The organism is Paenibacillus sp. PsM32 (assembly GCF_030433815.1).
In the GTDB taxonomy this organism is placed as follows: domain Bacteria; phylum Bacillota; class Bacilli; order Paenibacillales; family Paenibacillaceae; genus Saccharibacillus; species Saccharibacillus kyungheensis.
In genome coordinates, this window is the sequence record NZ_JARUWY010000006.1 from 115343 (window position 1) to 173013 (window position 57671).

The 57671-nt window shown below is 38.3% G+C and carries 53 protein-coding genes (2 of these 53 running past the window's edge); 37 read left to right on the forward strand and 16 right to left on the reverse strand.

Annotated features, from left to right (window positions below):
• On the reverse strand, positions 1-930 hold the 5' portion of the coding sequence (locus QCD85_RS13465) for an HD-GYP domain-containing protein (RefSeq protein WP_273614452.1). 171 nt of this gene lie to the left of the window's left edge; the window shows 930 of its 1101 coding nt (coding positions 1-930); it begins with the start codon at positions 928-930; the stop codon falls past the left edge of the window.
• A gap of 450 nt (positions 931-1380) precedes the next feature.
• Here QCD85_RS13465 and QCD85_RS13470 point away from each other — a divergent pair, with 450 nt between their 5' ends.
• Entirely contained in the window at positions 1381-2169 is a 789-nt protein-coding gene (locus tag QCD85_RS13470) for an SDR family oxidoreductase (protein WP_301262932.1), read from the forward strand.
• A gap of 2 nt (positions 2170-2171) precedes the next feature.
• On the opposite strand, the gene QCD85_RS13475 is transcribed toward QCD85_RS13470, so the two are convergent.
• Complete coding sequence (locus QCD85_RS13475) at positions 2172-2504, reverse strand: MGMT family protein (RefSeq protein WP_301262933.1); 333 nt, start codon at positions 2502-2504, stop codon at positions 2172-2174.
• Positions 2505-2801: 297 nt separating this feature from the next.
• Between QCD85_RS13475 and QCD85_RS13480 the strand changes: the two genes are divergently transcribed.
• A complete protein-coding gene (locus QCD85_RS13480; RefSeq protein ID WP_441005626.1) occupies positions 2802-4313 on the forward strand; it encodes a methyl-accepting chemotaxis protein in 1512 nt (503 codons plus the stop codon).
• Positions 4314-4413: 100 nt separating this feature from the next.
• On the opposite strand, the gene QCD85_RS13485 is transcribed toward QCD85_RS13480, so the two are convergent.
• Both QCD85_RS13485 and pyk read right to left on the reverse strand, forming a co-directional pair.
• Positions 4414-4617 (reverse strand): hypothetical protein, encoded by a 204-nt coding sequence (locus QCD85_RS13485; RefSeq protein WP_301262935.1) that lies wholly within the window; start codon positions 4615-4617, stop codon positions 4414-4416.
• A 111-nt stretch (positions 4618-4728) separates the two neighbouring features.
• On the reverse strand, positions 4729-6144 hold the full coding sequence (gene pyk, locus QCD85_RS13490; RefSeq protein WP_273614457.1) for a pyruvate kinase: 1416 nt from the start codon (positions 6142-6144) through the stop codon (positions 4729-4731).
• A 293-nt stretch (positions 6145-6437) separates the two neighbouring features.
• Here pyk and QCD85_RS13495 point away from each other — a divergent pair, with 293 nt between their 5' ends.
• Positions 6438-7220 (forward strand): helix-turn-helix transcriptional regulator, encoded by a 783-nt coding sequence (locus QCD85_RS13495; RefSeq protein WP_301262936.1) that lies wholly within the window; start codon positions 6438-6440, stop codon positions 7218-7220.
• 15 nt (positions 7221-7235) lie between these two features.
• Here the strand turns inward: QCD85_RS13495 and QCD85_RS13500 are convergent, their stop codons facing one another.
• Complete coding sequence (locus QCD85_RS13500) at positions 7236-8075, reverse strand: AraC family transcriptional regulator (RefSeq protein ID WP_301262937.1); 840 nt, start codon at positions 8073-8075, stop codon at positions 7236-7238.
• Positions 8076-8275: 200 nt separating this feature from the next.
• Here QCD85_RS13500 and QCD85_RS13505 point away from each other — a divergent pair, with 200 nt between their 5' ends.
• From QCD85_RS13505 to QCD85_RS13525, 5 genes are all read left to right on the forward strand, one after another.
• Complete coding sequence (locus tag QCD85_RS13505; protein ID WP_301262938.1) at positions 8276-9574, forward strand: alpha-glucosidase/alpha-galactosidase; 1299 nt, start codon at positions 8276-8278, stop codon at positions 9572-9574.
• 105 nt (positions 9575-9679) lie between these two features.
• On the forward strand, positions 9680-10720 hold the full coding sequence (locus tag QCD85_RS13510; protein WP_274171235.1) for a C40 family peptidase: 1041 nt from the start codon (positions 9680-9682) through the stop codon (positions 10718-10720).
• 189 nt (positions 10721-10909) lie between these two features.
• The gene (locus QCD85_RS13515; RefSeq protein WP_301262939.1) at positions 10910-11476 is read left to right on the forward strand and encodes a hypothetical protein; all 567 of its coding nucleotides are present in this window, start codon (positions 10910-10912) and stop codon (positions 11474-11476) included.
• Positions 11469-12104 carry a DUF4411 family protein gene (locus tag QCD85_RS13520; RefSeq protein ID WP_301262940.1) on the forward strand — a complete coding sequence of 212 codons (636 nt, stop codon included), beginning with the start codon at positions 11469-11471 and terminating at the stop codon, positions 12102-12104. Before QCD85_RS13515 ends, QCD85_RS13520 begins: the two co-directional genes overlap by 8 nt.
• 295 nt (positions 12105-12399) lie before the next feature.
• The gene (locus QCD85_RS13525) at positions 12400-14805 is read left to right on the forward strand and encodes a LamG-like jellyroll fold domain-containing protein (RefSeq protein ID WP_301262941.1); all 2406 of its coding nucleotides are present in this window, start codon (positions 12400-12402) and stop codon (positions 14803-14805) included.
• A gap of 178 nt (positions 14806-14983) precedes the next feature.
• On the opposite strand, the gene QCD85_RS13530 is transcribed toward QCD85_RS13525, so the two are convergent.
• Complete coding sequence (locus tag QCD85_RS13530) at positions 14984-16612, reverse strand: tetratricopeptide repeat protein (protein ID WP_301262942.1); 1629 nt, start codon at positions 16610-16612, stop codon at positions 14984-14986.
• A gap of 199 nt (positions 16613-16811) precedes the next feature.
• Here QCD85_RS13530 and QCD85_RS13535 point away from each other — a divergent pair, with 199 nt between their 5' ends.
• The 6 genes from QCD85_RS13535 (at position 16812) to QCD85_RS13560 (ending at position 23377) form a co-directional block, all read left to right on the forward strand.
• Positions 16812-17480: a TetR/AcrR family transcriptional regulator gene (locus QCD85_RS13535; protein WP_273614464.1), complete on the forward strand. Its 669-nt coding sequence runs from the start codon at positions 16812-16814 to the stop codon at positions 17478-17480.
• Between the two features lie 30 nt (positions 17481-17510).
• Positions 17511-18986 carry an efflux RND transporter periplasmic adaptor subunit gene (locus QCD85_RS13540; RefSeq protein WP_301262943.1) on the forward strand — a complete coding sequence of 492 codons (1476 nt, stop codon included), beginning with the start codon at positions 17511-17513 and terminating at the stop codon, positions 18984-18986.
• A gap of 1 nt (position 18987) precedes the next feature.
• Positions 18988-22083: an efflux RND transporter permease subunit gene (locus QCD85_RS13545; RefSeq protein ID WP_301262944.1), complete on the forward strand. Its 3096-nt coding sequence runs from the start codon at positions 18988-18990 to the stop codon at positions 22081-22083.
• Positions 22084-22223: 140 nt separating this feature from the next.
• Positions 22224-22466, forward strand: a complete 243-nt coding sequence (locus QCD85_RS13550) for an AbrB/MazE/SpoVT family DNA-binding domain-containing protein (protein ID WP_301262945.1) — start codon at positions 22224-22226, stop codon at positions 22464-22466.
• Positions 22467-22526: 60 nt separating this feature from the next.
• Complete coding sequence (locus QCD85_RS13555) at positions 22527-22754, forward strand: type II toxin-antitoxin system PemK/MazF family toxin (RefSeq protein WP_301262946.1); 228 nt, start codon at positions 22527-22529, stop codon at positions 22752-22754.
• Between the two features lie 290 nt (positions 22755-23044).
• Positions 23045-23377 carry a hypothetical protein gene (locus QCD85_RS13560; RefSeq protein ID WP_273614468.1) on the forward strand — a complete coding sequence of 111 codons (333 nt, stop codon included), beginning with the start codon at positions 23045-23047 and terminating at the stop codon, positions 23375-23377.
• Between the two features lie 235 nt (positions 23378-23612).
• On the opposite strand, the gene QCD85_RS13565 is transcribed toward QCD85_RS13560, so the two are convergent.
• Positions 23613-24056 carry a DUF6376 family protein gene (locus tag QCD85_RS13565; protein ID WP_301262947.1) on the reverse strand — a complete coding sequence of 148 codons (444 nt, stop codon included), beginning with the start codon at positions 24054-24056 and terminating at the stop codon, positions 23613-23615.
• 138 nt (positions 24057-24194) lie between these two features.
• Here QCD85_RS13565 and QCD85_RS13570 point away from each other — a divergent pair, with 138 nt between their 5' ends.
• From QCD85_RS13570 to QCD85_RS13580, 3 genes are all read left to right on the forward strand, one after another.
• Positions 24195-24440: a DUF6953 family protein gene (locus QCD85_RS13570; RefSeq protein WP_204826981.1), complete on the forward strand. Its 246-nt coding sequence runs from the start codon at positions 24195-24197 to the stop codon at positions 24438-24440.
• Positions 24441-24672: 232 nt separating this feature from the next.
• Positions 24673-24846: a hypothetical protein gene (locus QCD85_RS13575; protein WP_273614470.1), complete on the forward strand. Its 174-nt coding sequence runs from the start codon at positions 24673-24675 to the stop codon at positions 24844-24846.
• A gap of 198 nt (positions 24847-25044) precedes the next feature.
• A complete protein-coding gene (locus tag QCD85_RS13580) occupies positions 25045-25389 on the forward strand; it encodes a hypothetical protein (RefSeq protein WP_273614471.1) in 345 nt (114 codons plus the stop codon).
• Positions 25390-25534: 145 nt separating this feature from the next.
• Here QCD85_RS13580 and QCD85_RS13585 read toward each other — a convergent pair whose 3' ends face one another.
• Positions 25535-25759: a hypothetical protein gene (locus QCD85_RS13585; RefSeq protein WP_069329692.1), complete on the reverse strand. Its 225-nt coding sequence runs from the start codon at positions 25757-25759 to the stop codon at positions 25535-25537.
• Positions 25760-25942: 183 nt separating this feature from the next.
• Positions 25943-27994, reverse strand: a complete 2052-nt coding sequence (gene pbp4, locus QCD85_RS13590) for a penicillin-binding protein PBP4(5) (protein ID WP_301262948.1) — start codon at positions 27992-27994, stop codon at positions 25943-25945.
• A 194-nt stretch (positions 27995-28188) separates the two neighbouring features.
• Between pbp4 and QCD85_RS13595 the strand changes: the two genes are divergently transcribed.
• Genes QCD85_RS13595 through QCD85_RS13605 form a run of 3 tightly spaced genes read left to right on the forward strand, consistent with a single transcriptional unit; the run spans position 28189 to position 32553 of the window.
• Positions 28189-28875, forward strand: coding sequence for an FHA domain-containing protein (locus QCD85_RS13595; RefSeq protein ID WP_273614473.1), 687 nt, complete (start codon positions 28189-28191; stop codon positions 28873-28875).
• A gap of 47 nt (positions 28876-28922) precedes the next feature.
• A complete protein-coding gene (locus tag QCD85_RS13600) occupies positions 28923-30704 on the forward strand; it encodes an ABC transporter ATP-binding protein (RefSeq protein WP_301262949.1) in 1782 nt (593 codons plus the stop codon).
• Between the two features lie 28 nt (positions 30705-30732).
• On the forward strand, positions 30733-32553 hold the full coding sequence (locus tag QCD85_RS13605; RefSeq protein ID WP_441005627.1) for an ABC transporter ATP-binding protein: 1821 nt from the start codon (positions 30733-30735) through the stop codon (positions 32551-32553).
• 23 nt (positions 32554-32576) lie between these two features.
• On the opposite strand, the gene QCD85_RS13610 is transcribed toward QCD85_RS13605, so the two are convergent.
• Positions 32577-32939, reverse strand: coding sequence for a DUF1304 domain-containing protein (locus QCD85_RS13610; RefSeq protein WP_274171223.1), 363 nt, complete (start codon positions 32937-32939; stop codon positions 32577-32579).
• Between the two features lie 155 nt (positions 32940-33094).
• The gene (locus QCD85_RS13615) at positions 33095-33454 is read right to left on the reverse strand and encodes a TM2 domain-containing protein (protein ID WP_273614477.1); all 360 of its coding nucleotides are present in this window, start codon (positions 33452-33454) and stop codon (positions 33095-33097) included.
• A 287-nt stretch (positions 33455-33741) separates the two neighbouring features.
• On the opposite strand from QCD85_RS13615, the gene QCD85_RS13620 reads away from it, so the two are divergent.
• Entirely contained in the window at positions 33742-34524 is a 783-nt protein-coding gene (locus QCD85_RS13620) for a hypothetical protein (protein ID WP_301262951.1), read from the forward strand.
• Positions 34525-34583: 59 nt separating this feature from the next.
• Complete coding sequence (locus tag QCD85_RS13625) at positions 34584-36491, forward strand: TcaA NTF2-like domain-containing protein (RefSeq protein WP_301262952.1); 1908 nt, start codon at positions 34584-34586, stop codon at positions 36489-36491.
• Between the two features lie 58 nt (positions 36492-36549).
• Here QCD85_RS13625 and QCD85_RS13630 read toward each other — a convergent pair whose 3' ends face one another.
• Positions 36550-37053, reverse strand: a complete 504-nt coding sequence (locus QCD85_RS13630) for an antibiotic biosynthesis monooxygenase family protein (protein ID WP_273614480.1) — start codon at positions 37051-37053, stop codon at positions 36550-36552.
• Between the two features lie 158 nt (positions 37054-37211).
• On the opposite strand from QCD85_RS13630, the gene QCD85_RS13635 reads away from it, so the two are divergent.
• The 12 genes from QCD85_RS13635 to QCD85_RS13690 all read left to right on the forward strand — a co-directional run bounded on the left by QCD85_RS13635 (position 37212) and on the right by QCD85_RS13690 (position 50586).
• Positions 37212-40298, forward strand: coding sequence for a lantibiotic dehydratase (locus tag QCD85_RS13635; protein WP_301262953.1), 3087 nt, complete (start codon positions 37212-37214; stop codon positions 40296-40298).
• Positions 40289-42127, forward strand: a complete 1839-nt coding sequence (locus QCD85_RS13640; protein ID WP_301262954.1) for an ABC transporter ATP-binding protein — start codon at positions 40289-40291, stop codon at positions 42125-42127. Before QCD85_RS13635 ends, QCD85_RS13640 begins: the two co-directional genes overlap by 10 nt.
• Positions 42109-43443, forward strand: a complete 1335-nt coding sequence (locus QCD85_RS13645; RefSeq protein WP_301262955.1) for a lanthionine synthetase C family protein — start codon at positions 42109-42111, stop codon at positions 43441-43443. The genes QCD85_RS13640 and QCD85_RS13645 overlap by 19 nt, the downstream gene beginning before the upstream one ends.
• Positions 43444-43533: 90 nt before the next feature.
• Positions 43534-43704, forward strand: coding sequence for a gallidermin/nisin family lantibiotic (locus QCD85_RS13650; protein WP_273614484.1), 171 nt, complete (start codon positions 43534-43536; stop codon positions 43702-43704).
• Positions 43705-43881: 177 nt separating this feature from the next.
• Positions 43882-44367, forward strand: coding sequence for a NisI/SpaI family lantibiotic immunity lipoprotein (locus QCD85_RS13655; protein ID WP_301262956.1), 486 nt, complete (start codon positions 43882-43884; stop codon positions 44365-44367).
• 46 nt (positions 44368-44413) lie between these two features.
• Positions 44414-45130: a lantibiotic protection ABC transporter ATP-binding protein gene (locus QCD85_RS13660; protein ID WP_301262957.1), complete on the forward strand. Its 717-nt coding sequence runs from the start codon at positions 44414-44416 to the stop codon at positions 45128-45130.
• The gene (locus QCD85_RS13665; RefSeq protein WP_301262958.1) at positions 45127-45882 is read left to right on the forward strand and encodes a lantibiotic immunity ABC transporter MutE/EpiE family permease subunit; all 756 of its coding nucleotides are present in this window, start codon (positions 45127-45129) and stop codon (positions 45880-45882) included. Before QCD85_RS13660 ends, QCD85_RS13665 begins: the two co-directional genes overlap by 4 nt.
• Position 45883: 1 nt before the next feature.
• Entirely contained in the window at positions 45884-46651 is a 768-nt protein-coding gene (locus tag QCD85_RS13670; protein ID WP_301262959.1) for a lantibiotic immunity ABC transporter MutG family permease subunit, read from the forward strand.
• Between the two features lie 15 nt (positions 46652-46666).
• Complete coding sequence (locus QCD85_RS13675) at positions 46667-47329, forward strand: response regulator transcription factor (protein WP_273614489.1); 663 nt, start codon at positions 46667-46669, stop codon at positions 47327-47329.
• Positions 47320-48717, forward strand: a complete 1398-nt coding sequence (locus QCD85_RS13680; protein WP_301262960.1) for a sensor histidine kinase — start codon at positions 47320-47322, stop codon at positions 48715-48717. Before QCD85_RS13675 ends, QCD85_RS13680 begins: the two co-directional genes overlap by 10 nt.
• Positions 48718-48899: 182 nt before the next feature.
• The gene (locus QCD85_RS13685; protein WP_301262961.1) at positions 48900-49091 is read left to right on the forward strand and encodes a PspC domain-containing protein; all 192 of its coding nucleotides are present in this window, start codon (positions 48900-48902) and stop codon (positions 49089-49091) included.
• 253 nt (positions 49092-49344) lie between these two features.
• A complete protein-coding gene (locus QCD85_RS13690) occupies positions 49345-50586 on the forward strand; it encodes a DUF445 domain-containing protein (RefSeq protein WP_301262962.1) in 1242 nt (413 codons plus the stop codon).
• An 86-nt stretch (positions 50587-50672) separates the two neighbouring features.
• On the opposite strand, the gene QCD85_RS13695 is transcribed toward QCD85_RS13690, so the two are convergent.
• Entirely contained in the window at positions 50673-52409 is a 1737-nt protein-coding gene (locus QCD85_RS13695) for a glycoside hydrolase family 13 protein (RefSeq protein ID WP_301262963.1), read from the reverse strand.
• 170 nt (positions 52410-52579) lie between these two features.
• Here QCD85_RS13695 and QCD85_RS13700 point away from each other — a divergent pair, with 170 nt between their 5' ends.
• On the forward strand, positions 52580-52846 hold the full coding sequence (locus QCD85_RS13700; RefSeq protein ID WP_301262964.1) for a type II toxin-antitoxin system HicA family toxin: 267 nt from the start codon (positions 52580-52582) through the stop codon (positions 52844-52846).
• Positions 52833-53186: a type II toxin-antitoxin system HicB family antitoxin gene (locus QCD85_RS13705; RefSeq protein WP_274171215.1), complete on the forward strand. Its 354-nt coding sequence runs from the start codon at positions 52833-52835 to the stop codon at positions 53184-53186. Before QCD85_RS13700 ends, QCD85_RS13705 begins: the two co-directional genes overlap by 14 nt.
• A 77-nt stretch (positions 53187-53263) precedes the next feature.
• Here QCD85_RS13705 and QCD85_RS13710 read toward each other — a convergent pair whose 3' ends face one another.
• The 3 genes from QCD85_RS13710 to QCD85_RS13720 all read right to left on the reverse strand — a co-directional run bounded on the left by QCD85_RS13710 (position 53264) and on the right by QCD85_RS13720 (position 57421).
• Positions 53264-54679 carry a family 43 glycosylhydrolase gene (locus QCD85_RS13710; protein WP_301262965.1) on the reverse strand — a complete coding sequence of 472 codons (1416 nt, stop codon included), beginning with the start codon at positions 54677-54679 and terminating at the stop codon, positions 53264-53266.
• Positions 54680-54983: 304 nt separating this feature from the next.
• Positions 54984-55436 carry a GNAT family N-acetyltransferase gene (locus QCD85_RS13715; RefSeq protein WP_301263021.1) on the reverse strand — a complete coding sequence of 151 codons (453 nt, stop codon included), beginning with the start codon at positions 55434-55436 and terminating at the stop codon, positions 54984-54986.
• Between the two features lie 191 nt (positions 55437-55627).
• On the reverse strand, positions 55628-57421 hold the full coding sequence (locus QCD85_RS13720; RefSeq protein WP_301262966.1) for an ABC transporter substrate-binding protein: 1794 nt from the start codon (positions 57419-57421) through the stop codon (positions 55628-55630).
• Between the two features lie 154 nt (positions 57422-57575).
• Here QCD85_RS13720 and QCD85_RS13725 point away from each other — a divergent pair, with 154 nt between their 5' ends.
• Positions 57576-57671, forward strand: the 5' portion of a protein-coding gene (locus QCD85_RS13725) for a hypothetical protein (RefSeq protein WP_301262967.1). It continues 627 nt past the right edge of the window; 96 of the gene's 723 nt are visible here — the first part of the coding sequence; it begins with the start codon at positions 57576-57578; its stop codon lies off the right edge, out of view.

Consider the following 57671-nt stretch of genomic DNA (forward strand, 5'->3'; position numbering starts at 1 on the left):
GAGACCATTGCTCAAAATGACAGTTAGACCGATCGGATAGATAGCGACCCGACTTTTGAAAACTTCCATCATATATTTATCATACATCGTGCCATATCCTGCATATAAGACTTCGAGCGCTTGATGAGGCAAAAGGGCAGAGCGGTACACACGACTTGTGGTCAATGCATCGTATGAATCAGCAATCGCGATCCATTTCGCATATTCATGGATATCCGGTTCGGTAATACCACGCGGGTAGCCACTTCCGTTCAATCGTTCATGATGCTGATAAGCGCAGTGGGCAGCGAGTAGTGGAATGCCTGGCTCGTCTTTTAACATTTTGTACCCGTATTCGGTGTGTAGCTTAATTTCTTCGTATTCCATATCGGTTAATCGCTCTGGCTTGGACAATATCGAATTAGGGATTTTGATTTTGCCAATATCGTGTAACAAAGAACCAATCCCAAGCACATGCAGTTCTTCTGTAGAATATCCATGTACTTTGCCAAGTAAAAGGGTATAAATGCATACATTTAAAGAATGATGATATAGATATTGATCTTTGGCATTGATATTCAATAACATAATCATCACTTCAGGATCTGAGCTGATATCATTTAGAATCGAATCCACTACTCCTGAGAAGGAACGTCCAATTAAAGGGTAATTCTTTTTTTGGGCTTGAGGATCGATTAGACTGCGGAACCCGGTCTTTATTTCTTGTAACGCTTTGTGACGAGTCTCAGAAGTAATAATATCTTTGACTACGATATCTTCAGTATCTGCATCTTGAATGTACACATAATCGAGACCATGATTATGTAATTTACGAATAATACCGCTTGTTAATTCGGAGTCTATAGCGAGGAGTACAACTCCTTCATCATTGTGTATTTTTTTGGCTAATCGCATTCCCGGCTGTAGGGAGGTAACAGGTATCAACCTCAATAGTAGTCACTTCCATCTATTATAGTTTAAGGTAACAATTCCACTTAGACTGTTAAGTATTGGCGTATAAGAACACCTTATTGAATAGTTCGACAATCATTATAAACATGGTAAAAAAACCTTCGAACCAGCCGGATAGATAAAGTTCGCTTCTGTTATTTCGGTTCGTGTCTATATTGTATAGGTAAGATTTCAATAAGTGATACGTAATATTCAATTACTGGTAAAAGAAAATCACATCGGATTCCGTGCAAAATGGGTATATTCATTATATCGACACTTCATACTTATTTAATAAATTCTGAGAGCAAATTTGTGGGAAATCTTAAAAAAAACGTCTTACATTTGAAATAAAGACCTTTCACTAAGCTAGATGAATTATATAGGGATTTTTCAAAATGAACCAGAGAGATTATGGAAATCAATAACACAATTTTAGGAGGGTTTGATATGGAATTAGGATTGCAGGATAAATCTGTATTTGTAGCTGCTGCTAGTAAAGGATTGGGAAGAGCGAGTGCGCTTGAATTTGCAAGAGAAGGTGCCCGCGTAACGATTGCTAGTCGGAATATCGAACAGCTACAAGAAGCTCAACAAGAGATTGCTTCGGCAACTGGGGTAACAGTAGACATTGTACAAATGGATGTGAATGATGCTACACAGATCCAAACGGCTATAGCACAAGTAATAGAACGCACAAGTCGGTTAGATGTATTGGTCACCAACGCAGGCGGACCTCCAGGAGGAACATTTGCAGATATGGAAGACAAGCACTGGCAACAAGCATTTGAACAAAATCTACTCAGTACGATTCGTCTGATTCGTGCGGCTTTACCAGCTCTACAAGCCGATGGAGGTGGACGGATAGTCAATATTGCTTCCTCTTCTGTCAAACAGCCTATCGATGGATTGATTTTATCCAATGTTTTTCGTGCGGGTATTCAGGCACTAACCAAGACATTATCTTCGGAATACGGGCACAAAGGAATATTGATCAATACCGTAGCACCCGGACGGATTGCGACTGATCGAATTTTAGAATTAGACAGTAAGCGTGCAGCAAATCAGCAGATATCTGTAGAACAATTGCAAGCACAAGCTACTGCACAGATTCCACTTGGACGGATGGGAACGCCGGAAGAATTTGCACGTATGGTTGTATTTTACGGTTCGTTTGCCAATACGTATGTAACCGGACAGTCTCTGATCGTCGATGGAGGAACGATCCGGGCATTATAAGATTACATTTCATCCACATGTTCAGATTCCACGTATTCATACCGATAGATAGAGAGATCGACAATAGCCTGGATACCGAATTCTATACCTTCTTCTTCAAGTAGCATTTGTTGAAGAAAACGGGATTCATCGTCTGCTATAGCGATCTCTCCTTTACTATTCACCACTCTATGCCACGGAAGATCATACTTCTTACTCATCGAATGTAACACACGCACAACCTGTCTCGCAGCACGCGGACTTCCTGCTTCTGCGGCGATCTGTCCATAAGTCATTACTTTTCCGTACGGAATAGCTTGAATAATTCGAATAACATGTTTAGTAAATGGTTGCATTATACCTCTCCTATCTTTTTCTGTTAGCACCATAGACATAAAAAGCAAAAATCAGTTTTATAGGACTACATAGTATAAAAAGTCGATTTTTTGTTAATTTAATGTCGAAAAATGTAATAAATAAGCTTTTTTTATAATAAAAAGATTGATTTTAAGATATATTGGGTATAAAGTCTTATACAAAAAGAAGGTCAAATGTACGAAATAAAGGTAACAGCATATGAGAGAACATCGTTTATCACGGACGTTATTTTTGAATACACAATTTGCATTATTGAAGGAGACAACAAAATGTCTATATTTTCCCCTAGAAAAGCAAGTCTTTCGTTACAATCAGTTATTGAAGCCAGTCAAAACGTTATCACCCAAATTCAACAACAAAAAGAGTTACCTCAATTAAATGTTAAAGATGCTTCCCCAGAAGTACAAGAATTAGTCAAACATATGAATAATGCTTTTGCATTATTGTACGATCAAAAGCAAGATATTTCACTACGTTTGGATCTAGTCACTGAAGCGATTCAAGTTGGATTGTGGGATATGAACGTGATTGCTGGTGATCCGGTGAATCCGAATAACGAATTTACATGGAGCGATGAATTGCGCCGTATGGTGGGATATAAAGACAAGAACGATTTCCCGAATGTGTTAGATAGCTGGTCTTCTCTACTTCATCCCGATGAGCAAGAATTTGTGTTAGACGCTTTTGCCACGCATTTACTAGATCACTCCGGTCGTACTCCTTATGATATCGAATACCGTATGAAATTGAAAAATGGACCATACCGTTGGTTCAAAGCTACAGGTACAACGATTCGTGATCGTCAAGGTGTGCCTTTACGTGTAGCTGGAGCACTATTTGATATTCATGACAAAAAGTTAAAAGAGCAAGAGTTGCAAGCACTTGTTACGCGTTATGATCTAATCAACAAAGCATTGATCGAAGCACCATGGGATATGGAAGTTATTGCAGGCGATCCGGTTAACCCTAATAATGAGTTCTGGTGGTCACCACAATTTCGTTCAACACTGGGCTTCCAAGATGAGAAAGACTTCCCTAACGTATTAAGCAGTTGGAGCGATCGTCTACATCCAGAAGATAAAGAATATTCGTTGAATGCTTTTGCTGCTCACTTGAACGATCATACCGGACAGACTCCGTTCGCTATCGATTACCGTCTACAATTGAAAAATGGAGAATACCGCTGGTATCATGCAGGTGGAGCTACAGTTCGAGATAGCAAAGGATTACCGGTACGTGTAGCTGGAACGATTCGTGATATTACATTTGAAAAAAATAAAGATGTTGTTGTAGAAGGCATGAATAGCCGTATGCAACAATTGTCTCAGTCGATCAGTGAAATGACAACCGCTATGGCATCGGTATCTGAACAAGCACAAGAAGTCGCTTCGGCTCAAGAGAAATCAACAGAAGCGGCAAATGAAGCGAAAAACAGTGCAGATGAAACCAAAAACATTTCTACCTTTATTCGTGAAATTGCTAACCAAACGAATCTACTAGGATTGAACGCAGCAATCGAAGCCGCACGCGCAGGCGAATTGGGTATGGGATTTGCAGTAGTCGCCGATGAAGTCCGTAAGTTAGCTGTAAACAGTGCTTCTGCAACGGAGAATATCGAAACCAGTCTAAGCGATATGAAAGAATTGATCGAACAGATTCTAGAGCATATCGGCAATATGACAACGATGACCCAGACCCAAGCAGCATTAACACAACAGGTGAATGCTTCGATGGACGAGATTAATCATATGGCAGAGTCGCTTGTTGATTTTGCGAAACAAATTTAAGAGTAGACTCAAAGTTTTGGAATACAGTCTATATATCAAATGAACTACGAAAAAGAGCGCTCTATAGAGTGCTCTTTTTTTATTTCTATATATGCTTATATTAGTCGATCATAACAATGTTCCATTGATCTTGTGGATCTTTTTCAAAATAAAATGTATATACAGCTTTCTTTTCTGCTGTATCTTCTGCAACGGTTAGTTGACCGTGTACAGGGACAAGGACACGTTTTCCTTCTTTCAATGCCGTATCAATATGTGTGAATGTCATTGTATTGTCGAGCAGATAGTCATGAGCGGTACCCATACCTGTATCTATAGATGCTCAAACAAAAAAAGACCTGTACACCGCCCACTTTTCAAAAAGTATCGGGATACAGGTCTTTTGCTATTCATTCAAATCATTTTAACGATTAAATTATACTTGTTGCACTTTCAGCAAGTTCGTATTACCAGACTGTCCAATCGGTACGCCAGCAGACAATACAATAACATCGCCTTTGTTGATATATCCTGTGTTGATGGCATTACGTGTAGCCGATTCAAACATTTCATCAGTTGTACTTACTGCATCGCCTTTAACCGGGATAACACCAGACAATAGACATACTTTCGCCATCACTGATTCGTGTTGAGTAACTGCAAAGATCGGCGCTTGTGGACGATATTTGGAGATCATACGAGCGGTAAATCCACTCTCGGTCGAGATAATGATCGCTTTAGCCGCTAGTTCAAGCGAAGCACTTACAGCACTTTGGCTGATGACTTCTGTAATATTGGTAGAGTGTTCTGCTCTTTTTTTAGAAAATTGCTCGTAGTAATCGATCATCGTCTCAGCACGTTGTGCAACAGCCGCCATCGTTTGAACCGATTGTACAGGATATTTACCTGCTGCGGATTCACCAGATAACATCACTACGTCTGCGCCTTGCAATACCGCATTCGCTACGTCACTTACTTCTGAACGAGTTGGACGAGGATTCACTTGCATGGATTCAAGCATATGTGTAGCAACGATAACAGGTTTACCTGCAAGGTTACATTTATCGATCATTTCTTTTTGCATCATTGGTACGTCTTGAATCGGAACTTCTACTCCAAGATCACCACGAGCAACCATAATACCGTCAGAAGCGACGATAATATCGTTCAAGTTAGTCATACCTTCTTGGTTTTCGATTTTGGAATAGATTTGTACATGTTCTGCATTGTTTTCAGCTAGAATGCCACGAATTTCGCGAATATCGTCGCCTTTACGAACGAATGAAGCAGCGATCATTTCGATTTTTTGCTCTAATCCGAAATGGATATGCATAACATCGCGTTCTGTTACTCCTGGCAAAGTCGTGTGAATCCCTGGTAAGTTTACACCTTTACGAGGTTTGAGTGTACCACCGCTAATAATATCGCAGAAGATATCGTTGCCTCTGATTTCACGTACATTCAGGTCTACCAGACCATCGTCGATCAGAATGCGGTCGCCTGCTTTAACGACTTCATTTAATTCAGCATAGTTTACGCCGATACGTTCAGCATCACCTAGAATTTCTTCTGTGGTTAAAATTAATTGTCCACCTGCACGTAATTCACAGGAAGCTTCTCTTAATTTACCAATACGGACTTCAGGTCCTTTGATATCCATCATAATCGGTACAAATGTATTTAATTCAGCCGCAGCTTGACGTACATTCTGGATACGCATCACATGATCTTCTAACTCACCATGAGCCATATTTAGACGAGCTACTGTCATGCCCGCTTTGATCATTTCTTTTAACATTTCTACAGAATCACAAGCAGGTCCCATCGTACAGATAATTTTAGTTCTAAGCATTGGTTATCCTCCTAGAAGCGATTTTATTTAGTTTACATTGGAATGATTTTCGCACAATAAAATAGATTAACGATTGCGTTTAATATACTTAACTGTACGAAAATCATAATGCATATTGGCGTATTTCTATATGCGAAAAAACACTTTTCATAAATTATTGTAACTGTAATACACACAGTATGCTATGAACTATAGTACAATGATTAGACTATAGTACACTAAAAGTATAAAAAAGGATGTCGGAAATAGTCATATGAGCGGAGTAGACGTGCAATAAAGGAGGAAAGTCAGAAATGTTAAAGATTGTTGATGTACAGGAGCATCACACAGTGAATTGGTACGAAAAAGATCATTTAGCAGGACAGATCTATTGTCTCAGTCTGGTGACTTATGGCAAATGTGTATATTGGGTGAATGAGCAGAAGCAGATTATGGAAAAAGGCGAAATGCTACTGATTCCAGCTCATCTTGCTTATTATGGCAAAAGTATTCCAACGATGATGCATACCAAATTAGTGATTTATTTTCGAGTAGAGCAACCGGATCTAGATTTATCGATTTTGCGTCAGCCCGAGCCATTAAGGCTCAAACTGGGCTGTTATGATCTCATTCATGAGAAGTTGAAAATGATTATTTTGCAATGGACAGAACATACTCCATATTATGAGTTGATGACTGAAACGTTGTTAATGCAGTTGTTAATTGAGATTAGCCGGGAATATGATCAAAAGCTAATCAGTGGCGATAAGCATCAATTGGTCGATATGATGAAGCATTATATTCAACGTAATTATAACCACCGGATTACCAAAGAACAATTAGGCGAAGTGATTGAGCGAACGCCGAACTATGCTGCTAATCTATTCAAAAGTGTCACCAACCAGACGATCAGTGACTATGTACATCATCAGCGGATGAAGCGTGCTGTATATATGCTAACCGAATCTCAATTAACGATTGCTGAAATTGCAGAATTTTTGGGTTATCGTGATCTGTCTTACTTTTATCGTGTATTCAAGCGGATGATGGGTACTGTTCCTTCTGAATTGATGCATGATCGTCCACCGATCTTGTAAATCAAATACGACCAACTACAATCGTTCACGAGTCTGCTTGGGCGATTGACCGATCACTTTTTTGAACATTTTAGAAAAAAGAAAAGGATCAGTATACCCGACCGAACGAGAAATATCGCTGATCGATAACTGACTATGATGAAGTAATTCTAATGCTCGTTTCATACGATATTCGATCATAAACTGTTGCAGAGATATGCCAAGTTCTGCTTTGAACAGCCCTGATAAATACGTACGATCCAGACCGACAGCCGCAGCGATATCCAGTACACTGATCTTTTGACTATAACTGTTTTCGATATATTCTATCGCTTGTTGCAGATAACGTTCTCTCGAAGGCGTGACCCGTACAGGAGTGGTCGATACTGGAGCACAAGCGATCAATTCATAGATTAACTGATACAACATACCTTGCGCATAGACATCTTCGCCTGGTTCATTGTAAGCCGCTAACAGTTGATCATAGAAATGCTGGAACCATACTCTACCCTGACTATCATATACAGGATGATTAAGTGTAAGATGTGCGCGCTGCATTAATGATTTGGCGTTGATTCCTTTGAATCCTATCCACGTATAGACCCACGGATCATCAGCATCGGCTTCATAATTCATAATAGTATCGGGAAAAATCAAAAATCCCTGTCCTGCTGTAAGAGAATATGCTTTGTCCTGAATACGCAAAACACCTGATCCGCTATGGATATAATGAAGAATATATGAATCCCTAACTCCTGGTCCCCACGCATGGCTTGCTGTACATTGTTCTGTTCCGAAAAATAATAAATTCAAATCCATCGGCGGATAAGATACGGAATGCGTGTAATGCGTATACGGTAAATGGTGAAGCAACATAATATCGATTCCTTTCCACAACACAATCTCTATCTATATATCATTAGTATATCGTACATACATCCTTTAGAGATACAAATATAAAATGGGATTATGCCATGTTTATGATCGTTTACTCTATGTTTTTATAAAGCGCTTACCTCTATAGTTAACTGTATTAAAGCAGTCTAATAAGGGATACCTATGGAGGAGTTATCACGATGTCTAAAATTACGTTTATCGGTGCAGGAAGTACAGTATTTGTCAAAAACGTATTAGGTGATGTAATGCTTACACCTGCACTACAAGGATTCGAACTGGCTTTATACGATATTGATGTGAACCGACTACAAGAGTCCGAAAATCTATTAACCAGTATCAAAAACACAGTAGGAAGTACATGCAATATAGTAACGTATACCGATCGCAAAGAAGCATTACGTGGAGCAAAATATGTGATTAATGCGATTCAAGTGGGTGGATACGATCCATGTACAATAACGGATTTTGACATCCCTACAAAGTACGGTTTGCGCCAAACGATAGCAGATACATTAGGTATTGGAGGGATTTTCCGTAATCTGCGTACAATCCCGGTGATGCTTGAATTTGCACAAGATATGCGTGAAGTCTGTCCAGATGCTCTATTTTTGAATTATACGAATCCAATGGCGGTATTAACAAATGTGATGAACACTTATGGGGGCATTCAGACTGTGGGATTATGCCATAGTGTACAGCAATGTATTCCGAACTTATTTGATGCGCTGGGTATAGATCAAACAGGTATTCAAGCGAAAATTGCAGGTATTAATCATATGGCATGGCTATTAGAAGTCACGCGAGATGGAGTAGACTTGTATCCTGAGATCAAACGACTTGCCGCTGAAAAGCAAAAAACCAAACATGATGATATGGTGCGTTTTGAGTTGATGTTGAGATTTGGGTATTATGTGACCGAGTCTTCTGAACACAATGCAGAATATCATCCGTATTTTATCAAACGTCAGTATCCTGAACTGATCGAAAAGTTCAATATTCCATTAGATGAATATCCGCGTCGTTGTGTAGAGCAGATCAAAGGGTGGAATGACATGAAAGAACAGCTATTTGCAAGTGAACATATTCAGCATACACGTAGTCTGGAATATGCTTCTTATATTTTAGAAGCGATCGAGACCAATACACCTTATAAAATTGGAGCCAATGTAATGAATACCGGTTTGATTCCGAATTTGCCGACTGAAGCATGTGTTGAAGTGCCTTGTCTGGTGGATGCTTCAGGAGTTACGCCTACGTATGCAGGTCATCTTCCACCACAATTAGCTGCACTAAATCGTACGAGTATTAACACGCAGTTGTTGACAATTGAAGCAGCGATTACAGGTAAAAGGGAACATATTTATCATGCAGCTATGCTTGATCCCCATACATCTGCCGAGTTGTCGATAGACGATATTGTAGCGCTGTGTGATGAATTGATTGAAGCGCATGGAGATTGGTTACCTCAGTATAGCTAAAAAAAGGTAAACAGAAATATAGGTAAAGTGGTACTCCTAGTGTGAACAGGCATGGTATGATGGATGCTAACATCACTTTTAAGAACACAGGAGATATTACAAATGATGAGTAAAAAATCTTGGTCGTTGTCGTTGCTCAGCGTGTTACTACTATATATAGGTCTGATTCCGACAGTGTACGGAGCCAGTGCAACATCTACATCATCTACAGACCTATGCTCGGCTACTACCAAAGTCCGCAAACATTATATTAACGTCTCTGTAGCTACGCTGTGGAAACAACCAGGTCTGGAGCGTGCGATAGACGCACCTTCATTATCTAATCCGGTCGATATGAAAAAGTGGACATCCGCGATGTCTTCTGTCACGCAACGCAGATGGTTAACAGGCAAAACAGAAACTCAAGCTTTATATGGTCAAGAAGTACGTATGTTGCAAGTGAAAGGCGAATGGGCGCAAGTTGCTGTAGTCGGACAATCCACACCGAAAAGCAAATACGGCTATCCCGGCTGGTTGCCTAAAGCACAGGTAAGCACATTAAGTACTATGGATTACAGCAAATGTCCGATAGCGATTGTGAGTGCAAAAACAGCTTATGTCTACAAAGCAGATCAAACTACCAAAAGTGTAGAAGTTAGCTTTAACACACGTTTTCCAGTGATTGCGCAAGCTGGCAATTGGATTCAAGTCTGGACACCTAATGAGAATAAAGCATGGATGAAAAAATCAGATGTAGTAGTATACGATTCATTACAGGATATACCGAAGCCTACCGGTGCTGATCTGGTAGCGACAGGCAAACAATTTCTAGGATTGCCTTATCTGTGGGCAGGCATATCTGCGTATGGATTCGATTGCTCTGGCTTTACCTCCACCGTGTATGGTTATTATGGTATTGCTTTACCGCGTGATGCATCTGCACAGATCAAAGAAGGTACAGCAGTAAGCTGGAACCAGTTACAACCAGGTGACCTTATGTTTTTCGCTACAAATAATGGTAAAGGCAGTGTTCATCATGTCTCTATGTATATCGGCAATGGACAAATGATGCACTCACCCAAAGCAGGGAAAACAGTAGAAATTATCTCTATCCATACCAGTGCATATGCTAAAGAATTTGCAGGTGCTCGTAGATACCTTGATTAACATATTGCTTCAAATAAAAGATTAGTTAGAACTCTATGCCTTGTATGAGGTATAGAGTTCTTTTGTATGTAGGATTTGTTTATAGCTGGATAATTGAAAATAAAAAAATGTTCTAAAGGTTCCAAATGTTCTTTATGTTCTTTATATTTTATAGTATATTGAACTTATTAAACCAAAGGAGCTGATGCTATGAGTACTTTAAAAGAGCGTCAACATGATCGAACACTTTTGGAAAAAAGGATAGCAAGCGAAATTCAAGTAGATACAGAATTGGCACATGAATTACTAAAAGATTATATTTTGCAACAACAGATAAAACGCAATCAAGAGCGATTGAAAGCACGAAAACTTTCTAGTCAAACAATGCAAGAATTTAATAAAAAAATAGCACAGAAAGCAATTCAAGAAAACATTGAGCAGATTATAAAAGACAGTGATGAAGACTATCAAGAAGAAGTACCTTTGAATTATCCTAAATATTTTAATGTACGCGAAGTTTCATTATATAAAGGCATTACTCCACAGCAAGTACGCCGAAATTGTATAAATGGAAAGTACCAAGCAGAGCAAGTAGCAGGGGAGAACTCATCTTGGAGAATCCTAACAGATCAATTTAAAGAAGAAAATGATTTTATTGATTTTGTACAACAAAGAGCTGAGAAGTTTAAAAAGGTATCTCAAGCTTCCCAAGTTGCTGTAGAACTATGGACAGAAGCTCAAAATGGCATACAGATCGAGCCTAAAAATAATGAGTAATCAGCCTTTACTTTCAACAACTTATATATTAGATACAAATCTTTTCAGATATTATACTCATAAAAGTAATGATATTAATGTTAAAAAAAATCGAAAAGCAGCTATTGATTTTTGGAATAAAATAATAGAGGAATCAACCAATCAAGAAGCCGATGTTCTTATTCCTTTAGAAGTCAAAAATGAATTACTTGTGCAAAAAAATAACTTTTCAGATGTAGTCAATCAAAAAATCGACTTGTTATTAAATCACTTTGATATTGATGATTATGTATTACCACCAGATATAGAATTACAATTAAGGGTTTTAAGTAGTTATGTAGTTGGTAATTATCGTGATGTTATTCAACCTGCTGAAATGAATGGGAGCGAGCCTTATAAAGTTACTTATTTACAAGCTTCTGATGCTCGTATTTTGGCTTCTGCTTACATGAATGATGGAATATTAGTAACTCGCAATATCAAAGACTTCGTTATCTATCTTTTTCTATGCCCGGCGGGCGCTAAGTGCTTATACGATTTTGTTGAAAAACAATATATTACTATTCCGCAAGAAGGCATGGATAAAGTATTACAAGATACAAAGTTCCAAGAAATGAAACGTAATATTGAATCAGCTTTATTATTATGAAGCATGAATGAAATTTCAAACAGTTCTATAAACTAGTGTCAAAAAACCTGCAAAGTTACTATTAGCTTTGTAGGTTTTTTTATTGACCTATTTTTAAAATAATATAATTCATATAAATATTAATTAATTACATATAAATAAATATTTAGCTTGAAATAATCAAAAATACACTATATATTATCTTTGTAAGCGTTTTAATTATCGGAAAGATGCAAAAAATGATTATAGATCGCATCAGAAAAGATAATAAATATATTAACTATTAAACATCTTTTTATACAAAGGAGATCAAGTAATGACAAAAAATATGTGGACCAAAACAAGTCTACTGGCATTAACTGCTGCACTGCTTTTACCTGTAGGGCCGACATGGGCAAGTGATAGTGGTAGTCATCTATCAGCATCTGAGTCGGTACGTACAACAAGTGACAGCGCAAATAAACAAATAGCGCCTACGTATCAGGAAGCTTCTGTGCATGATCCGTCTGTGATTCGTGTAGGCGATGAATTTTATATTTTTGGTTCCCATTTAGCATCTGCCAAGTCTAGTGATCTTATGAACTGGCAAATGATTTCTTCCGGTGTAGCCAACGGCAATCCGTTGATTCCTAATGTAAAAGAAGAACTAAAAGAAACGTTTGATTGGGCGCAGTCAGATACGCTATGGGCTGCGGATGTGATCCAGTTAGCAGACGGTAAATTCTATATGTATTACAACGCATGCAAAGGCGATTCTCCTCGTTCTGCACTCGGTGTAGCAGTCTCGGATAATATCGAAGGCCCTTACAAAGATCAAGGTATTTTCCTCAAATCAGGGATGTGGGGCGAAGCTGGAGCAGGCGGTACGATCTATGATGCAACTAAAGATCCGAATGCTGTCGATCCCGATACCTTTTTCGATAAAGAAGGCAAGTTATGGATGGTCTATGGTTCATACTCTGGCGGTATCTTTATTCTGCAATTAGATCCGGTAAGCGGTAAGCCACTTCCAGATCAAGGATATGGCAAAAAGTTAATCGGTGGCAATCACAGTCGTATCGAAGGACCATATATGTTATATAGCCCTGAGACAGATTATTACTATTTATTTTTATCGTTTGGTGGACTGGATTCATTCGGTGGCTACAATGTGCGGATTGCTCGTTCTCACAATCCAGATGGGCCTTTTTACGATGCGCAAGGTAATGATATGACCAATGTACAAGCTGATTCTTCCAAGCCATTATTTGATGATGCTTCGATAGCACCTTATGGTGTGAAGATTATGGGGAATTATCAGTTTGAACGTGAAATTGGTGATCCAGGTCAAGGGGTTGGAGCTAATGCAGTCTCTCCAGGGCATAACTCTGCTTATTATGATGAGCAAACAGGCAAGTATTTTCTTATTTTTCATTCTCGATTTGTAGATCGTGGGGAAGAGCATGAAGTGCGTGTGCACGAGATGTTTATGAATGATAAAGGGTGGCCTGTTGTCGCTCCTTACCGTTATGCAGGCGAACAAAATGTTGCTTCACCAGTCAAAGCTAGCGATATTGCAGGTGAATATCAATGGATTACACAGGATAAAGAAATCAGCGCCAATGTACATTCATCGGTATCTGTTGAGTTACAAGATAACGGTAAGATTACAGGGGCAGTACAAGGTACATGGACATTACAAGATGATCATAACGTACAAATCAATATAGATGGTGTAGAGTATAATGGTGTCTTCCTCCACGAGACAAACCCGCAATCAGGTGATACAACGCTGACACTCACAGCATTATCGGAAAGTGGTATAGGTGTGTGGGGTAGCCAGATGGCACCCAGAAAAGACAAGCAATTCGTATCCGCTGTGGACAAAGATCTGGATCTCGGGGATATTAGCGCTGTGTTCTATAATCTTGATCTACCTGATAAAGGTACGCATAACACGCAGATCACATGGAAATCGTCCAAGCCAGATATCATTTCAGACAAAGGTGTGATCAAACGTCCTGAAGCAGGCAAAGGCAATGCCAAAGTGACGATGATTGCAACAATCACCAAAGGCGATGCAAAAAAGAACAAAAATTTTAAAGTGACTGTGCTAGAACAAGGGCGTGGGCCTTTGTTAGGTCAGTATGATTTTAACCAGACATCAGGTACAACTGTACAAGACAACACTTATAATCATTATGACGGAACACTTCATCATGGAGCCAGTTGGAGCACCGCAGGTGTACAAGGTGGAGCCGTAGCACTGAATGGAGCGGACGGATATGTACAATTGCCGGGTACAGTGACGGATGGACAAGACTTTACGTTTGCAGGTTGGGTGAACTGGCAAGGCGGAGCTGCATGGCAACGTATTTTGGATTTTGGCGATGGCATGAATAGCTTTATGTTTTTGACACCTTCTCAAGGCACAGGGATGCAGTTCACTATTCATCAGCAAAATACCGACCAGAATCTAATCACTTCAACACCGCTTCCGCTTCATCAATGGGTGCATGTAGCTGTTACGATTGAAGGAAATACAGGAAAGTTATATGTAAATGGAAAGTTATCTGCGACCAATGACAACATGACATTTAATCCAAGTGATTTGATGACACGCGAAGCTTATTTAGGCAAAAGCCGATTTGCAGCAGATGCGTACTTTAAAGGGATGATGGATGAAGTGCGAGTTTATAATAAAGCATTAAGCGAAGCAGAAATTCAAGTATTAGCCAAATAAAAAGTACAACTTACAACATCTAAGGATACAAAGAGATGGAGTACAATCAGCAGTAAGTTAAATCGATATACAATCTTTATCCCAAAACAAACAGCGTCGAGTGCTTTGTAGGCTCGGCGCTGTTTGTTTGAGTACACGCTATAACAAAATAGTATCATCGAGTATAACCATGACATGATTAGACAAGATGTAGATGTTGTTCAATCTGATCAGCTTTATGCCAATCTTGTTTGGCTTTGTCTGTTTCTCCTTGAAAATCGTAAATATAACTACGATTGCGATAGTATAATGCGTTTGTATCGGGATCACATTCTATAGCTTTACTGTAATCAGCTAGAGCTGCATCATAATCTTTGAGCCGTTGATAAGCATACCCGCGATTGTTGTACGATAAAGCATGGGTAGGATCAATAGCAACAGCTTGATCGAGATACTGGATAGTTAATTCATAATCATTGTTTTCTAGGCAATACCAACTACAATCAAAATAAATCCAGACGGCTTCCGGTTCTATTTCCATTAAGCGATGATAATCGTGAATCACCCATGAACGATACCCTTTAGCTTTGTACAGCGCAATCCGATTAATATAGGCTTGTGAATTGCGTTCATCCAGTTCTAATGCTCTGGCATAGTCATGTAGCGCAAGTTCATCTTCTTGCTGGCATTGATAAGCCCATCCACGACTGACATAGTATTTGGATGTATCAGGATAGAACGAAATCGCTATATTGTAATCTTGAATCGCCAGATCATATTGTTGTCGGCCCAGATAAATCAATCCTCTATTGTTATAAGCTCGTGCTTGGTTCGGTTGTAATTCGATCGAGCGTGTATAATCTTCCAATGCTAGATCAGAACGTTCATACACTTCATTGTAAATCCAACCCCGATTATAATACGCATCACCATAATGTTGCTCCAAAGCGATATAGATATTCAAATCTTCAAGCGCTAATGCATATTCTTGTAGATCGATATATAAGAGTGCCCGGTTGTAATGCATATCAATATTATAATCGCCACATTCCACTGCTAATTGATAATACTGTAGTGCTAGATCTTTATTGTCTATTTTTCCATAATAAATGCCTAGATTCACATAAGCATTAGCATAATTAGCATCTAGTTCAATCGTTTTCTCGTAATCAGCAACGGCTTGAGTATAGTCATCAACCCTTGCATAAGCGACACCACGATTGTAATAAGCATGTGCATCAGGCTGAAGTTCCACTATCGTATTAGCATATTCCAGTGAACGATAGATATCTTTCTGTACAAAATAAATCTGACAACAATGGTAATACGCATCAAGATGTGCAGGATAACGATCAATCGCCTGATGGTAACTACGCAAAGCTAGATCCCATTTTTGATCTTTTTCATACAGTAAAGCGCGTGCGAAATAAGCAATATCATTTTCAGGATGATTCCGAATCGCTTGTTGATAATCTTTGATCGCCATTGCAGGCTGGTGGATCTGTTCATATACTTCTGCACGTACAATATGTATTCTTGCCAGCAGATGACGATCTTTTATCTGAGCAATAAGCGTATTCAGACGTGATAGTTGATCATCGCTATGCTCTAATTTACGAATACGATCTAACTGTTGCCCGACATCCTGATACAGATGAAGATTGTGAACCGCTTGCAATTGTATTCGTACAAAACGAACAAGCTTCCGTATCCCTCGCATAGCATAGATCACAAGAGTGATCACCGCAAAAACAATACCTATCCCAATAACGATCCATATCGGATTCCATAGATCAGGTGTACTCCAGACCAGAAGGTTATGATTCATCTGCAACATCCCTTAGTATTTTCAAATTTAGGAAATACAATAATTATATAATAAAGTTTTCCATATCATATACGAAAAAAGAATCTCGAACAACAAAAATTGTCGAAAAAACAGATCTTTCTATTTGACATTGCTATCAATTCATAATATGATTTGACCAGAAAACTAAATTGGTTTTTTGGTCATGGAGGTAAAGCCAATGAATGATATACTAAACCAGAACCACCATTTGGAAGAAGATTCTTGTTTGCAACAAATGGTGCCGCTATTCATTTTTGGATCACTGGAGGATATCATGATGGAAGAAATATATGTAGATGAGAGACGTTTAAAAATTTTAAAAGCAGCCAAACAGGTTTTTTCTTTGTTTGGATATAAAGGAACAACCGTAGAGCATATTGCCAAAACAGCAGGTATTAGCAAAGGCGCTATCTATCTCTTTTTTGAGACCAAAGAAGATATTTTAAAAGCGATTATTCAAAATGTGAATGATGATCTGGCTCAGACGATAGACGACAATATGGCTATCGAAGGAACGATTCATGAAAAGCTTCATCATACAATACAGGGGTGTATGCAGTTCCGTAAAGATCATGAGTTGTTAGGTAAGTTAGAACAAGAAGCGATTGAATACGCGACAGAAGCTTCCAAAAATGCGCTGGAAGAAATCAATTGTGAAACGATTCATATTATAGCCAGCCGTTTGGAAAAAGCAGAACAAGCGAATTTGATCAAAGTACCCGACAAATTATTAACAGCATTCTTACTATGCCGTATGTATGAAGCACTTGTATTTGAGTGGGAAAAGTTTGGAGACCCTTTATCAGCAGAAGAGATTTTGGAACAGATTAAGCGATTTATTTTATAATGATTTTGAGATGATAAGGAGCAGATGAGAATGAAGATACGCAGTTTATCTGCTTTGTGCATAGTCTTAATGATGACTATTTTGAGCGCTTGTTCTACAGTAGATAGCCAAGCGCAAAGTGAAGCGCAAGCAACCGTTGAATTAACAACTGTTAAAAAAGTACCTTTAGATACAACGTATGATCTATCTGGAACATTAGCGGCATCTGATGAATATCCGGTTTCTTTCAAAATTGCTGGTACAGTAGAAGCAGTTAATGGCAGTGTAGGCGATGCTGTGAAGCAAGGAGATGTACTGGCTACTCTCGATCCTGCTGATCTTCAGTTAAAAGTAAGCAATGCTGAGCAAGCAGTCGATCAAGCACAAGCAAGTGTATCCAGTGCACAAGCACAACTAAAAAGTGCTCAAGGTGGACTAAGCAAAGCGCAAGCTTCTAAGCAATCAGCAGCGGCAAGTGTAGCAGCGGCAAATGCCAAAGTCGACAGTGCTCGCGCAGCAGAGCGTGGCGTAACAGATGGAGCGCGTTCTCAACAGAAGAATCAAGCGATTAATGCTGTTAACAAGGCACAGACAACATATAATCAAAATAAAGCGGAAGCAGATCGAGCGTCTACTTTATATCAAAATGGACTATTAACCAAGCAAGAATATGAACAAGCACAGACAGCAATGCAAGTTGCTCAAGAAAGTCTAAATGATGCAAAGCAACAATTATCATTATTGGTAGAAGGAGCAAGCCAGTCTGATCGTGCAAGTGCAGCCTCAGCAGTGAAAGAAGCGCAAGCAGGTGTACAGTCTGCTCAAACAGGTATAGAGCAAGCAAATGCAGAAGTAGAGCAAGCGCAAGCAGGTATTGGACAAGCCCAAGCTGGAGTAGAACAAGCCCAAGCGAGCTATCAACAAGCGATCGTAGCGCAAAAAGAAGCTTCTCTTAATCTATCGAGAACTACACTGATATCATCGGTTAGTGGTGTGATTTTGGAAAAAGAGATTTCAAGTGGACAGACGATCTCCGCAGGTACTTCTGTATTTACGATCGGCAAAGTGAACCAGCTTAAAGTGTTACTACCGATTGCAGATCAAGAATTGAAAAACTGGAAAGTGGGTCAAAAAGTCAGTATCAATCTATACGATCAAGTACGTAGCGGTATTGTCAAAAAATTATATCCAGCAACCAATAAAAATACAGGTTCTATCAATGCAGAAGTGGTAATCAATAATCCGCAACAAGATTGGAAACCCGGTCAAGTGGTCAAAGCTTCAGAGCAAGCTACAGGACGAACCGGCATCGCTGTACCTGCTTCTGCTGTAGTAAGCACATCGAATAAACCTTATGTCTTTGTAAATCAAAAAGGAAAAGCAGTCAAAAAGACTGTTCAGATCGGTGAATTATACAATAATCAGTATGAGATCAAGTCTGGTCTACAAGTAGGTGATCAGATTGTCAGTAGTGGTGCAGATCGTCTGATGGATGGCGATGCGTTGCAAGTACAGAAGGGGCAATAACATGATTAATTATATCGTCAAAAAGCGCAAAATTACGTTGTTGTTCTTTATTGTACTTATTATTGTAGGGGTAGCCAGTGGACTTCAATTACCGAAGCAGTTAATGCCTGATGTGGTGGTCAAGCAAGCGATGGTGACAACAGTCTATGCAGGGGCTAATCCTGATCTGGTGGAGCAGACAGTTACCAAAGTCTTAGAACAAAAAATCAAAGAAGTACCTAATCTCAAAACCGTTACGTCTACATCGAGTGCAGGTATCTCTTCGATTATTATTGAGACGCAACCGGATGCTGACGCTCAGACAGTCTGGAATGATTTGCGCAAAAAAATTCAAGATGTAGAAGCTGATCTACCTGACGATGCAGATAAGCCAATCGTCAACGACAATTTAACCAAATCATTTGTTCAATCGTTTGCTCTATATGGCAAATCTACGCAAGATATCTGGGCATTAAACGACTTAATGCATACATGGGAAGATCAATTGCGTTCGGTAGAAGGCGTTACCGATGTAGTGATTGATGGGATTCCTGAGCAACAAGTACGAATTGATGCCGATATGAATAAATTACAACAGTATGGCATTGCCTGGGAAAGTATTTTACAAGCGATCCAATCGTCTAATGATCGAGTGCCTACAGGAACGATTGATAATGGCAAACGAAGTTATGAATTGAATGTGCCGCTTAGTTATGATGTGAATAAACTCAAAAAAATCGTAGTATATCGTTCAGATACCAAAGTTCCTGTATATCTAGAAGATGTAGCGAATGTACAAATGAGTCATGCCAAAGCTGAATATCTTTCTTATTATAATGGCGTGCCTTCGATAGCGATTAAGATTAGTAGTGAAGTCGGTTCCGACGTACCTACGATGTATGAACGTGTAAATGCCAAAATGACTGAACTGCAAAAAACATTACCTGCTAATGTCAAAATCACTTCGTTATTTGCACAAAAAGATGAAACAGATCGCATTTTCCATGCATTAACCGAAGAGACTTTGATCGCGATTGCTGTAGTTGTCGTGATCTGTATGCTGGGCTTAAATATGCTGACTTCGTTATTTGTCGCACTGGCGATTCCAGTCTCGATAGCAATCGCTATGATTCTATTGCCTTCGATGGGGATTACGCTTAATCAGATGACGGTTGTCGGATTGATTATTGTACTCGGTATACTGGTGGATGATGCGGTAGTCGTCAATGATAATATTGAACGGCGATTAAGTCATGGAGAAAGTCCAAGTGAAGCCGCAATCAAAGGAACGAAAGAAGTCGCTATCTCGATTCTGACAGCTACATTAGCAACGATTGCAGCATTTGCTCCATTACTATTGTTAACAGGCGATATAGGAGAGTTTATCCGTCCTATTCCTGTTATTATTTCTTTAGCGATGTTAGCATCCATGGTCATGTCGTTAACGATTATTCCTATTTTTCGTGAATGGTACGAGACCCGTCAATTGAAAAAGGGCAAAGCAACACGTAGTGACAAGCCTTCGGGGTTACTGGGCAAACAGATTCAAGGAGCAACCAATGTCTATGCGCATCGTGTGATGCCAAATATTTTAAAACGTCCTGTATTTGTCGCAATCTTAGGGCTTTTATTTAGCACATTGGCATATGTGTTGGTGTTATTCACGCCTGTAGAATTGTTCCCCAAATCAGACAATGCAGAGCTGACGATCAGTGTGAAGATGCCTTCAGGAACATCGATCGAAGAAACGAACGATACTATAGAGCAAATGGCAGCATGGGTGAAAAAACAACCCGGTGTTACCAAAGTATCTTCTTCTGCTGGCGGAACCGCAGCGCCTTTATTTTCAAATATTACAAGTGTAGATAGTTATGGAACGAATCAAGGAGCTGTTGTATTAACTGGGGATAAAGACAAGTTAAATGTCGCTACCGCCTCTACCCAATGGGCAGTAGAATTGAAAAAAGATTTCCCTGCGGTGACGACTTCAGTCAGTATGACAGAGCTTGGGATTCCAGTAGGTAAGCCTGTTTCTATTCGTATATCAGGTAATGACTTGGCTGAAATTCGCAAACTTACCGATCAAGTGAAAAGTGTAGTTGCTTCTACCAATGGAGCTACCAATGTCACCGATACGATGGGGATCGAAAGTTATTCGCTCGATTTTGTAGTTAATCAAGCGGCGATGGATCAATATCAAGTCACGTACAAAAACCTTACCCAAACGTTATTGATGATGGGTACAGGAGTCAAAATAGGTGACTTTGATACCGGTAAAGAATTAATAGATATGAAAATCTATATGAAAGATTCCAACCAACTCAATGCAGAGACATTATTCCGGCAAGCCAATGTAACCAATGAGGCCGGTGTACAGGTTCCCCTTTCACAGATCGGAGAGATGAAGCCATCCTTCTCGATCAAGCAAATCAATCATTATAATCTGGAACGAGTGAATACGATCGAAGCGGATGTATCCGGTCGTACCGCTACAGAAGTGATGGGCGATGTGCAAACTAAAATGGCAAGTGTATCGTTCCCGGATGGATACAAATGGGAAACAGGTGGAGAAACATCCAAACAAAGTGATATTTTCGTCGATCTCGGTAAATTATTTATCGTCGTTATTATGTTGATTATTATTCTAATTACGATGCAATTTTATTCGCTTTGGATTCCGGTAATCATTATGACGACTGTGTATCTAGCTGCGGCAGGTGGAGTACTAGGGTTATTTATCACCCGAACACCGATCGGATTTATGTCGATGATGGGTGTAATTTCATTAGCAGGGATTGTCGTACGGAACGGGATTGTGCTTATCGAATTTATCGAAGATGCGCGTAAAGAAGGCAAAGAATTGAAAGAAGCCATTATTTTAGCTGCTTCGGCAAGATTTCGCCCGATTTTGTTAACATCTCTGGCAGCGATTGTAGCTTTGATCCCGATGGCGACTGTCGGTGAGCTATTGTTCCGACCGCTTGCGATCGCGATTATTTTCGGACTGTTATTCTCCACCGTATTAACTCTGTTAGTCGTACCTTCGCTCTATATGGTACTTGTGCGCTCACAAGAGAAAAGAAAGCAACGCAAGTTAGCAAAAGAAACTAAAGTGTAAAAATAGCATAGATTAGATCATAAGGCGCTCTGAGGAGCGTCTTTTGTTGTATCATTATTTGCAAAAAGATAAAAAGATGTATACACAAAGTATATACTTAAAGCAGGAATATAATCTTTGTGAAAGGAGATGAAATAATAATGAGGGGTACAGTCAAAAAGTGGGGAAACAGTCAAGGTGTACGATTGCCTAAGTCTATTTTAGAGGAAGCACATATCAAAGAAAATGATGAAGTCGAGTTCTATGTTGTTGATGGTATTATTCAGATCAAAGCTTTAAAACAACCGATCACCTTAAAAGAACGATTTGCTTCATATACTACAGAAGAATTAAAAAGTAGTGAATGGGATACAGGAAGTCCTCAAGGCAAAGAAGTGTGGTAGCTCATTTTAAAACGATTGGTTTATTGAAATCGAAATAATATATAGGAAGCGAGCATAATCATGAGCTATATAGCTTCACAAGGTGATATGATTTATTTAGACTTTAATCCTACCAAAGGTCATGAACAAGCAGGTGATCGACCAGCAGTAATGGTAAGTAATAATGAATTTCATCGTACAGGTATGATGATGGTTGTACCTGTAACTAACACTATTCGAAGACATCCTCTGCATCTTCATTTAAATGAAGATAATAAATTAAAGGCAAGATTATATGTGAACAAATGAAGTCATTAGATTATAAAGCACGTTCTCCTTACAAAGTAGATGTACTACCATCTTCTATTTTAGAAGAAGTCATTGAGATTATCCAAAGTTGTTTTTGATAGTTACAATAAGATAATCAAAATAAAAAAGAAGAGATAAGTCATTTTTTACCTACTCAAGTGAACACAGTAATGTTATAATTTGGATGATTTTCAAATGAGGCAAAGATTACATACAATATGCACTACTAAACTTCCAGACTGCCGCTAATCGAGAATTGTCACTTACATGATAAGAAAAGGGGTTAACCAATGTCTGACTTCCAACCGCCGTATCCGCCAAACGATTCTAAAGACGTGCAAGACAACAAAGTGATGGCTATTCTTGCGTATATTATTTTCTTTATTCCATTGCTTGCTGCTCGTAATTCACCATTTGCGATGTATCATGCGAATCAAGGATTGACGCTATTTTTAGTAGCTGTTGCGGCAAATTTAGTATTCTCCATTATTCCATTTTTGGGATTGTTACTTCCATTAGTGAGTCTAGCTATTTTTGCATTTATGATCATCGGTATTATCAATGCTTCCAAAGGCGAACGCAAACCTTTGCCATTGATGGGCAATATTCAATTGATCAAATAAGAGATTGCTATCCAGCCTTATAAGGTACAGTTAAATCACAAAAAACCTTTACTGCTCTAGTATGCAGTGAAGGTTTTTTTGCGTAAAATAGCGCTGAGTAGTATAGGCGTGGCTGCTTGTAGTTGGATAGAAAAGTGATGTTTGCGATCGCAAAGTAGTTTACATCTTAATGAATGTTCAATATAGACAGATGTACATCGTATTTGTAAATAGATAAACAGAAATGATATTTAGATTATTGTCCTAACTGTTGGAACTGATTCATCAGTCCATTGATCTGATCGATCGTCTGAAAAATTTGCGAATTATTTACTTTTTCCAGTGTAATCTGTCCGGCTTGAGCCTGATCGATCAGTCCATTAATCTCTGTACCTAATGTTTCGTTATAACCGATCAACTTTTGATGCAAATCTTGGGCGAATCCGGGTGCTTCTACATTGCTAAATTGATTGATTTGTGTCTGCATTTGTTGTAGTTCTTGTACAAGTTGGGTGCGTGCTTCTTTATCGACAACCGCTTGTTGCGTTAACTCAGGCAATTGACTGGAAAATTGAGAAGCTTGATCAATATACGAAGTAGCTTCACTCACATAATTTACCGATTGATTTACTTGATCCAGTGCAGAACATCCAGACAGCATACTTATACTTAAAATAAGCAATAATAATCCTTTTTTCATCATAGGTCACTCCTTTGACAGATATCAAAATCTTTTTGCAAAGTATCGTTATTAACGTATACTACTCTGAGAGGAACACAATGGTTTCATAAATATCAAAGTTATAATGAGTTCAACCATATAAAGGGGATAAAACCAATGACAGATTCAATAACGACCGAGCAGCGTATCGCTGAATGGATGGTAGAGCAGATCAAAAATCAAGGTACACTCAAACAAGAAGATGCGATTGCTTATGTACGTGCAGAGTATGGAGAAGAGTATTTATTTACAAGTGAAAGTGGAAATGTCTCGTTATCCAAAGAGATCAAAAAAGCGTTCCGTAAACACCATGCAGGCCGAGTTGCATGGGATCGAGACGGTTTTTTCTGGGCATGGACATAATAATCCGCAAACACGTATCTAGCTCTTAAAAGCAGGATAGTGCCGTAATTGTATGGACAGGTGAGATGAGTAAGAGTTCATTCCAGCTGAGCGAGGATCAGACCTGTTGTGGCGTGCTAAGGCAATTTTGCTTCTGTACAGATATTCGATATACTTTACTCTAGTTTGATTGAGATTATCATTAGATAACAGATGGCATATAGACCATCACTATCCATTGGAGGGAAATACATTGAATTCAACAGCAGTGTTAGAACGCCAAAATGAAATTTTACGACGCAATATTGAAACGATGACGATGAAAAACAACAAAGATGGACTAAGCCGTCAAGAAAGCAGTTTTTATCATACGATGGTTAAAGAATGGCATCAAAATCAACATGAGATCAATCATAAGCGTGAGTAGTCACGTTACAACAATAGCATAGAGTATCTATAAGAAGTGTCTGCCTCTGGTAGATGCTTTTTTTATATCATTTTAAATAAGTAAGCTCCAATACCTATAAAATATAGAAAAATTAAAAAAAATCATTTTCACTATTGCAAACCCGTATATTCCGAGTATAATACTTGGTATATAAAAAGAATGAAGGTGATGGTAACTGTGAATCGTATTCAAGCAATGATATCCGAACGCAATGATGATTATTTGGATCTATTGAATTACGCGATCCAATTGGATGATGTACAGTGGCAAGAGGAGATTTTGGAATCGATGCGTAAGTTGAACGCTTCAGAAGAAACGAAGCAGGAATGGGCTACAACCGAAGACCTGTGGAGACAATTTGATAAGATCAATTCCAGACTTACCGAAATCTATTATTCGATTCGTGCCAGTAAAGACGATGCAGATAAGCAGCGCCTTTTGGAACAAATGTGGGAACTTAAAATGCAACGCATTGATGTATCTCGTCAAATTAAATCCGAAACTTCTAATATAGAGTGTTAATTATTGATGCAAATGAATACAAAAAAAGTGCCAGATCATTTCGCACATGATCTGACACAAGTAATAATAGATGAAATAAGTAATAAGATGTAACTTATCTGATCAAACACAACAAGCTAGCTGTTTTTCACATGGATTCTGTGAATTACATGCTAGCTTGTTTCATGTCACGCATCATTGTCATCATAGAAGTCATCATTTCGTCGCATTCTTGCAATTTACTCATCATCATATCCATATCCATGCCCATATCTTTCATGTTCATGTCCATGTTTTTACATTGTGTCATCATCATGTTCATGTTAGTCATTTTGCTCATCATATCTTCCATCGACATACCCATCATCATTTGCATACACATTTTATCCATTTGCTCATCTCCTCGAATTGTAGTATCTTGCCCCTTGACTATACTATATCGCTCAAGCAGTTACAATATAATTGGAAGATATGTTTCTTTATACCAGAACGAAGAAAAGTCTATAAAAAAAATCTGCCTGAAGAAGAGAACTCCAGACAGAGAAAATGCGTGTAACACTTAGGAAATTGATCCTTATTTATATTGTTGTAAAAAAGGATGAAGCTTGTTAACGACATAGTGACTGCCACCACGACCGTTTACTTTTTCGACAACCGCAGCAAGTACAAAGGAAGCATTGGAATCAAAAGTGATCACGAATCCATTCTCCTGTCCACTTTCACCTTTGGCTAACTTCAATTCTGCGGTACCTGTTTTGGCTGCTACCTGATAAGGAAGATCAGCGAGCGCATGTGCAGTACCACCTGAATTTTCAACGACTTGTAATAATGCACTTTTAACAGTATTAGCGACATCTGCGGTAATGATATTCGTGTTAGCAGGTGTTTTTTTATTCTGTGCTTGATCTTCAAATAAAATAGGGCTGATCAATTTGCCTTCTGTAATCAAAGGAGTAAAAGAAGCTGCCAAATGAATCGGTGACATCAACATTTCTCCTTGTCCATAAGCAGTATCTGCTAGAAGCACTTCTGAATCTAATGTGCTATGGTTTTTATTCGCATACTGACTGGGCTTGAGATAAAGAGAATCTAATCCAAAATTACTTCCAAAGCCAAACTTCTGAATACCTTCGATAAATTTGGCTTTACCCATTTCAAGAGCTTCTTGAGCAAAGTAAATATTATCTGAATATATCAAAGCATCATTCATATTCACATGAAGCACATCTTTGACACGAGCTACATAATATCCGCCCCAACTGTTATCTTTACGCCATTGTAGACCTTGAATCGTATGGACTTTGTCCGGTGTTGTTACTTTTTCAGTTAAGCCTGCGGCAGCTGTAATCGCTTTGAATACAGAGCCAGGAGCATACCGATTAGTAAATCGATTCGTAAAGGGAAGATTAGGATCGTTGGAATAAGCATCCCATTCTGCTTGCGATAATCCAGTCACCATTTTGTTCGGATCATAAGCAGGAGTGCTTACCAGAGCGAGCAATTTGCCATTGGTCGGATTCATCATTACCGCTGAACCTGCATCTTGATTGCCCGACATAGTAGTATACAGATCACGTTGTACCGATGAGCTGATCGTTAACGTGATCTTTTCACCATCGACCGCTTTATGTTCAGCAATAATGGCTTTGCTTTTTCCTGTTTTATCAACTATTTCGATACGTCCACCTTTGGTTCCTCGCAATTGCTTTTCCATCGATTGTTCAAGCCCTGCTTTACCAATCCAATCTTGAGCACTGTAATATCCTTCGGTATCTTTTTCCAAATCTTCTGCTGTCGCTTGACGAACATACCCGATAAGATGAGCTGCTGCTGTACCCAGAGGATAATTACGAACTTCTTTGGTCTGCATCGAGACACCGTTCAGTTCGGTAGGGATCGTAGGATCAGTAGTTGTAGCAATCGGAACAAAATAATCGTCTTTGACCCATGATTGCTTAAGTGCTTTTTGAATCTGTTCTTCAGGCACATTGTAATACTCACTGATTGCTGTCAGAGAAGCTGCTTTGGAAGTATCATCAGTACCTAATTTGCCGGGTACGATTCCCCATTCATAGATTGTGCCTTTGGTTGCTAAAGGATATCCGTCTTTATCGACTATTTCTCCGCGCTCTGGATGTAGAATCTGTACTTTTACTTTATCGCCTTGCGTCATTTCAGGTAAAATCAGTGCAGGTTGCCAATCAATACGCCATGTTTTGCCATGATCGCTATCTTGCTGTACAAGCTTCATCTGATATTTTTTATCGATATTACCGAGAAAGGTATTCATTTGAGCTGAATAATTCAGTGTGTATTGCTGTTTGTTATCTGCTACAGGGGCAGGTAATCCGGCATCCACTTCGATCGAAGAAACATTCATCCCGTCAAAGATCGCTTGATATTTCTGCACAAATTGTTCTTTGGTCATACCGGATTGTTGAAGCGATTCTGGTGTCATTAAGTTGTACATTTCGTCATAATTTTTGGTTTGCAATGTGTTAATATACTTCTGTACTGTAGTGTCCGGCTGTTCCTGAAAGCGACTTTGCATATATACATACAGACCAAGCCCACTAGCAATAAGAAACGAAAGCAGACCATAAATAATAATATGTTTCGTTTTCAATCGAAAAACCTCACTTTAGTCCATATCAATCAGAATAAATCTGATTATCGGTAGGATTTGTTGAAATCACTTTAGTATAATAAGATAAGGCGATAACTAGCGCTTGTTTACACTATAAAAGGATGTACGTTAGCAAACAATAGAACAAATCTGATGAAATTATCATTGTTTACGTATAGAAGGAGAGAGATCCAATGCCGGACGTTATCAAAATTGTAATCAATACTGCCGGTCAAGAAGGCGATGGTTCATTTGTCTATATCCAAAGAGGACAAAGTATTCAGATCGGTAGACATGTAGGAACAGGACAGATTGATCTACCTATTTATAATCAATTGGTGTCCAAGCAACACTGCACAATTCATCTTGTAGGAGATCAGCTATATATCGAAGATTTGGGTAGTAAAAATGGAACAGAATTGAACGGGCAACGCTTGGTTCCGTATCAGCGCTACGCAATGTCTGCGCAAGATCAATTAACGTTAGTGAATGGTTTGGTAGGTTTACAAATAGAACAAGGCAATCAATTAGAAGAAACACGTGAATATGTACTTAGCGATCTGATCGATCATCGTATTCAGTTACACGACTTTTTCCAGCGAATTGAAGTAGACGGGGAAAGCATTACATTATCCAAAAAAGAATACCAGTTATTCCGGTTATTGTACGGATGTCTGGATCACTTTGTTACACGTGAGCAGATTATCGAAGAAGTATGGTCAGAGCGTTATAGTGAAAATGCCGATTTGGTAGGGATCGACGAAGTCAATTCTTTGATCTATCGTACCAACAAAAAATTAAATAAACATTTTACGATCAAGTCAGTCTACAAAAAAGGGGTATATATGAAGAGAAGTGTTACTCCAACGATCCTTTCTTAGAACAGCATCGGTTTACATCATGAAGTCAATCACAAAGGGGACTACATATGACAGTACTTTTTTCGTTTTTGAAAAAATATCGGGTTGCAGCATTTTTGGCGCTGGGTATGATGTTAGTCGAATTGGCGCTTGAATTGTTACAGCCTTTTTTGATCTCCAAAATTATTGATGATGGTGTAACGCAAAAAGATATTTCGACGGTATTGTTATGGGGCGGTATTCTTACAGGAGGTACGATTATTGCTTTTTTTGCAGGTGTATTCGGTTCATTTTATGCCGCTCATGCCAGTCAAGGGTTAGGTTATGATCTACGGGAAGCGGTCTATAACAAAGTACAATCGTTCTCGTATGCGTTATTTAATCGCTTTTCTTCTTCCTCTTTGATCACGCGTTTGACCAATGATATTACCCAGTTGCAAGATATGGTGTTTATGGGATTGCGATTTATGCTACGAATGCCGTTGTTGGTTGTCGGTAGCAGTGTAATGGCTTTGCTTGTTAATGTGAAATTAGGATTGTTATTAGTAGTCGGGATTCCGATTCTTTTATTTTTTGTTATTGTGATTATGCGCAGGGCATCAGGATTGTTCCAACAAGTACAGCGTCGTCTGGATACCGTTAACAGTGTGATGCAAGAGAATCTTACAGGTATGCGCTTGATTCGAGTATTTGTTCGCAAAAACCATGAACGTCAGCGGTTTGAAGAGCGCAGTAACAATTTGATGAAAGGCACCGTGTCGGCATTACGGTTAACGGAAACAACGATGCCTTTTATTTTATTGATTACTAATGCCAGTATTATTGCGGTTCTCTGGTACGGGCACTTGGATATTATCGTGGGTCAAGCTTCGGTCGGTGAAGTGGTAGCGATTATCAACTATGCGATGCGTACGATGGGTGCTTTATCTGCCTTTTCAATGATTGTAGCTTCTTTCTCTCGTGCCAAAGCATCAGCAGAACGGATTCAAGAAGTGATGTTTACCGTTGAAGATGAACGCCCACAAGGAAATCAAGATCAATATGTTGCAGGTTCTGCTTCATCTGTAAGCGCATTACAAAAGTCTGCTCCTTCTAATATTGGTGTCGCTTTCCGTCAGGTGAGTTTTCATTATCCTGGTACAGAAGCCGAAGTGCTCAAAAATATTGATTTTATAGCTCGTGCTGGTGTAACTACAGCGATTATGGGTTCTACCGGTTCAGGTAAGTCGTCGCTCGTTCAATTGATTTTGCGATTATACGATAGTGATCATGGAGAAATTGATGTATTAGGTAGACGTATTCAGGAGTTAGATGATAATCAATTGCGTGGATTGATTGGATATGTACCTCAAGAAATTGTGTTATTTACCGGCAGTATTCGTGAAAATATATCATGGGGTTATGAGCATGCCACACTTGAAGAGATTCAAGAAGCGGCTCGTATTGCACAGATTCATGACACCATTATCAAGTTGCCACATGGATATGATACATTGCTTGGTCAGCGGGGAGTCAATTTGTCAGGTGGACAGAAGCAACGGATCTCTATTGCAAGAGCATTGGTACGTCGTCCATCGATTTTACTTTTAGATGATAGCACCAGTGCCTTGGATGTACGCACAGAATCGTTATTGCTTGATGCTCTACGTGAATTATCATGTACGACATTATTGATTACACAAAAGATCAGTTCAACGATTCGAGCAGATCAAGTGCTGTTATTAAGTGATGGCAAGTTGATTGCACAGGGCGATCACGATCATTTGTTAGAGACCTCCGAGCTATATCAACAGATTTATGCATCCCAATTTGGAAAGGAGGAACGAGAGCATGTGGAAAGCACTAACTGATCCTTTACGTTATCCCAAACCTGCTGTCATGACGGAAGCAGTAGCAAACAAATCGACAAAAGTCGAACCTGTAGCTGGTAAAAAGCGTCGTGCAAAAGACTGGAAAGGGACGCTAGGAAGAATCTGGTACTACCTTGCTGAACGCAAACTGAAGTTAATGCTAGTACTCTTTATGGTGTTACTCACGTCAGCGCTCACGTTGCTCGGGCCTTATCTGATCGGAATAGCGATAGATGATTTTCTTGCTAGGGATGCAGGACAGATGTGGGTCTGGTTCCTTATTGGCTTAGCTGTCGTATATATTCTCAATTCGGTTACATCATGGCTACAAAATATATGGATGATTGAGATTGCGCAAGAAACAGTCTACCGGATGCGAGTCGATTTATTTTCCCATTTGCACCAATTGCCTATTCCTTTTTTCGGCAAAAGACAGCAAGGGGAGTTGATGAGTCGGGTGACCAATGATATTGAAAATGTCAGTTCTACGCTGAACAGTTCGGCGATTCAGATATTTTCCAGTGTATTGACGTTGATTGGTACATTGGTCGTAATGTTGTGGCTGAGCCCACTGTTGACATTGATTACATTTCTCGTAGTGCCATTGATGGCATTCGGCATGCGCTGGATTACAAGGCGTACAGGGCCTTTATATCGTGAACGTCAGAAAAATTTGGGTGATCTGAACGGATATATCGAAGAGACGTTGTCTGGTGAAAAGATTATCAAAGCGTTTGCTCAAGAACAACGAGTGATCGGTGAATTTGGAGAGCGTAATGATCGCATCCGTTTATCTGGATTTTGGGCGCAGACGATCTCCGGGTTTATTCCTAAGCTTATGAATGGATTGAATAATTTGAGCTTTGGTCTGATTGCAGGAGTAGGGGGTATCTTGGCGATCAAAGGCATGATTACAGTAGGTGTGATCGTTATTTTCGTCGAGTATGCACGTCAGTTTACCCGCCCGTTAAATGATCTTGCCAATCAGTGGAATACATTGTTGTCTGCGATAGCCGGAGCAGAGCGTGTATTTGAAATTTTGGATGAATCGGTAGAAGCAGAAGATGAACAACAAGCTGTTCAGGTGGATCATATCGAAGGTGCTGTCGTTTTTGATGATGTATCGTTTGCTTATGATACCAGTGAGGGTGGCGATACATTACAGCATATTTCATTTACAGCACAACCGGGTGAAATGATAGCTCTGGTAGGACCTACCGGAGCAGGCAAAACGACATTAATTCAATTGATTTCTCGCTTTTATGATGCCGATCAAGGCAAGATTACGATTGATGGACGGGATATCCAAAGTATTAAGCGAGAAAGCTTGCGGTCACATACAGCATTTGTATTGCAAGATTCATTTTTATTTGAAGGTACAGTGATGGATAATATCCGTTATGGTCGACTGAATGCGACAGATAAAGAAGTGCAAGATGCCGCCATCTTAGCCAATGCACATTCGTTTATCGAACGATTGCCTGAAGGATATAATCATCGTCTCAATCGAGATGGCGGTGGAATCAGCCAAGGCCAACGACAACTCATCAATATCGCACGTGCGTTGTTAGCCGATCCTTCAATTCTGGTATTGGATGAAGCGACCAGCAGTATTGATACGGTCACCGAGATCAAGATTCAAGAAGGACTACAGCGCTTAATGGAAGGCAGAACAAGCTTTGTGATTGCGCATCGATTGAATACGATTCGAGCAGCCGATCAGATTCTAGTATTGCGAGATGGTCAGATTTTGGAAAAAGGTTCTCACGATCAATTGCTAGACACCGGCGGATTTTATAGCGACTTATTTTACAGTCAATTGCATTCATCCGATGCCTTGCAAGCTTGATCTTAAACTCATTATTCTAGCACTTACCGAAGCAGTAAAAAAAGCAATGCGAGAAGAGCAGGAGCACCTTGCATCAACCAGATTCGGCGACTGGCTGTAGCACCGCCGTAGAGAGCAGCGATCAGTACACAGATAATAAAGAATAATTGAATCTGATAGCCAAAAATAGCTGTCGGATGAACCAATCCCCAGATCAATCCTGCAGCAAGAAAGCCATTATATAGCCCTTGATTGGCAGCAAGTGATTTGGAAGATTCGGCAAATTCAGGGGTAAGATTGAACGTTTTTAGTGTGCGTGGCTTTGTCCAAAGAAACATTTCCATCACCATAATATAAAGATGTTCAACTGCAACTAATACAACAAAGATGATAGATAGTAGATACATGATTGTTCTCCTTTCTTGTCCAAAGATACTGTTAGTGTAGCAGAATGAATTGCAATGATACATCATTCCACGAAAAAAAGATGCCGTTTAGTTAAGGCATCTTTTTTGCATTACATATGAAGCTAAGTATGAACGATCTATCTGCGAGTACGCTATTAATAATTAGAATAATTCGGCGGTGAGATCGGTTTTTGAATTAAAATTTGGTCGATAATACTACTTTCAACGTAATCGTTACGCTCTTTTACCATCGTATGCAAAAGAAAAGCATCTACAAACCACCATATGGCGGTTATAAATGAGCCGAAAAACGTAAGCGTCAAAATCAATTGCGCAATAGCAGAACCTGTTTTGCCCATATAAAAGCGATGTGCTCCAAATATGCCTAAGAAGAACCATAGAATATAAGCTACTGTCATATCTTTACCATAGGCTCTAACTTCAGACTCAAGCAACATGAGTTCACGCGTATCTAACTGACTTTTACGTTGCCAATTGTTATAACTTAATCCCATTTCTATCACTCCTTTACTATCAAAATAGTCGTACCTCTCCATCAATAATGCCATTTTAACAAGATTATCCCATTTAATCTACTGTATTCTACGTTGTTAGATGAGGGAAATATTCATTATATGATATTGGTTTTGAAAAAAAGATGAGATTAATTATTTCAAATCTCTTTTTCTGCCAATTGTAAAAATAGTTGGTAACTCTTCATTATACATGGTAATATAGACAACGAATTTAAAAATAGATAATATTACCTAGTTCATTTTAACTATTCTTAGGGGGAATAACAATGTCTTTTTGCACAAAATGCGGTACACAGCTTCAACCCAATGAAATACATACTTGTGTTTCTACAGAACAACCCGTAGTAAATGCTGCTTCACCAACGTCTACACCATCACCGATATTAACATCAGCAAGAGATCATCTAGCACATGTAGACAAGCACAAGATTTTGAATTTACTCAAAAATCCGATGTCTGCTTTGCAACTAAGAGCAGAAAGCGATCTATTGTACGGAGTTTTAGGATTGGTTGTATCATTGTTAGGTTTTGTTTTGTGGGCATGGTCATTTAAGCATCAATTGATCAAGCTAATGATTTTAGGATTTGGAAGTTTGATAAGTGATGACAAAGAATCATATCGCGAAGCTAGTGAGTATTTGCCTATCGTAAATCATATGTTATTGCTAGGTCTGATCTCGTTAATCGTACTGGTAGGTATAACATTTTTATTAGGCAACAAAATGGGATTACATAAATTACATTGGAAAGATAGCATGGTACAGCTAGGCGGATTACAACTTATTTCAGGTATTGGATTTATCGTAGCAGCTCTTATGATGTTTATATCTATCAAATTGTCATTTGTATTATTATTTACTACTTCGCTAGCTGCATTGGTTTTAACATTGGTTGCAGGTATCGAAATGTTCCGTATCCAGCGTGATCGTCTGGCCTTATTTATTGGACTTACTGTATTAATTCAAGTGTGTGCTATTCTTGTTGTCTTTAATTCCTTTGGTAGCGAATTAGTAGAAGAAGCACAACGGATTAGCCGTAATTTATTTTAAAATCATATAGAGCTACGCTAACTTAATAAATAGTGATCCAAGAAAGGATACTACCTGTTATGTATTGTGGAAATTGTGGAACAAAGACACAGCCAGATTGGGTATTTTGCAAAGAATGTGGACATCGTTTGCAACCAGAAGCATCTGCAAATGAAATTAGAGCAACAGAACATGTACCTGTAGTTGCCAAGCCAGCACGTCAACCGATTCAATTATCGCGTCGAACCAAATTATGGGGCGGTGTTGGAGCAGGAGTCATTGTGTTGTTGCTGATTGCTTTTCTAGTATTACGTGCTACTTATGGTCCTTCATCTGCGGAAGAACTTGCTCAGCAAATGAAAGAAGCTGTTCAAGCCGGAGATGCGAATACATTAGCCAGTTATTTAGATGATAAAGATTCACCGTTACACCAGTCAGACAAAATATCTTTATTTGCTGAAACGCTCCAAACCGATGATGCTAAAAAAGCATATAACGATGGTATTGCCCAAGCGTTAGATCGTGCAGAATATATTCAGAAAGAAAATGCTTCGTTAGCAGATGCAGTGAAAAAACAGATTCGGGAAAGTCTAGGCGGAGGTCAGTGGTTGACATTTGTACCTGTAGAATCATGGCGTGGAACCAAATGGACAGCACATATAGAGCCCATACAGATTGAAGCGTCTTTACCTTATCTCAATGAAAATCTAACTACTTCGATGACGATTGGTAATGTAGCCGCGCAAGACAATCGTATTCAGGACTTGTGGCCTTCTGTATATACGTACAAAGGTGTAATTCGTGGAGAGTTCGCTGAAGCGCCTGTTACTGATACAGTAGAAGCTTTTAATACGACTGAAAATAATAAAGCGATCTTGGATTACACCCAGCTTGCTTCATTGGAAGTTCAGCTTCCGCCGGTAGAATCGACCATCACATTAAATGATAAACCGATTACAGGTACACCTGGAGATTATCTAGATATTTTACCTGTACCCGCGCAATCCAAATTTGTAGTCACTACACAAGCACAAGGATCAGAGATTACAGGAGAGACCACTCTTCAATCGGGTGAACAAGATCGTTATGATTTGAATACGATTTTGCAGAAGCCCATCGCAGATAAGTCACTAGATCTTATCTATAATGCTTCGACTAGCCTGGCAGAAGCGATCAATACAAGCAACGCCAAAGCAGTCAAAGGTGTTAATCCCAATTCAGATTATTACAATCGTGCCACATGGGAAATGAATAGTTACTTTACGCAACCGAAATATACATTGCAAAAAGTAGTAATCGATCTCGATTCTATTCAAATCAACAAAGAATCGATTGAAATCACAGCTACACAGGTATATACAGCCAAAAATGAAGATGGCACGTCTAATGATAAAAATGTAAGTTGGACTTACCAGATTACCCAACAGCCGAATCAAAAACAATGGTGGATCGATTCTGCATCTACAAGTTGGAGCAATGCAATAAATGCTAAAAATACGATTGAAAAAGCAAGTAGTGCAACCACGACATCAGCAGACACAGACTCTACAGATCAAGTATCTGCCAATATAGCCTCTACAAGTACAGCATCCACAGATAAAGCATCGTTAGAAAGTGCAGAAGTAACAGATACATCGATTCATGATTTTATGACCGACTATCTAAGCACTTCGGTAGATGCGATCAATGCAGGCGATTTTAGTATTGTTTCTTCATTATTGGATGCAGACGGCCCGGTGTACAAAGAATCATCTAGTTATATCGATCATCTTCAAAGTAAAGGAATCACCGAAGAATTGGTTAGTTCAACTGTCCAATCATTCAAAGCCAATACGGATAATACGTATACTGTACACACTACAGAAACATACAATATTATAGCTAAAGATGGTACAACACAGAAGAAATCGTTCAACTCGGTCTATACGCTGAAATTAATCGATAACGAACTCAAAACGTATCAACTGGTTAGCACGAAAGAAATATAATTATCCACAAAGAACCTCTCCTAATATAAATGAAGAGGTTCTTTTTTTGTAGCATGTATTAGACAACGACTGCATAATTTTTAACAAATGAAGGGCGAGGGAAAATAGAAGGTTGCTGTGCAGTAATGCCTTCAGACGTATCCCGTTTACGGTGGGCATGGCTGTAAGCTTGAGATTCTTGCCATGCTTTGAAATGCTCTTCCGATGCCCAGAGTGTCATAATGACATACGTATCATCATCAAGCGGACGCATCACTCGAATCCCCACAAAGCCAGGTTCGTCTTCCACTTTACGCGCACGATTGCTAAAGCGCTCTTCAAATGCAGATCGACCATCTGCGGTTACTGGAATATTGTTCAGTACAGCATAACTACCACCAATATCCCCACTATGATCCAGCACCTCATATCGTGATGCATTTTCAGTGTGAAAATCCAATGGTTCATCGATCTCTAATACATACCGAGTCTCATCTTCATGTTGCAACGTAATCGTCTGTGGTAATTCAGCCGCTTCAGGAAAATGTTCTTCAAATTGGTGCGAGCTAATATAAATATACATCGTGATCCACCTTTCATATTGGGAAAATAGTTCAATATTTTTAAACTATCTTGATAATTACTTGATATTTATAATTTAGCATGTTTATAAGCTCTATCCTATAGATTACCAGTATATACAAATTATAACCTTACATTATAGAAAGAGAGGTAGAATACATGGATAGTCTCTATCATCACATTAACAAATATATGATCCGTATTCCACTTTCCCCTAATTCGATTGCAGAATTACAATCAGATGAGCAAGAGCAATGGTTGAAAAACTTATGCCAAAATACATTATTTAGAGAACAAATTTTGATATCTAGTAAAACACTGTATGACACAATGAACAGTTATTTACTTTCGCCAGATAAATTATCGACTAAGAAAAAACGAAATTTTATATTGTCGATTGCGAAATATGCTAATCGCAGATCAACACGTACGACTCCTTTTGGATTATTTTCTGCGGTAGGTGTGGGTTCATTTGCTTCTCAACATAACAGCCAATTTGATCAGTCCACATTCTATAAAAAAGCTCGAGTGGATTTGGAATGGTTATTTCGCTGTATTCAAAAAATAGAAAAGGAATATGCTACTCATCTTTCTTTCAAATTAAATCCAGCTTGTTATGTAAAAGGAGATCGTGCTTTTTTATTGTACAGTACAGATCATGAATCCAATGATATTCATATTCGTGCAACACCAGTATTTGCATTATTACATCAACAATGTCAGCAATTGACCCGTTTCGATCAAATGCTTGCTATATTACAAGCTCAATATCCAGATACTCCAGCGGATCGAATCCAGATGTATATAACAGAACTTATTAATAAAGAATTTTTGATTTCTAATCTCCGTCCACCGCTAACTGTTCATGATCAATATCAATATGTGATTGATCAACTTCGGATGAGCAGTGTCGACCCTCTCTGGTTAGCACAATTGCAAGACATTCAATCGCAGATTGAAGTGTATAACAATCTTCCTTTGGGAGAAGGAGAACATCTATACATACAACTTTTACAACACATGAATCAGGTGATGAAGTCTACTTCACCGTTACAAGTCGATCTGGGATTAGCAGATGAACAGATCACGCTAGATGAACAGCTAGCACAAACGATTCCTGAACTTGCGAGTATGCTTACACGATTAGCAGCTCCATTTTCTAAACAATCCACGTACTTGGAAGAATACAAAAATAAATTTATAGAGAAATATGGAGTTGATCGTGAGATCCCTTTGATGGAAATGTTAGATACAAGTTCTGGTATCGGCGCACCTGTATCTTACCAGCAACCTCAAAATGATTTCTATGAAAATGTAAAACTGAATGATCAGTATACAGCACCACTTAAAAATTTCTTTTTATTAAAATATTGGGAAGCTGTCAAAAACAAACATGAGATTCAGTTGAATGATCAGCAATTGCAAGATTATCTGGATCAGGATGTAGATCATCAGGAAGTGCCTGTTTCGTTAGAACTTAACTTTATAGTGAGACAGCATGATGATACTCCTGTTTTGCATTTAGGTCCTAATGTAGGATCGATTTTGGCAGGTAAAACGTTTGGACGATTTTCACATTTATCATCACAAATTACAGATACATTAGAAACGTTACATCAACATGAATTAAGAATTCGTGATGACAATAGCACATTATGTGAATTGAGCTTTGTTCCTAATCAGATTCGTTCAGGCAATGTGACTCGTAATGCCAGTTATCGTAATAAAGAGATGTCTTTGTTTACGAATAGCTCCAAATCAGATTCGGAGTCAGTGAGATTAGAAGATATTCGAATTGGAATCGATCAGAATACGTTTTACGCTCGTGATCATAGATCAGGAGATATTATCGTATTTGAATCCAATAATATGTTGAATCCATTAATGAGCAGTAATGCTATTCGTTTTTTACAAGAAATGAATGAACATGGCAAGCGTCAATGGAACAAATTTGTATGGGTAGATCTGTATCAAGATTTTAAATATGTACCAGAAATTAAATATAACGACATTATTTTATCCAGTGAGCAGTGGTATATTACCCAACGCGATCTGGAAATGACAGATAAAACAGATGGCAAAACGTTTGTAGAACAATTTTCTCGATTCCAGCAAAAATACGATATTCCACAGCAATTTTATATTGCGAATTCGGATCATCGTTTATTTATTGATACTCATAATCAACAGACGATGGATATTTTATTTTCAGAAATCAAAAAAATTCAAGGTCATGCGCTTCATCTAGTCGCTGTTGAAAAAGATGAAAATCTATTCAAAGATCAGCATGAGCAAAGTTATGTTGCAGAAATCGTAGTGCCACTTGTCAAAATAGAACCAGAGCTCACTCGGACTATACCTAATCGTGATCTACAAACGATCGATCTACATCAACGAATCAAAATACCGTTTGATGACTGGTTATTTATTAAATTGTATGGAAAACAATCTCGTGAAGAAGAATTGATTGCTTTTGAAATGGAGCGTTTTTTTACGGAGTTAAATCAGAATTATGATGTTAAACACTTTTTTATGAGATACATGGACCCCAAACCTCATATTCGACTAAGAATAAATAGTCAGACTCAGCAATTGTTAGAGATGTTCCCAATTATCCTTTCATGGTTACAGCAACTGCAACAACGCGATATTGTATCTGATTTTGTTATTGGATCATATGATCGTGAGATTGAGCGTTATGGTGGGGTCGACTTAATGCCTGCTGCTGAATATATATTTTGTCTGGACAGCATAGTAGTAGAGCAATTAATTGGAGCAGTTCGTACCAAACAACTGGATATAGATATTGAATTGATTGCGATGATTTCTATTATCACCTATTTAGAGCAAGTAGGTTTGAATTTTGAAAATCAATTGAGCTTAATTCAGCGAAATACAGATCATACTCGGTATCGCCAAGAGTTTAAAGAGAACAAAGACGAGTACCTTCAGATGTGCAATACAGATCGTAATTGGGAAGCATTAAGACAGACCGATTCGGGTCAAAGATTGCTTGAGATTTTAGAACAACGGAAGGCTGCGGTTACCCAGTATATTCAACTGATGCAACAGCAACCTGTAGTCACATCAGGTTTGGAAGAAATCATTTCTAGCATTATTCATTTACATTGCAATCGTTTATTAGGGACAGATCGAGAGCTAGAGTACAAGATTATGAACTTGGTAGCTCATACACTTTATGCCCAAAGATATCAAAAGACAGAAGGGAATCTATTATGGAAGTAAAAGAACAACTTCATTTTAAAGATATCATTTCTACACTCTGTCAAATGCCCAAAACGCTAAAATTAGTATTTACAATGGAAAAAAAGCTGTTTATCAAAATTGTTATATTGAGCTTGATTACAGGGCTTATTCCTATTGTTTCTTTATATGTATCTCAGGAATTGATTAACTCTTTGGTTCGTATACAGACAGAATTACAAACAGTTCTTATCATTTTTTGCATCTATATTGCGGTCTCTTTTTTTTCTGATATTATTTCGCAGATTTCGGAATATTATAATACGAAATTTCAGTTCAGTATGAATTACAAATTAAACTACATCATTATGGAAAAGAGTAGCAAATTATCGTTAGAAGATTTTGAAAACCCTGAAGTGTATGACAAATTAGAGCGTATCACTCGAGAAGTTGCCTACAAGCCTTATCAGATTTTTCAGGCGGCAATTACGATGATTACGGCAACCGTTACATTAATATCGGCACTTACATTTTTGATGGTGTGGAATCCTACCATGTCGATGTTGATGTTGCTTGTCCCTGTTATTTCTTTATTTTACTTTTTGAAAATAGGTCAACAAGAATTTTTTATGCAATGGAAACGTACAGGAGAAGAAAGACGTTCCTGGTATTTAAATTATATTTTGACACATGATTTCTCATTCAAAGAAGTAAAATTGTATCGTTTGAAAGATTATATATTAGAAGGATATTGGACGATCAAAAAGAAATTTATGGCGCAAGACACGTATATTTTGCGTAAAAAAACAACGTTTAATCTGATCTATGAAGTACTAGTCCAGCTTGTAGGTGCTGTTGTCATTGTGGTTGCTATCTTGGCAGCCTACACTGGAAAAATCATGGTAGGTAATGTGTTAAGTTATATCCGTTCTGTAGGTTTAGTGCAGAGCAATTCCCAAAGTATTATCAACAATATTTATTCTATTTATAATAGCAATTTGTATATGAATCAATTGTTTGAGTTTTTGGAGTATAGAGAAGAACATACCAACGATGATCAGACGACCGAAAGATTAGAACAAGCTATTTATGCAGTCGATATCCAGGATGTTAGCTTTCAGTATCCGAGTAGCGAACAATGGTCTTTACAACATGTTCAATTATCTTTTCGTGCGGGAGAACGAGTTGCGATCGTAGGGCCGAATGGTTCAGGAAAAAGTACATTGATCAAATTATTGGCTGGTTTGTATCAAATTCAAGAGGGAGATATTAAATTAAACGATATTTCTATCAAAAAGCTGAATCAAGAAAGTTATATGCAACAAATGGCTGTCTTATTTCAAGATTATATGAAGTATGAAATGACGTTACAAGAAAATATAGGATTTGGTCAAATTACAAAAATGGATCAAACAGATCAAATTAAAAAATCACTTCATAATGTACGTGCTGACTTTTTGAAAAATCAATCGGATTATGATTTAGATATGCAATTAGGATTGTGGTTTGATGAGGGTCGACAATTATCTGGAGGACAATGGCAAAAAGTAGCTTTAGCTCGGACATATTTTAGAGAAGCATCGCTATATATTTTAGATGAACCCAGTGCTGCACTTGACCCAATAGCGGAGAAAGAAACATTTGATACGTTTTTCAAACTGTCACGAGAAAAAATAGGAATCTTTATTTCACATCGTCTTATTGCAGCTCAGCAAGCCGATCGGATTATCGTTATGGATCAAGGAAAAGTAGTCGGGCAAGGTAAGCACAATGAGTTAATGCAAAATTGCCCTATCTATAAACATATGTATGAATCAGAAAATTATGAGATCGATACAAGGGGGGAAGCCGAATGGAAAGAAGCGCTGTAACCGATATTCAATTCGATATAGTTGCTACAGTTAAAGATATAGCTACACGTATGAAGCATTATGATTCTTTACTACAAGTCGTGAACCACCCTCGTCAGCAATTATCTGTTAATGGACAATCGATTAATCCGTGGAATCCTCTTACATTAAGTCATGGGATACCTGGCGTCTGTATGTTATATGCGGAGTTACATGCTCATTTTCCAGAAGAAGGTTGGGATGAAGTCGGACATCAGTATCTGTCTATTTTGGTCAACGAAATCACGCAGCAAGGAATCCATAGTAGTTCTATGTTTTCAGGTGCAGCTGGTATTGGATTAGCAGCTATTTGTTTATCACAAAACTTTCAGTACTATCATAAATTTATCGAGCGTATAGATGATTATTTATATAGTCATATTCCTGAAATGATTGCCAATTTTCAGCAACGAGATGTGTTTATTAGTGATTACGATGTAATTGAAGGATTAAGCGGAATTGCTAACTACTTATTGGTACATCCAACAGATGAACGGATTCAGCAATTACAGACGAATGTTTTAGAGTATTTGATTCAACTTAGTCAGGACAAAGAAGTGAAAGACTTACAAGTACCCGGCTGGTATATTCCTTCTGCTCATCAATTTACAACACAAGAAAGTGAACTCTATCCAGATGGTAATTTTAACTTGGGATTGTCTCATGGAATCGCGGGTCCTTTATTAATTTTATCCAAAGCTTGGAAACAAGGAATACGACTTCATGGACAAGAGCAAGCTATCCGTAAAATGGCAGATTTTTTATTACAGTTTGCTAGTGAAGAGGATGGCCATTTATTTTGGAAAGGATTTATTAGTTGGGATGAATATAAAGCTGGTCATGCTTCAACAGAGGAAAGTTTTAGAAGAGATGCATGGTGTTATGGTAATCCAGGAATAGGACTCGCTTTGTGGTATGCAGGTACAGCTTTGGAAGAATCATTATATCGTGATCTAGCTATTACCAATCTAAAAGAGACAGTTAACGATATTCATAGTATTTTTTCACCTACCTTTTGTCATGGTTCTGCTGGTATTTTGCAAATTTTACAAACGATTGATAAACAATCCACTGTACCGCAGTTTGAAAAGGAAATTAACATCGTAAGCAAAACGATTATTAATTTTTATGATAAGCAGTATTTATTTGGATTTCATAATTATGAGCATTTTGAAAATAGTGGATTGGTGCCTGTTGATTATATCGGCTTGCTAGATGGGGTTACAGGTGTGTGCTTACCATTATTGGCAGTAGAACTTACACAAATGACACCCTGGGATCAATCGTTTTCATTATAATTACAAATTAGGAAAAATATGAAATCTTGATAGAATCTTGATAAATGGTTCTTATAATAAGGGTATCCCAAAAGAAAGGAGCTAACCCTAATGGCTAAATTCAACGATTTCGATCTTGATTTGGTTCAAACACCTAAACCATCTACTCAAATTGAACCACAATGGAAAAGTCAAAGTTTCTGTACGCCTGGATGTGTAACTGGTGTTCTACAAACATGTTTCATTCAAACTGCAACATGTAATTGTCATATCAGTAAATAATATGCTACAGGTATACATACATATGTATACACATAAAGGATAGAATATATCATTCCCGAACTATACTCTATCAGATAGCGAGTGAGAGGAAGAATACGAACCAGATTTCTAGGGGAGTGGTCTTTTATCTTCACTCGCTTTTTTTATCTTAGTTTTCTATAAAGGAGAGAAATAATGATGAACAAAAAATGGTTTTGTTTTTTGGGACTGACTGCTGTGTTTACTTTATCAGCATGTCAAAGTATAGATGAATTTACACACAAGGTCGTTACAGAAACGCAAAAAACAGCCCATTATACGGTGGATTCCGACTCTGCTCATACCACTACTATTCAACAACTGATAGATGAAGGAAAAGTAGATCAGTTTGTATTTGAAGATAAAACGTATCAATTACAAGACAAAGTGAATAACAGCAGTAAAGGATCACTGATCGGAACGATAAGTCAGAGTTATTATGTTGATCAAAATGGAAAACGATGGACTGATGATGAACTTAAAAAACCGTATGTATATAAAGATCCTAAAAAGATCAGAGAAAAAAAACCGATGATTTATGGATCTGTCTACAGTATTACATCGCAAAACAAAAAAGATAGACAAGAAATTATCGTAGATTTCAATCATCAATTGTATAAGGCTACTTTAATTTCACAATCGTAAAGCATCATCTGTCAATCGATAGATATAAAAGAGAGAGGGAAACAATATGACAATTAATCTACTCGAAATTGAGCACCTTCAAAAAACATTTGGTAAAGAAAAAGCGGTAAAAGACGTATCTTTTCAAGTTCAAAAAAATAGCATTTTCGGATTGTTAGGCCCTAATGGTGCAGGTAAATCGACAACTTTAAAAATGCTAACCGGTTTGTTACACCCTAGTGCGGGAAATATTATATTTGATGGGCATCCATGGAGTAGAAAAGATTTAAAACAGATTGGAGCACTTATTGAAGCTCCACCTTTGTATGAGAATTTAACAGCTTACGAAAATTTGAAAGTACATGCTACTTTGCTAGGCCTTCCAGATCAACGTATTGTTGAAGTATTAGAACAAGTAGATATGACACGTACAGGTAAAAAGCGTTCCGGACAATTTTCGATGGGGATGAAGCAACGATTAGGTATTGCAATTGCTCTAATTAATCATCCTACACTACTTGTATTGGACGAACCGACAAATGGACTTGATCCTATCGGAATTCAGGAACTTCGAGCATTGATTCGTTCTTTTCCACAGTCAGGGATCACTGTAATTTTATCCAGTCATATTTTATCAGAAGTAGAGCAAATAGCAGATCATATTGGGATTATTAGCGATGGTATTTTGGGATATCAAGGTGTAGTGAATCCTGATGAAGATATGGAACAGCTATTTATGAATGTTGTGAAAGAGAGTAGAGAGAAAGCAGGTGTCGTTGTATGATCTCATATGTAAAGTCAGAGCATCTTAAATTTAAAAGAACCTTTTCACGTAAATTATTAATAGCTGTTCCTTTATTTAATATTGGTTTTTCTTTTTTTATGAATCCTTCTTTTTTAATTACCAATACATTTAACTGGTGGTCTATTCTTTTTGTGCCGTTAACGATTGCGATTCTATGTTCGTTGTCTCACCAAAAAGAACAAAAAGCTGCAAATTATAATGGTATTTTTACGTTACCTGTATCCTTACCAGCTATCTGGTATAGCAAAAATATCGTTATTGCTCTATATATGCTAGTCATGCTTTTATTTTTTATTATTGTTATGTCTATAATCAGTATATTACTTCCGGGGTATTCTACACCTTATATCAAAATTGTTGAAGCCAGTGCTGTATTATGGATATCTACATTATGGCAGATTCCTTTTTGTTTGTTTCTAGCGAAACGGTGGGGATTCGTATTCACTTTAGTCGTGAATATAGCAGGTGGGTTCTTACTAGGTATAGCTTTGGCAACACACTCTCAATGGTGGATAAGCCCCTGGAGTTGGTCTATTCGTATGATGAGTCCTATAGTAGGTGTTCATCCTAATGGAGTCCCTTTAGCGGTAGGAAGCCCTTTATGGAATCTACAAGTAGTTCCAGTTGGGTTGGTGCTATCGATCTGCTTGTTTATTATTTTAATGGTCTGGACTGCGAGCAGTTTTAATCGCGTAGCAACAGCTTCTGTGAAACAGCAAGGAGGAGTCTAATATGATATTATGGAGACATTTGGTGGCAGATATTCAAAAAGTAAAACATACTGCTTTTTTATGGGCACACCTTATCGCTCCCTTAGTAGGATCAGGGCTTTTTCTCGCATATATCAGTGGTCGTGCTTCAAAGCCACTGAATACATATTCTAACTTCCTTGAAGCCATTGGTGTGATATTGCCTTTGGTGATTAGTATTTTGTGCGGTATAGTAGCTTCTCAAGAAGAGAAAGCAGGCAAATTTCAAGTGTTGTTAGGAAGTTCGATACGGAGAGAAACCAACTATATTAGCAAATTATTGTTTTTGATGTTAGGCAATATTTTTGCTATTTTGCTAGCAGTGCTTACGTTTGTGTTAGGTATGAAATATATTTTGCATATCCCTAATATTCCTTACCTTGTTTTTTTTCAAGGAGCAGGATGGTTGATTGGTAGTAGTGTTATACTATATATAATCTATTTATGGGTAAGTTTTACATTTGGATTAGGTGCTTCTAGTTTGTTAGGTGGTTTGGGATTATTGGTCTCTGCACTGATGATTACAGGGTTAGGTGATGGCATATGGAAATACATACCCTGGGCATGGGGCGTTCGATTTGCAGATACTATAGGAGTATTGCAACTAGGCGATTTTAATTCAAATATTAAATCTGCGGTGCGAGTCGAGTTTGAGCAAGGGCAAATTATATTTATACTACTAACGATCATCTTATTTGTTGTGAGTATCGTATGGTTTCGAAAATGGGAAGGTAAAAAGTTTTATGAATAGTTGAGGTGTATAACCATGGCGAAAATATTGGCAATTGATGATGATAAAGATATTCTCACTTTAATTCGTAATATTTTGCAACGTGATCATCATCTTGTTTCTATTGAAGATCAGGCTGAATCTTTAACGATTGATAAGGTACAAGGATATGATTTGATTTTACTGGATGTCATGATGCCGAATATGGATGGCTTTACATTTTGTAAAAAAATCCGTTCATTTGTTGATTGCCCTATTTTATTTCTAACTGCCAAGTCGGAAGAAGAAGACATTGTTCAAGGTCTTATGAACGGCGGCGATGATTATATTACCAAACCTTTTGGAGTACAGGTACTTAGTGCTAGAGTGAATGCTCATTTAAGACGAGAACATCGAGATCGAACAGGTTCCAAACAAACGATTTCTGGATTTACTTTCGATTTTGATAGTAAAGAAGTGTGGTTTGCAGAGGAAAAGTTATTGTTAACAAAAAATGAGTATAAAATATGCGAATTTCTTGCCCGGCATAAAGGTAGAGTTTTTACGCGTGAAGAAATTTATGATGAAGTGTATGGTCTAGATGGCAATGCACTACATTCTACGATAACAGAATTTATTCGGGCTATACGCAAAAAGTGTAAAGCTTGTAATGAGATCCCTATAAAAACAGTCTGGGGTGTAGGATATAAGTGGGAATAAAATCAAAGCGTCATTATCGCAGAACAACAATGCGTAGAGAATTATTCAAATATATCTCTGTACTAGGTATTAGTTGTGTAGCGATGATTATATTATATTTAATTTTTACATGGGCAGCGATGGCAATAGGATTTATTTTGCCTGCCAATTATAATGAACAATACATTAATCAGATCGCCCCCAAAGTGAAATCTGCAAAAACAGTTACTGAAAATATTATTCCGCCAGGTTCTCTTTATATCGTAGTAGACAAACAAAATATGAACAAATTCTACGGCAATATGGAAGAGAAAGATATAGAAGTAGCTAAAAAAGTAATAGAGGGGCTTGTTCCTACGTATTATGGACAAAAAGTATATACGGTCATTGAGCGAACTGAGGATTATTGTGTGATCCAATCATATCTACGTCCACAATTTAGCTCGCCTGTTCTCAAAAAATATTTACCTGACTTTGAGTGGTCCAGTATCGTTATTTTAATAGGTATGATTATTATTGCTGCTTTTATTATTACAACGATATTTGCAAAACAATTCAGCCAAAATCTAAATGTACTGAGTAAAATGACCAAAAGTATCAAAAATCAAGATTTAGATTTTGAACAAGAACATTCCAATATTCAGGAATTCGATGATGTTATGGTATCTCTGATCGAAATGAGAGATGCACTTAAAAAATCGTTAGAAGCCCAATGGAAGTTGGAGCATACCAAAAAAGAGCAGATTGCTGCTTTGGCTCATGATATTAAGATTCCAGTTACGATCATCAAAGGAAATGCAGAACTGTTATCATTATCAGAACAAAGTGAAGAGCAATCTTTATATACACGTTATATTTTAAGTGCAGGCAATAAAATTGAACAACATATTCGTTTGTTGATTATGATGTCCAAAACGGAAGAAGCGCTTGTTGTTCAAAAAGATACCGTTCCTTTATCAGCATTCGTAAATAATTTAGTTGAAGACACTAGAGCATATAGTAAGTGCAAATCTGTCGAAATTGTACACGAAACCAATCAACAAAGTGATGTCGATATTTATGTAGACCAACCGTTATTGCATCGAGCATTAATGAATATTTTGACCAATGCGGTTGATTATACGCCAGAACATAGCCAAATTATGCTTCATATCGTATATCAAAATCAAAGAGTCTTTTTTACAATTACGGATCAAGGTGAAGGCTTTTCGCCAGAAGCGTTAGAAAAAGGTGTGCAATTATTTTATAGAGGTGATAAAAGTCGAAACTCTGATGGACATTATGGAATGGGGTTAACTTTTGCAGAATACGTTATCAAATTGCACAACGGTACACTACTTCTCCAAAATGATGCCATCACAGGTAGTGGACAAGTGAAAATTGATTTAAATGTAAGTTCTGTACTCTAACCGAAATAGATGGTTCTTCCAATAGGTATAAGCTACTGTAACAGATATTTGTATCCTAATTGCAATCTGACTAGTATGATCCCCGACTAAAGTCCAAATCACAAAACCGTCCTTAGGCGGTTGGAAAGAGGACGCTTATTTTCTATGATATAAGAAAGAGAATAAGAAAGAGGAGATCAATGATGAGAAAATTGTATCGTTCGAATCGTGATAAATATGTTACTGGTTTAATTGGTGGAATGTCAGAAAGTTGGAATATCGATGCAAGTCTGTTACGGATTCTATTTGTGATTAGTGTGTTCGCTACGAGTGGTGCTAGTTTACTGGTGTATGTACTTGCTTTATTATTTGTACCCAAAGAATCAACGTATTAATGAATCGTAATTAAAAGTGATCAAAAGTCGCATTTTCTTCTACAAGTAGAAGAGTGCGATTTTTGATTTGTGTAATTATTAGAATATTGATAAGCCTTTTCTAACTTTCTCTATGTTCTCTATTGATAAAGTAGCTATGCCATCTATGTATTAATCTGCCTGATAATTTAATATAGTATCTGCTCATATGCTATACTATGGAATGGAAATCCCGGCAGATTCATGCGCTGTCACCATCAAGAGGAGGAAAGTTATGAAATCAAAATATTTGGCGGGTGGATCTTTAGCGATTATGGCGCTTGGATTTATAGCCACTCTGTTTTTTCCAAAAACAACGCTATTGTTAATTATTCAAGGCGGTTTTGAAGCCGGTCTTGTCGGAGGGATCGCAGACTGGTTTGCGGTGACTGCTCTATTTCGTCATCCACTCGGTATTCCGATTCCGCATACATCACTTTTAACCCGTAATCGGGATAAGATTATCCGTTCTCTGATCTCGGCGATGGAGAATGAACTGTTAAACAAAGAAAGTATCGAAAATAAATTGCGTCAATTCCGTATTTTTCCGTTTGCACTTTCTATGTTGACCCGTCAATTGGGCAAAAAGAAAATACGGCGTGAGTTATTAAATATGATGATTCCACCGATCGAACGGTTGCCTCTTGAACCGGTTGCTGCTTTTATCGGTAAAGGGTTAGCAAATTATACGCAAAAAGCAGATTTGCAATCGGCTGCGACAACGGTGTTAACGAATGCACTTAACGAGCGTTATGATGAGAAAGCATTAGACCATATTTTAAAAGAAGTAAGAACATGGGCAGCACGTCCACAAAGTCGTGATACGATGGGTAAAATTGCTCACGAACAGTTATCAAACGTGAATATGGGCGGACTAAAAGGATTTGCTTTTCAAGCTTTTGCAGGCATGATGAATGAAGAGAGTCTGGGTAGTATTTTGCAAAATATGATTATTTCCGGTGTAGGTAAATTGCAGGAAAAAGATAGCGAATACCGCGAAGCAATTATCCGCGAACTACGTATCCAGATGTTCCAGGTTGTTGATGAAGAAGATAACTGGATGAAGATCAAAGACTGGACAGCAGAGCTAATACAGGGCGAATTTGCAAATACATTTATGATTGAACGTCTGGAAGAATTGCGTCGTCTATTGGTATCTATGTTAGAGCAAGAACGAGATGGCGGTGGTCGTCATGTATTTGCGATCTATCGTTCGATTATTCGTGATCTTGGCAAAGACCCGCAAAAAGTTGCTGTGTGGGAAGATCGCTTGCTACAAGGGATTATTCGTACAGTAGAGAAAAACCATTATCGTATCGGAATTTTGGTCAAAGAAAACTTAGACCGGATGGACGATGCGGCACTTGTCTATATGTTAGAAGAAAAAGTAGGGCAAGATTTACAATGGATTCGTGTCAATGGTGCTGTCTGCGGTTTCTTAGTCGGTATAGTATTATCACTGATTCAATTGATTTGATCTATACCCCAAAAAAGGTATCTTCGCTGTTATATACAGTAGAAGATACCTTTTTTCTTAATTATTTTTTTGACTGATCCCCAATTTTATTGATCTAAAATCGACAGACCGCGGAAAGCTAATGATTCGTAAGGATGTAGTGTTGCTTTTTGTGCAGATTTTAGTAGCTGTGCGACTTCTTCAGAATGTTCTCCATGTGTAGCGATGATCAGTTCGGATTGCTCAATACGTTCTACCAGTTGATCGGGTAGTTGAAGCTCTGTCGATGATTTGGAGAAGTTAAGAATAATCAACCAGTGCTCATCGTTCCACTCACGAGTATACGCGAAAATATATGGATCATCTGAAAGTTCACAAGCGTATTTACCATAAATTAATGCAGAACTTTGTTTACGAATGTCAATCAATTGACGGTAAAAATGAAAGACCGAGTCTGGATCTTCAAGTTGCTGAGCAACATTGATTTCACTTTTGTTCGAATGAGCAGGTATCCACGGTTCAGCAGTCGAGAAGCCAGCATGTTCACTATCGTCCCATTGCATCGGGGTACGTGCATTATCCCGAGCTTTGGTACGAATACGCTCCATAATAACTTCAGGATCTTCGCCTTTATCGTCTACCATTTGTTTGTAATATCCTTGAGCTTGTTGTTCTTTTACATCTTCGATCGTTTTCATATGTTCGGCATTGGTCATACCGATCTCATCACCTTGATAAATATAAGGTGTCCCGCGTAAAGTCAGCAAGAACATCGCTAGCATTTTAGCAGAGTCTGCGCGGTATTCTCCTTCATGCCCTAGATAGGAGACTAAGCGAGGGTGATCATGGTTACTAAGATAGATTCCCATCCAACCTTGTCCGTAAATATCTTCTTCCCATTTGGCGATAATTTCTTTGAGATCATGAAGTGACCATTCTTTGCTTTGCCACATATCGTCATCTGCATCACAGACTTTGGAAGCTTCTATCATTAATACCATATTCATTTCTTCACGTTCAGGGTTGGTATATAATTTGACGTCTTCGATCGATACACTAGAAGCTTCGCCTGCGGTAAACATTTTATAATTTGAAAAGACTTCAGTATATAGCTCATGCAAGTACTCATGTATACGTGGTCCATTTTTATAAAATTCTTCGGCATTTCCTTGTAATTTGTTAGATGGTGGGGCGTCTGGAAAGCTTGTATCTTTGGAGATCATATTTACAGCATCAATCCGGTAACCATCGATCCCCAAGTCCAGCCAAAAGCGCATCATATCTTGCATTTCTTGACGTACTTTAGGATTTTCCCAGTTCAGATCAGGTTGTTTTTCACTATACGAATGTAAATAATATTCATTGGAGTTTTCGTCTAATTTCCACATCGAATCGCCGACATAAGAAAGCCAGTTATTCGGTTCAGACCCATCTTCTTTGGGAGCACGCCAAATGTAATAATCGCGATAAGGGTTATCTTTGGAAGAAAGAGCTTCTTGAAACCATGGATGTTGATCTGAAGTATGATTGACAACCAGATCCATAATTAACTTCATGCCACGATCGTGTACCTCTTGCAGTAATGCTTTCCAATCGTCCATCGTGCCGTATTCCGGCTGTATCTCTCGGTGTTCTTGAATATCGTATCCATAATCAGCATTAGGAGAAACATAAACAGGAGTGAGCCATAATATATCTACTCCAAGTTGTTGTAAGTAATCCAGCTTCGACCGAATTCCGGGAATATCGCCAATTCCATCATTATTGCTATCCATAAAGCTACGAGGATAAATTTCGTAAACAACACTTTCTTTCCAGAATTCTGGCTTCATAATCGTCTTCATTTGTCGGTCTCCTGTTCTGTTGTAACATAGGCAGTTACTTACTGAGTATTACCCTTTCAAACATGACAACAATCGCAGGAGGTCTAAAAGAAATAATCACTAATAACTATAGATTACTAGAAAACTAAAATTAGTTTGATTATAATGGTATCAAAGGATGGTATCATTATATGAACAATAAACAACGCAATACACTGACAAATATTTTTGAGGATCCTCTTCGTTCTAATATTGAATGGGCAGATATTGAATCATTGTTAAAAGCTTGCGGTACCGAAATTACAGAAGGTAATGGTTCACGTGTTCGTTTTTATTTGAATGGAGTTAGAGCTGTTTTTCATCGTCCACATCCTAAAAAAGAAACAGACAAAGGTGCAGTGAAATCCATGCGCAAATTTTTAATAGAGGCAGGTGTATATGATCATGATGAAATATAAAGGGTATGTAGGTGTTGCACACTATGATAGTGAAGCTGAGATTTTACATGGCGAAGTAATGAATATCAAAGATGTCATTACTTTTCAAGCAACCTCTGTAGAAGAGCTTCGAATGGCTTTTCAAGAATCTGTAGATGATTATTTAGAATTTTGTAAGGAAAGAGGAGAAGAACCGAGTAAACCATACTCAGGTCAGTTAACACTCCGTATCTCACCAGAAAACCATCAACTGGTTACGATTGCTGCACACAAAGCTGGAAAAAGTCTTAATCAATGGATCGCAGAACATATTCAACAAGATGCAGAAAAAGAAGTAGGTACACTAGTTTCAAAATTATGATTTATTCCATGTATAACAAAGAACCTCTCTTCACACGATTGGCGTAAGAGAGGTTCTTTGTTATAAATCTGTTATTGTTAATTACCCATCAATCGTACTTCATGTAAAGTAGGCGTATACCAATTATTCGGATTGTTATGGAGTACAGCATTGACCATATTGATTCGTACATAACGAGCAGTGAATGAAACTGCATCTGTTGTAAATCCATAGGTTGTATTGGTGGTGCGGTCGATTGTAGTGTAATTTACACCATCGGTACTGTACTCTATTTTGTATTTGTAATAAGCTTCAGAACCTTTGTACATAAACCAGGAGATATCGACTTCGCTGATCTTTTTGGCAGACCCTAGATCGACTTGCCACCAAGCAGGCCATGTGGCCGAAGATGCTGCCCAAGACGTCTGAGCATTACCATCATTGGCATTGGTAGTTGCAGAAGAAGAAACGGTTGAGATCGCTGTAGCAGGCTTGCCTAGAGCATGATTCGTCAGAGCAGGCAGAGTCACTGTACCTGTAGCGGCATCCATATTCCAACTACTATACCAGTTGAGTGTCGCTGTACTGTTGCTATCATTTAATGTCAAAGGCAACCAGATAAACTTATGGTCACTTAAGTTTAGTGGATTCCAGCGATCACCCATATAAATATAGCTTGTACCTGCGCTACCTGTAATCGTTGCAATCGAATGAATCTGTGTGGCATACGCAGAAGGATCGCCAAAAGGAGACAGCGCCGACCATGTTCCTGTTATCGAAGAAGACGTTGCATAACTGCCTTGATTCGGATACCAGCCCGAAGCCTGAGAAGTAAATAGATAATATTTGCTTCCTTTTTTCACAACCGCAGGCGCTTCCCGGTAAGCACCTTCGAACACCCAGCCTACAAAAGAAGCCACTCCTGTATAATCATCAGTCAGGCGGAAGATGGCCATTGAGTTGTTGGCACCACCATTATTTTGACGGGATGCTGTAATTAGATAAGCTTTGTTATCTGTATCTACAAATACCGTCATATCACGGGATTCATAATCAAGTGGACGAAAGCTTCCTTTATACGTAAAATTGCCATCTGGTGTATCGCTAGTGGCGACAGCTACACGAGCTAGTGAGTAATCACTACCATTTTCATAGTGTGCCCATAGGATATATTTTTTGGTTGTTGCGTTGTAGATGACTTTGGGGCGTTCAATTTTGCTAGTATTGAGTTCGGTTGCGGAATTTTTGGTGAGGATACTATTACCAAACTTCCAATTTTTGAGATCGGTAGAGGTATATACATTTACTTTATCAAAAGTACCATTGGTTGCATGTTCACCGTACCAGTAATATGTAGAACCGACTTTGAGAATATTACCACTGTTCGCTTGAATCGGGTTCCCTGAGGTGTCTGTCCAGTTGCCACCATTGGTAATCGTAGCACTTGCAGCCTGAGTAGACGTTCCGCCAATACCGATTCCAGTGATAACCAGTGCCAGACTCAGCCACAACATAACGGTTTTGCGTGAGAATTGCCAAGAGATTTGTAAAATAATAAAAACCTCCTTCGGTCATTCTAAGATAGCCTCAATAACAAAAGAAGTGAGACTTCAAGTTTATTTTAGATATTTTTGTAAGCGTTTACAATAAAAAAATAGCGAAATGTTGACATGAAAATACAGTAGAAGTTGATTCATGAGCATTAATCTGGGAGAAAAGATAGCAGTTTTCCTAAAATATTTGTTTCACATTATAATTTAAAAAAAACAAAAAAGAGATAGATTCATTTATATGAACCTATCTCTTTTTGATTTTACTTTACACCAAGTGCTTATAATACAAATTGGTAGCATCTAATCCACCATTGCCAGACTTGGCGTAGTTTGGAATTTGTCCGGCTTGGATATAGCCTAGTGACTGATAAAGAAGATTGGAAGGATCTCCATCCCGGGTATCCAGTACAAGGAGAATACGGTTTTCTTCTGTTGCTTTGTGTTCGATATGCTCCATCAGTTGGCGAGCAATACCATGACGGCGGTAATTCAGGTTCACCATAAGCTTAGCTACTTCAGCCCGGTGATCTCCATTGGGCTTGGTACATAGATGTAATTGAATCGTACCGGCAATAACATTGTTGATTTTGGCAATATACAATAATGTTCCCGGTTGTAGCACCTGTCCCCAGTAAGCCTTAGCTTCTGCGTGATCCATAGGGGGAAGAAAACCGATAGATGCGCCTGCATCTACAATCTGTACCAGCATATCCGACATTTCATCCAGATACGGTTCGATATGTTGTACTTGTTCGATAACAACTGTCTGTAGCAAGGGAGCACCTCCATATATAAGTCAGTAATACTATAGGTTTTATTGTATCGTCTCACCTTTATTGTAAAAATAGTAAAGTGGAAGCGAAATATTTCTACTTTTCGTATCGAATCGGTTTTATGTTTTTTAGAAGATTAGGTGTCTTGAAACCACAGCGTAGCAAAGTCTACCCAGCCTTTAGGATTTACGTGTACTCCGCGCAATGATGGATGATAGATTGTACTGGCTGTGCGTACCACTAGAAATGCACTGGTACAGGATTCCTGTAGTAACTGATTAACAGCAACAGACCATTGCACAATAGCATCTTGTGCAGAAGAAGCAAGCATATGTTGAGTGAATTGATCTAATTGATCAACCGTCCGAGCAGGAAGGGAATGTCTGATAAAGTTACGATCGGATTGGACATGTTCTAGTAGGCTAATTGGATTGTCGCTAACCATCGCTTCGAACAATATAAGGTCTGCTTGTTCCATCGTGTCCGGTTGTATCGTCTCCGCCCATGTTACAATATGCACCTGTATAACGATCCCAAATGTCTGATATTGTTGTTGAAGCCAGTACGCATCTGTAGCATGACGGGCAAACGTATACAAATGCAGTGCTTCTCCAGCATAAGAAGTTTGTTGTAACTGCGCTACTATATCTTTTGTCATGATATGATATGGTGCTTGCTCTGCTAACGATTCTGCTTGAATATGTAATCCAGATGCAGGGCACAGATATGTTGATCCTAGTTCGCGTACCATGTGTAGACGGTCGATGCCCTGTACTAACACTTCACGAAATCTGTGATCTTGCAAAATAGTATCTTTTCGCAGATTAAAGGTTAGTGTCGATACCCCTGTAACTGTTTGTGTTAAAGGCATTTCCAGATCGGCAGGAATAGGAAATTCTCCTGTCACTACAGTCAATACACCAGGGCTAGTCCCAAAGCAAGCTTCTGCTTCGTTCTCAGGTACAATAATAATCTCAATCTGATCGATATGACCTCTATATCCAAAATAAGATGGAAATAATGTCAGCGTACATTTTCCAGTATGATGAGATACTACCTGATAAGGCCCTGAACCGATCGGCAATGTATGTTGTGGATGGGTTGAAAGCTCGGATGCAGGAGAGATCGAAGCAGCGCTATGACTAAGATAGAAAAGAAATAGCGCATTCGGTCGGCGTAGTATTATCTGTATTTGGTAAGGATGTATCACTTGAATATAGTCGATATCTTGAACCAACCAGTGATGAACAACAGACGGATCTTGTAATCGGGTAAAGCTAGCATATACATCTTGCGCAGTTAACTCTTGTCCATGGTGAAAAGTAATTCCTTTATGAAGATAAAATGTCCAACAAGTAGCATCTTCGTTAACTTCCCAGTGATGAGCGATGTCTTTGGTAAATGTCTGTTGCAAGTGATTATATTGCACTAATCGGCTGTAGATTTGATGCACTAGATGCGTATCGAAAGCATACAAAGCGTTAGCTGGCTCTAGCGATACAATCGGTCGATAAATCGGCAACCGCAATGTCTCGATCACCCGATCTTGTCCAACCTGTTGTGTACTATATCCGAAATAAGTCATAAGCCATTCTAGAAATAACGGGCGTACAATAGCGAGTGTCTCATGGGCTTGAAGCCAAGCAAAAGCACTTTGTACATCTCCTTGGAGAACTCGTTCTTTGGCTTCATCTAATAATGCAGTCGTCACCGGATGCAAAAAAGTTAGTTCAGACGTATTTCCACGACCTCGACCCGAGCGAAATTCGATCCAACACGCTTGTTCCATTTTGGTAATAATTAATTTGGCATTACGAGGTGTGCAAAATAAAGCTTGTGCTAATTGATCCATCGTAATATGAAAAGATTGTTGATCTGCATACTGTTGAAAAGCGAATCTGAGCTGTACATAATCTTCGGCTATTCGCAAAATCGCTCTCTCCTTTACACTATCCAAAGCACACCATGAATAAGTTCTACTGTAAAACATAGTAGCAGAAAAGCAAAAGTAAAGAAAAGTGATTGCTCATAAACAAAATAGATATAATAGATAGTGTATATTGACTGGAAATGGAGATACATACATGTGGATTGCATTGTTAGTAACAGGAATAGTTTATCTAGGCTACTGGTTCGTTCAGCGTATGAAGAGCAAGCGATGGAATACACCGATAAAAGTG

What these genes read in the sequence shown, in the direction of transcription:
- QCD85_RS13515 (WP_301262939.1), top strand. Translation starts at nt 10,910, where the DNA reads ATGAGTACTTTAAAAGAGCGTCAACATGATCGAACACTTTTGGAAAAA.
- QCD85_RS13545 (WP_301262944.1), top strand. Translation starts at nt 18,988, where the DNA reads ATGATTAATTATATCGTCAAAAAGCGCAAAATTACGTTGTTGTTCTTT.
- QCD85_RS13600 (WP_301262949.1), top strand. Translation starts at nt 28,923, where the DNA reads ATGACAGTACTTTTTTCGTTTTTGAAAAAATATCGGGTTGCAGCATTT.
- QCD85_RS13615 (WP_273614477.1), bottom strand. Translation starts at nt 33,454, where the DNA reads ATGGGATTAAGTTATAACAATTGGCAACGTAAAAGTCAGTTAGATACG.
- QCD85_RS13660 (WP_301262957.1), top strand. Translation starts at nt 44,414, where the DNA reads ATGACAATTAATCTACTCGAAATTGAGCACCTTCAAAAAACATTTGGT.
- QCD85_RS13605 (WP_441005627.1), top strand. Translation starts at nt 30,733, where the DNA reads ATGACGGAAGCAGTAGCAAACAAATCGACAAAAGTCGAACCTGTAGCT.
- QCD85_RS13485 (WP_301262935.1), bottom strand. Translation starts at nt 4,617, where the DNA reads ATGGGTACCGCTCATGACTATCTGCTCGACAATACAATGACATTCACA.
- pyk (WP_273614457.1), bottom strand. Translation starts at nt 6,144, where the DNA reads ATGCTTAGAACTAAAATTATCTGTACGATGGGACCTGCTTGTGATTCT.
- QCD85_RS13535 (WP_273614464.1), top strand. Translation starts at nt 16,812, where the DNA reads ATGAATGATATACTAAACCAGAACCACCATTTGGAAGAAGATTCTTGT.
- QCD85_RS13510 (WP_274171235.1), top strand. Translation starts at nt 9,680, where the DNA reads ATGAGTAAAAAATCTTGGTCGTTGTCGTTGCTCAGCGTGTTACTACTA.
- QCD85_RS13570 (WP_204826981.1), top strand. Translation starts at nt 24,195, where the DNA reads ATGACAGATTCAATAACGACCGAGCAGCGTATCGCTGAATGGATGGTA.
- QCD85_RS13650 (WP_273614484.1), top strand. Translation starts at nt 43,534, where the DNA reads ATGGCTAAATTCAACGATTTCGATCTTGATTTGGTTCAAACACCTAAA.
- QCD85_RS13695 (WP_301262963.1), bottom strand. Translation starts at nt 52,409, where the DNA reads ATGAAGACGATTATGAAGCCAGAATTCTGGAAAGAAAGTGTTGTTTAC.
- QCD85_RS13520 (WP_301262940.1), top strand. Translation starts at nt 11,469, where the DNA reads ATGAGTAATCAGCCTTTACTTTCAACAACTTATATATTAGATACAAAT.
- QCD85_RS13710 (WP_301262965.1), bottom strand. Translation starts at nt 54,679, where the DNA reads ATGTTGTGGCTGAGTCTGGCACTGGTTATCACTGGAATCGGTATTGGC.
- QCD85_RS13685 (WP_301262961.1), top strand. Translation starts at nt 48,900, where the DNA reads ATGAGAAAATTGTATCGTTCGAATCGTGATAAATATGTTACTGGTTTA.
- QCD85_RS13620 (WP_301262951.1), top strand. Translation starts at nt 33,742, where the DNA reads ATGTCTTTTTGCACAAAATGCGGTACACAGCTTCAACCCAATGAAATA.
- QCD85_RS13560 (WP_273614468.1), top strand. Translation starts at nt 23,045, where the DNA reads ATGTCTGACTTCCAACCGCCGTATCCGCCAAACGATTCTAAAGACGTG.
- QCD85_RS13530 (WP_301262942.1), bottom strand. Translation starts at nt 16,612, where the DNA reads ATGAATCATAACCTTCTGGTCTGGAGTACACCTGATCTATGGAATCCG.
- QCD85_RS13525 (WP_301262941.1), top strand. Translation starts at nt 12,400, where the DNA reads ATGACAAAAAATATGTGGACCAAAACAAGTCTACTGGCATTAACTGCT.
- QCD85_RS13470 (WP_301262932.1), top strand. Translation starts at nt 1,381, where the DNA reads ATGGAATTAGGATTGCAGGATAAATCTGTATTTGTAGCTGCTGCTAGT.
- QCD85_RS13700 (WP_301262964.1), top strand. Translation starts at nt 52,580, where the DNA reads ATGAACAATAAACAACGCAATACACTGACAAATATTTTTGAGGATCCT.
- QCD85_RS13595 (WP_273614473.1), top strand. Translation starts at nt 28,189, where the DNA reads ATGCCGGACGTTATCAAAATTGTAATCAATACTGCCGGTCAAGAAGGC.
- QCD85_RS13675 (WP_273614489.1), top strand. Translation starts at nt 46,667, where the DNA reads ATGGCGAAAATATTGGCAATTGATGATGATAAAGATATTCTCACTTTA.
- QCD85_RS13565 (WP_301262947.1), bottom strand. Translation starts at nt 24,056, where the DNA reads ATGAAAAAAGGATTATTATTGCTTATTTTAAGTATAAGTATGCTGTCT.
- QCD85_RS13475 (WP_301262933.1), bottom strand. Translation starts at nt 2,504, where the DNA reads ATGCAACCATTTACTAAACATGTTATTCGAATTATTCAAGCTATTCCG.
- QCD85_RS13550 (WP_301262945.1), top strand. Translation starts at nt 22,224, where the DNA reads ATGAGGGGTACAGTCAAAAAGTGGGGAAACAGTCAAGGTGTACGATTG.
- QCD85_RS13630 (WP_273614480.1), bottom strand. Translation starts at nt 37,053, where the DNA reads ATGTATATTTATATTAGCTCGCACCAATTTGAAGAACATTTTCCTGAA.
- QCD85_RS13645 (WP_301262955.1), top strand. Translation starts at nt 42,109, where the DNA reads ATGGAAAGAAGCGCTGTAACCGATATTCAATTCGATATAGTTGCTACA.
- QCD85_RS13640 (WP_301262954.1), top strand. Translation starts at nt 40,289, where the DNA reads ATGGAAGTAAAAGAACAACTTCATTTTAAAGATATCATTTCTACACTC.
- QCD85_RS13610 (WP_274171223.1), bottom strand. Translation starts at nt 32,939, where the DNA reads ATGTATCTACTATCTATCATCTTTGTTGTATTAGTTGCAGTTGAACAT.
- QCD85_RS13655 (WP_301262956.1), top strand. Translation starts at nt 43,882, where the DNA reads ATGAACAAAAAATGGTTTTGTTTTTTGGGACTGACTGCTGTGTTTACT.
- QCD85_RS13585 (WP_069329692.1), bottom strand. Translation starts at nt 25,759, where the DNA reads ATGGATAAAATGTGTATGCAAATGATGATGGGTATGTCGATGGAAGAT.
- QCD85_RS13500 (WP_301262937.1), bottom strand. Translation starts at nt 8,075, where the DNA reads ATGTTGCTTCACCATTTACCGTATACGCATTACACGCATTCCGTATCT.
- QCD85_RS13635 (WP_301262953.1), top strand. Translation starts at nt 37,212, where the DNA reads ATGGATAGTCTCTATCATCACATTAACAAATATATGATCCGTATTCCA.
- QCD85_RS13540 (WP_301262943.1), top strand. Translation starts at nt 17,511, where the DNA reads ATGAAGATACGCAGTTTATCTGCTTTGTGCATAGTCTTAATGATGACT.
- QCD85_RS13665 (WP_301262958.1), top strand. Translation starts at nt 45,127, where the DNA reads ATGATCTCATATGTAAAGTCAGAGCATCTTAAATTTAAAAGAACCTTT.
- QCD85_RS13495 (WP_301262936.1), top strand. Translation starts at nt 6,438, where the DNA reads ATGTTAAAGATTGTTGATGTACAGGAGCATCACACAGTGAATTGGTAC.
- QCD85_RS13715 (WP_301263021.1), bottom strand. Translation starts at nt 55,436, where the DNA reads ATGTCGGATATGCTGGTACAGATTGTAGATGCAGGCGCATCTATCGGT.
- QCD85_RS13625 (WP_301262952.1), top strand. Translation starts at nt 34,584, where the DNA reads ATGTATTGTGGAAATTGTGGAACAAAGACACAGCCAGATTGGGTATTT.
- QCD85_RS13690 (WP_301262962.1), top strand. Translation starts at nt 49,345, where the DNA reads ATGAAATCAAAATATTTGGCGGGTGGATCTTTAGCGATTATGGCGCTT.
- QCD85_RS13555 (WP_301262946.1), top strand. Translation starts at nt 22,527, where the DNA reads ATGAGCTATATAGCTTCACAAGGTGATATGATTTATTTAGACTTTAAT.
- QCD85_RS13705 (WP_274171215.1), top strand. Translation starts at nt 52,833, where the DNA reads ATGATGAAATATAAAGGGTATGTAGGTGTTGCACACTATGATAGTGAA.
- QCD85_RS13670 (WP_301262959.1), top strand. Translation starts at nt 45,884, where the DNA reads ATGATATTATGGAGACATTTGGTGGCAGATATTCAAAAAGTAAAACAT.
- QCD85_RS13505 (WP_301262938.1), top strand. Translation starts at nt 8,276, where the DNA reads ATGTCTAAAATTACGTTTATCGGTGCAGGAAGTACAGTATTTGTCAAA.